The organism is Mesorhizobium sp. M0040 (genome assembly GCF_040323505.1).
Taxonomy (GTDB): Bacteria; Pseudomonadota; Alphaproteobacteria; order Rhizobiales; family Rhizobiaceae; genus Mesorhizobium.
In genome coordinates, this window is sequence record NZ_JAMYVA010000003.1 from 226098 (window position 1) to 283534 (window position 57437).

Sequence of the window (57437 nt, forward strand, 5' to 3'; positions counted from 1 at the left end):
GCCTGGTTTCGATCCAGCGCTCGAAATCGAGTGAATAGAGCCCGTCGGGCTTACAAAGCGTGCCGTCCGGCGCAGTCCACGGGGTACGCACGCCGAAGACGAGCTGGCCCTTGAACAGCGCTGTATCGGTGACGTCGTCCGGCAACGGGATACGCCTGTTCTCGCCGGAAGGCAGCCGCAGGAAACTGTGCGAGGCGAAGAAGTCGATGGTTCGGGCGAGGAAGACATGACGCTTGTCGCCGTCGAATTCGACGGACCCGCCGGCGGCAAGATCCTGCTTCAGCGCCTCGAAGATCGGCATCGCCGCTTCCAGTGTCGTGCCGCGCCGCCAAAGCTTGACCACGCGCGGATAACCGGACTGGGTCTTGTCGTCCTCCTCGAAGGCGGCGGAAACGATAACCGTGTCCTCGTCCAGCCAGCTAAAGCTCGATTTCGAGGCAGGAGCGCGAAAGCCGCCATCGACGAACGATCTGCTTTCGATATCGAATTCGCGCATCTCGCTGGCATCGCCGCCATCCGGCGACAGGTTGAGCAGGCAGCGGCTGAAGTCGGGGTAGAGCCGGCTGGCGCCGCTGAACACCCATTTCACCCCCTCTTTCGCCGCCAGACTGTCGAAGTCGATGATCGTCTGCCATTCCGGCTTGTCGGTCTTGTAGGAGGCGACGGTGGTGCGCCGCCAGAGGCCGAGTACGTTCGTCCGGTCCTGCCAGAAATTATAGACATAGCCGTTGATAGCGGCCCCGACGGCGATGTTATCCTCGGCTGTCATCAGGTCGAGCGCCGTCTCGAACGACATCTGATAGGACGGATCACCCTGCAGCTCCCCGACCGTAACTGCATTTTGGTGATGCACCCAGTCGAGCGCCTGCTTGCCCCTCCTGTCCTCAAGCCAGAGAAACGGGTCTTCGGCCGCCGAACCCGGCTGGCCCTTGGTATTCGATTTGGTCATGAGGTCTCCGGTTGAGTCGGGTGGCGACATAGCCAAGATCGACATGGGCCGCTTACATTCAAGTCATTCGTCAGAAACGGCGGCTTTCTGGCATTCACACCATCCGTCTTCGAATGACCGTTACAACTGCCAGCGCCAGGCAAATGGCACCGAGCGTCATTGGCAGGCCGCCGGCGCCAACAACATCCATGGCGCTGCCCGCCAGCGGCGGCACGGCGATGCCGCCGACGCCCCACATCAGCGAGAAGGCGGCGTTGCCGGCGACCAGTGCCGAGCCGGTGAACCGCTCGCCGAGTTCAATGATCGACATCGTGTAAATGCCGTAGGAAACCGCGCCCCAGATGAAGACGCACGGCCAGATCAGCGGCGTCTCGATGAGAACCGGCAACAGAACGCATCCGAGCACCGTCATCGAAACACAGATGAACCGCACCAGCCGCGCCGTCAGTCGTTCCGCCAGCAGGCCGAGCGGCACCTGCATAGCGATGTTGCCGGCGATCATCACCGACAGCAGCGCCGACATGCGCGCTTCCGCAATGCCGTAATGCGTTCCATAGACCGGCAGCAAGGCGAGCACCGCCTGTTCGAAACCGGCGGCCACGATCACCGCCGATAACAGCAGCCACGCCTGCGGCACGAACCCCAGCACCGAAACGCGGTGCCCGCTCTCGTCGACCCTCGGCAGCCGTGCCAGCACCGAGGCGAGGCAGGCGCCGCAAAACAGAAATGCGGCGATGCCGACCAGAAACGGCGGCCATCCCATGGTGCCGACCGCAAGCAGGCACAGCGGTCCCGCCGCAAAGCCCGCCGAAATGATCGTCGAATAGATGCCCATGACGCGGCCGCGGCGTGCCGGCGGCGCCAGTGCGATCACCCAGACTTCGCTCAGCAAGTAGAGCGGGTTGGTGACGGCGCCGATCAAAAAGCGCAGAGGAAACCACAGATAGACATTTTGCGTCCAGCCGATCAGCGCCAGCACCAGCGCGGAAAGTGCCGCGCAAGTAAGCGCGGTGCGCCCTGCCCCGAAACGCCGTGCCAGCGCCGGAACCAGCGGCGACGAGACGATGAAGCCGATCGGCGTCATTGCCGCCGACAGGCCGATCATGGCCGGCGAGACGCCCTGGCGCTGCAGGATGAAGCTCAACAGCGGATAGCTCAGCCCTTGCGCGATGGCGAACACCGAAACGGTGGCGATCACGCCGGTGATCGCCGCCAATTGCACTGTCTCGCCGCTGTCCTGTTCGGCCCGGTCCATGATGCAGGACTAGCGTTTCGCTTTCATCGCGGTAAGCACCGGCAACGAAAACCGCTTGCGCCAGCCGGAAGAGATAAGAGCCTGACGATCCCTCCGGCTGCCCTTCAGGCATGTCGCTTCCCTCGTCCTAGTGGTCGCCGCCTCCGCAATGGCTGGCCGACCGGCAGTCCATTATGCCGCCGCATTGCCGCAGCGTACGAGGACTATCATGACCGCCGCCCTTCAGCCCGCCGAACCTGCATTGGCAAACGACCGCGCCCGTCGCGGCGGCCGCGCGGGAAAGCGTGCCGGCGGATCGGCGGCGTTCGAGCAGCCTCCGTTTCGGCAGTTGAAGAACCCGCTGGCGCCGACCCGGCTGGTTTCCGACGACGAGCTGGAATCTATCCACCTCGCCTCTCTGCGCGTGCTGCGGGAAATCGGCGTCGACGTGCTGCATGACGAAGCCCGGCGCATTATGAAGGCGCATGGCGCCGATGTCCGCGAAGGCAGCGAGCGGGTGCGCTTCGACAGCGACATGATCCTGGAACTGGTTGCGCACTGCCCGCCGGAATTCACCATCCACGCCCGCAACCCGGCGCACAACGTGCGCTTCGGCGGCGATAATCTGATCATCTCGATGATGGCGTCGGCGCCCAATTGCTCCGACGTCGACCGCGGCCGCCGGCCGGGCAACCAGCAGGACTACCGCAACTTCCTCAAGCTTGCGCAGATGCACAACATATTGAACTGCACGGGCGGCTATCCGGTCGAGCCGATCGACATCCATCCGTCCGTCCGCCACCTTGAATGCATCCGTGACCTCGCCACGCTGACCGACAAGATGTTCCACATCTATTCGCTCGGCAAGGAGCGCAACGTCGACGGCATCGAGATCACCAGGATCGCACGTGGCATCAGCCATGAGCAGTTGCTTGCAGAGCCGTCGGTATTCACCATCATCAACACCAATTCGCCGCTCAAGCTCGACGTGCCGATGATGGAAGGCATCATCCAGATGTCGAGCAAGGGTCAGGTGGTCATCGTGACGCCCTTCACCCTGTCCGGCGCCATGGCGCCGGTGACGATTGCCGGCGCGCTGGTGCAACAGAATGCCGAGGCGCTGTCCGGCATCGCCTTCGCGCAGATGGTGCGCAAGGGCGCGCCTGTCGGCTACGGCGGCTTCACCTCGAATGTCGACATGAAGTCCGGCGCGCCGGCCTTCGGCACGCCGGAATATATGAAGGCGCAGCTGGTCGGCGGGCAGCTCGCCCGCCGCTACAACATCCCCTACCGCACCTCCAACACCTGCGCAGCCAACACGGTCGATGCGCAGGCCGCCTATGAAAGCGTGTTCTCGCTGTGGGGCGCCATCCAGGGCGGCGGCAATCTGATGATGCATGCCGCCGGCTGGCTCGAAGGCGGCCTGCGCTGCTCCTATGAGAAGACCATCCTCGATATAGACCTGTTGCAGATGGTCGCCGAGTTCCTGACGCCGCTCGATCTTTCCGAGGAAGCACTCGGTTTCGACGCCATACAGTCGGTCGGCCCCGGCGGCCATTTCTTCGGCACCCAGCACACGCAGGACCGCTACAAGACCGCGTTCTATGCGCCTATTATCTCGGACTGGCGCAATTTCGAGACTTGGGCGGAGGCCGGGTCGCCGACGGCACTCGAAAAGGCCAATCGCGTCTGGAAGGAACGGCTGGCGTCCTATGAAGAGCCCTACATGGATCCGGCAATCCGGGAGGAGCTCAACGCCTTCGTCGACAAGCGCCGGGCCGAAGGCGGCGCGCCGACCGATTTCTGATCATCTGATGAGTAGTCGACCCCCACTCCGTCGAGCTTCGCTCGACACCTATCCCCTGATCGACGGGGTAGAGGAAGGGCGCGACCTTATTCCAGCCAGCCCCCTTCCTCTCCCTCTGGAGGTGGGAGAGGTGGCGGAGGTGGGAGAGGTGGCGCTGCGAAGCAGCGACGGAGTGGGGGAAGCCGTTCATGAAACGCGCAGTCGCCGCAAAATAGGTACAACGCAGCGATCACGAAAACTCAGGCAAGCAGGCAACCAGGCGGAAGCACTGCTTTGGCTTGAACTAAAGGCGCACAAGCTTGGCGGCTATCGCTTTACGCGTCAGTTCTCCATCGGCGCCTTTTTTGCAGACTTCGTCTGCGGCGAAAAATGGCTTGTTGTTGAAATCGACGGACAACAGCACGCCGGCAGTTCATATGACCGCCGCCGCGATGATTTCATGCGCGCCCAAGGCTACTCGATCCTGCGTCTTTGGAACCATGACGTCCTGAAACATCGTACTTCCGTCTGTGAAACCATTCTTGCCGCGCTTGATGGCAGGCTGGCCGGAAACATCGCTGTATCCGATCTCCGCTTTGTTTTCGCGCCCCGCTCACTCGATTCAATCTCTTCAAAAACGGATCTATCTTCATGAAATCTCATGCAAAAGCGGTTGTCATCGGCGGCGGGGTCGTTGGCTGCTCGGTGCTCTATCATCTGGCCAAGGCTGGCTGGACCGACATCATGCTGATCGAGCGTTCGGAGCTCACTTCCGGCTCGTCCTGGCATGCGGCGGGCGGCTTCCATACGCTGAACGGCGATCCCAACGTCGCCAAGCTGCAGGCCTATACGGTGCAGCTCTACAAAGAGATCGAGGAGATTTCCGGCCAATCCTGCTCGCTGCACCTGACCGGCGGCGTGATGATGGCCGACACGCCCGAGCGCATGGACTTCTTGCGGCTCGCCCACGCCAAGGGCCGCTATCTCGGTATGGACACCGAACTGATCACGCCGTCCGAAGCCAAGGCGATGTTCCCGCTGATGGACGAGACGAATTTCGTCGGCGCCATGTGGGATCCAGTCGAGGGCCATCTCGACCCTTCCGGCACCACCCATGCCTATGCCAAGGCCGCCAGGAAGCTAGGCGCCGAGATCGTACTGCGCAACCGCGTCGTGGAACTGACGCAGGAGGTCGACGGCACCTGGAACGTCGTCACTGAGCAAGGCACAGTCAAAGCCGAGCATGTGGTCAACTGCGGCGGCCTGTGGGCGCGCGAGATCGGTCGCATGGTCGGCGTCGAACTGCCGGTGCTGGCCATGGAGCACATGTATCTCCTGACCGAGCCGATGCCGGAGGTCGAGGAATTCAACAAGTCGACCGGCCGCGAGATGATTGGCGTGCTCGATTTCAAGGGCGAGATCTATACCCGCCAGGAACGCAACGGCATCCTGCTCGGCACCTATGAAAAGGCCTGCAAGCCGTGGTCGCCGGTCAACACGCCGTGGGATTTCGGCCACGAGCTGCTGCAGCCCGACATCGACCGCATCGCGCCGTCGCTCGAGATCGGCTTCAAGCATTTCCCCGGCATCGAAAAGGCCGGCATCAAGCAGATCATCAACGGCCCCTTCACCTTCGCGCTGGACGGCAACCCGCTGGTCGGCCCGGTGCAGGGCCTGACCAATTTCTGGTGCGCCTGCGCCGTCATGGCCGGCTTCAGCCAGGGCGGCGGCGTCGGCCTGGCGCTGTCGAACTGGATGGTCCAAGGCGACCCCGGCTTCGACGTCTGGGGCATGGACGTTGCGCGCTTCGGCGAATGGGCAACGCTGCGCTATACCAACGCAAAGGTCCGCGAAAATTATTCACGCCGCTTCTCCATCCGCTTTCCCAACGAGGAATTACCGGCGGCAAGACCAGCGCAGACGACCCCGCTTTACGACACCATGCTCGCCAACAACGCCGTCATGGGCGACAGCTGGGGTCTCGAAACCCCGCTCTGGTTCGCGCCGAGAGGCTCGGAGCCGAAGGACGTCGTGTCCTTCCACCGCTCCAATGATTTCCGCCCGATCGGCGAGGAGGTGCGCGCCACCCGCGAGAGGGTCGGCGTCACCGAGATCGCCAACTTCGCCAAATACGAAGTCTCCGGGCCCGGGGCCGAGGACTTCCTCAACCGTCTGATGACCAATCGCATGCCGAACACCGGCCGCATCGTGCTGACGCCCATGCTGAACGAGTTCGGCCGGCTGATCGGGGACTTCACCATCGCCAAGGCGGGCCCAAGGGGTGGGGAAGAACGCTTCATGATCTGGGGTTCTTCGGCAGCGCAAAAATACCACATGCGCTGGTTCGAGAAGCATCTGCCGAAGGATGGAAGTATCCGCATCCACCGCTTCGACCAGACGCTGGTCGGTCTCTCCATCGCCGGGCCGAAATCCCGCGACCTGCTGCAGAAACTGGTCGATGTCGACATCTCGACCAAGGCCTTCCGCTTTATGGATTTCCGCGAAATGGCGGTCGGCGGCGCGCCTTGCATGGTCAATCGCATCACCTACACCGGCGACCTCGGCTACGAGATATGGATGGCGCCTGCCTACCAGCGCCTGGTCTACAAGGCGATCAAGGAGGCTGGCGAAGAGTTTGGGCTTGTCGATTTCGGCATGCGGGCTTTGCTCTCTATGCGCCTTGAGAAGAACTTCCCGACCTGGTTCCGCGAGCTACGTCCGATCTACGGACCGTTCGAAGGCTCGATGGACCGCTTCATCAAGCTGGAGAAGAACGACTTCATCGGCCGGGAAGCAGCGGCCAAGGAACAGGCAGAAGGGCCGAAACTGCGCCGTGTCTCCTTCATCGTCGATGCCGCGGATGCAGACGTCATGGGCGACGAGCCGATCTGGGCCAAGGTCGGCGGCAAGGATTACGGCACCGTGGAAAAGCCGCATGGCTATGGCGCGCCGCGCTTCGACGCGGGCGGCAAGGAAGTGCGCGGCTCGAACGCCGCCGAAGGCGCGTCTGCCGTGCGCGGCATCGTCGACGGCGACTGGCGCGTGGTCGGCTGGGTCACCTCCGGCGGCTATGCGCATTATGTCGAGAAGTCGATGGCGCAAGGCTATGTACCGGCAGCGCTTGCCGAGAACGAGAGCGCCGGGCTGTTCGAGATCGAAATCCTCGGGCAACGGCGGCCGGCACGCATCAATGTCGAGCCGCCCTTCGACCCGAGCGGCGAAAAGATGAGGACGTAGGCGCAGCCAGCCGGTCGCATTGTGCGGAGCATACTCTTCATGCTAGCGCAGCCGGCAACACTCTGCTGGCAAGGGCGATGAGATTTCATTGAAGTACAATCTGAGATGGGCCGAGTGGCTGGCCGAGGGACGGATCGGCCCGTTCCCGGCGGCGATCGTCATGGTCGCGGCTTACTTTGCCTTGCAGACCATCATACTGTCCCTGTTGAGCTCTTGGGCGGGAACCGGCGTCGGCATCGATGATGCGGAGCAGCTGATCTATGTTCCGTATCTCTGGGCTGGATATGGCGGCTCGCAACCACCCCTGTACACCTGGATCAACTGGCTGGCCGCGCATGTTTTCGGCACCAGTATCTTCACGCTGAAGCTCGTCAAATACTCCGTGCTGTTCCTTGCCGCCTGCAGCGTGTTCGCCGCCATGCGGCGGTTCGGCTACACCAAAGCGACAGCGGCGGCGGCCATGTTCGGCCTGTTTACGATCCCGCAGATCGTCTGGGAATCGCAGCGCGCCTTGTCGCATTCCGTCGCCGTCGTCGGCTTCTGCTCGCTGCTCCTGCTGGCCATGGCCTATCTTCTCGAGCGGCGAAGCATGATCGCCTATGCGGCGTTTGGCTTGGCCACCGCGGCGGCAATTCTTGCCAAATATAATGATGTCTTCCTCGTGGTGGCCCTTGTTGCGGCCGTGCTGTCGCTGCGCGAATGGCGCAGCGCGATCCTCGATCCGAAGTTCGCCATCAGCATAGCGGTCGCGATATTGGTGCTGGCGCCAACCACCTATTGGAGCCTCATGCATCCCGCCGATTTATTGTCGAGAGGCGAAAAGTTCGGAATAGACGCGCAACAAGGGCGCGTGGCGGCGGCCTTTGTCGGCGCCGGCAAGTTTATCATGGGCACCTTCAATTTCGCGGTCTTGCCCGTGCTCGTTTCCGCCCTGGCTTTCTGGCTGGCGAAGTTCCGTTTCTCGGAGCGGCATCCGGAAGGTCCGGCCCGGGAAATTCTGTTGTGGCGTACCTTGGCGCTCGGCTTGGCCATGCTGGCAATACTTGTACTTGCCACCGGCGTGACGGTGGTCAAGGACCGCTGGCTGCTGCCGGTCCTGTTCATGTTGCCGCTGGCCATCGTCGCCACCATGGAACGGCTGGCGCCGCGCGGCAGGAATGCGCAGCTCCTGGTGATCGCGGCTGGAGCGATCATCGCCGTGCTGCTCGCGCCCGCCACCTGGTACGTCCAGGTAAACGGGACCAGTGGCCTCTCGCGGATGATCCGCGTGGATTACCCCGCCCTCTATCGCCAACTGACTGCGGACGGACCGGTCAAAACCGCAATATCTGATGGTGCATGGGTCGGAAACCTGCGGTTGGTCGACGAAAAACTGGTCGCACTTGATCAGGAAGTGCCTAATTTCGAAACGCTGATGCAGGAGCCGGCCGTACTCGTCTGGCTTGACCGAGACGATCCGCGTCCGGTCATTTTGGAGCAGCTCAAAGCGGCCGGCTATGAGCCGGACGGCCAACCACGGCAAATGATGGTTCCGCTGTTGCGCGGCACCGGCAAGTCCGCCCGGGCCGGCGCCTATGTAAGATTGAAGAGAATGGCGGTGGGAGAAGCCACGGCGCCCAAGGAAGGCGTTAGCGGAGGAGCCGAGGGTGGACAGGAACCCGACTGACCGGCCCCGTCATCACCGCAAGATCATGCCGTTCGAGCCCGACGGCTCGAATGATGTGCTGCGCAAAAAATCGCAGCTGAAGGCCACTGAACTCAACCAGCATGCGCTGGGCTATGGAGCGCTGGCGGAAGCCGAATGGCAGGCGGCGGGCATTGCTGCTCCTGACCTGCCCGCCATGCGCCGATACCGGCTCGAGCGCATCCGCGCCGAGCTGAAGCGCCGCGACTATGCGGGAGCCCTGCTCTACGATCCGGTCAATATCCGCTATGCCACCGACGCAACCAACATGCAGCTCTGGGTCGCACACAATCGGACCAGGCATTGTTTCGTTGCCACCGATGGCCCGGTGGTGCTGTTCGACTATTTCTCCTGCGAGCACCTTTCCGATCATTCCGGCGTCGTCGACGAGGTGCGGCCGGCGGTGTCGTGGGCTTATCTGTACAGCGGCGAGCTGACCGGTCAAAAAGTCCGCCGCTGGGCAGCCGGCATCGCCGACCTGGTATTGGAACATGGCGGCGGCAATCGCCGCATCGCAGTCGACCACATCAATCCCGAGGGCATCGAAGAGCTCGCCCGCCTCGGCATCTCGACCGGCAATGGCGAGGCGGTGATGGAAAATGCGCGGCTGATCAAATCGCCCGACGAAATCCTTGCCATGCGCCGGGCGATCGCCGCTTGCGAGGCGGCAATGGGCGAGATGGAGAAGGCGCTGAGGCCTGGCATCTCCGAGAACGAATTGTGGGCCGAACTCCATCGCGGCAACATCGCGCGCGGCGGCGAATGGATCGAAACCCGGCTCCTGTCGTCGGGTCCGCGCACCAATCCATGGTTCCAGGAGTGTTCGTCGCGGACGATCGAGGCCGGCGAGCTCGTCGCTTTCGACACCGACCTGATCGGTCCTTACGGCTTCTGCGCCGACCTTTCGCGCACCTGGCTTTGCGGTGACGCGCCGCCGTCGCAGGAGCAGCGCGACCTGTTCCGCATCGCCGCCGACCAGATCGCCCACAACACCGAGCTGATGCGGCCGGGCGTATCGTTCCGCGACCTCGTCGAGGGCTCGTCAGTGCCACCGGGAGACTGCTTCCCGGCCCGTTACGGGGTGCTCTATCACGGCGTCGGCCTTGCCGACGAATACCCGACTTTGCCGCATGCTAGCGACTGGACCGACGACACACCGGACGGAGTGCTCGAACCTGGCATGGTGCTGTGCGTCGAGAGCTATATCGGTCGGCTTGGCGGCTACGAAGGCGTCAAGATCGAAGAACAGATCCTGATCACTGAAACCGGCAACGAGAAGCTTTCGACCTACCCGCTCGACAATCGGCTGCTTGGCGGCTGAGCGACGCTAATGCATGTCGCGCAAAAGTGTGCAGCGGCTTTGCGATAACGACATGCATAAAACAAGAATCTAAAGCGCGTCGCATGAGGCCGACCGAACGCGACGCGCTCTATGCGAGCGCGGCGATCGCCTCGCGCATCGCAGCGACGATCGTTTCCGGCGTTGTCCTGGCCGTGATGAACGGCAAGCCTTTGCGCCGCCTTGTCCAGCCGACGACCGTCACCTTCTGCGCCGCCGGCTCGAAACTCTGCGCCAGCGCCCAGCTCTCGCAATCGATCGCCGCGACGTCCGCCCTGCCCTCGGCAACGGCAACGATCGAAGCACGGTGCCCACAGCTTTCGCTCAGCGCGGAAAAGATATCCAAACTCTCGCCCAATGCTTGCAGGTCGCGGGCTGGCGCGATGATGCCCGACATGGAATCGAGGCTGTTGAAGGTGAAGCGCTTGCTGCGAAGCTGATCGAGCGGAATGACGGCACCGCCGTCGGCCGGCGCCCTTGCCGGCGGTGCCTCGCCCGCCCTCATGACGATGGCGCTCGAATAGAGTTCGCCCTGTCCACCCTCGAAGGCGTCGTAACGCGGCTGGCCGACGAGCTGGACACGCTGCGACAGGCCGAGTTCCATCGGTCCCCAGCAGGTTTGCGCAAAGAGCAGCGCCGGATGCAGCCAGAGCTGGTGAAAATCCAGTTCGTCCGGCGGCAATGTCGCCGGATCGGGCGCGATGGGTTTTCCCTGATCATCGCGAATACCGCCAGGCACGGGGGGCAAATCGCCGGTGCGGCGGATGATCGTCTCCGGCGCATCGATGCCTTTTTGTCTGAAAGCATCGCGCAGCCGCGCCCATTGCGCGTCGACATCGTCCCGCGCTTCCGGCCAGTCGTACATCGGCAAAGCCGCAATGAATTCGCTCATGCCGGGATTTGACCGTTATGCGGGGAAATTGACAAGGTCAGGAAAGCGTCGTCCGCGCGGCACCGCCTGCAACAACGCAAGAATCATTCTTTCGGCGGCTCGGCGGGTACCGGCGCACTGCCAAGCCCATTGAGGCTGCGTGCCCTGACACGCGGCTTGAACGCGCGTCCCGGTTCCGGCATGCGCCGCAGCACGGGATGGACGACCGGCTCCTTCGCCTTGAAGGCATAGGCCTTGAGCAGCGCGAAATAGTTCGGATAGGCGTAGCCATTGTTCATCCGCAGCCATTCATCGCGGCGGTCGCGAAACACCTTCGGCAGCCTGTACCAGGCCACCGTCGGGCTCTTGTGATGGACGAAATGCAGATTGTTGTTGAGGAACAGGAAGGACAGCGGCGAGCGCTCGACGATGATCGTGCGGCCTTCCGGATGTTCAGACCATTGGTGCTCGGCGTAGGTGCGGATCGAAATCAGCGACTGCCCAAGCCACACCGGCACCAGTATGTAGAGCCATAACGGCATGCCGAAGCCGAACTGCACGACAGGCAGCACCACGACGAGGCCGATCGCATGCAGCAGCCATGCCTTGCGGATGGAATTGTCGCCCGCAGCAACCTGCCTGGCGTCGTCGATGAAAAAGCCGATGCAGGAAAGCCACGGGCCTAGCACCAAACGCCCGATCATCGTGTTGTTGACCTTCAGCAGGAATTTCATCGCCGACGGCAGCTCCTCGTGCTGCCAGAGAGCCTTGTAATAGCTTTCGGGATCATCGAGCGGATCGGTCAGGCGCTCGTCTGCATGGTGGCGCAGATGAATGGTCTTGAACCGGCGAAACGGCCAGACAAGGCCAATCGGCAGGAACACAAAGGCTTCGTTAAGCCGCGCATTCCGGGTTGGGTGGCCGTGCAGGACCTCGTGCATCAGCGAGGATTGCAGCGCCGCAATCAGGGTCAGAAAGGCGAGTGCCAGCAGCGGGTAAGAGGGCCAGAGCAGGAAGCCGGTAGCGAGCCAGCCGCCGTAGCAGAGAAGTGCGAGAAATACGGTCGGCCATTCGATGGTCGCTGCGCCGTGTCGCTTGTTGCCCATGCTCGTCATGCTATCGACCACTGCCTTCCAGTCGCCGGAACCCGTTTGATTCCTGACAACATTGTGTCAGGAGCGTTGCGTCGGCGCAACGCGATAAAGCGCACAAACTGTTGCGATTGCGCATTTTCAGCTGCATATGTTATGTATTGTAAACAAGCTCGTAGATTCATTTGCGCTCGAAACGCCATGTAGACCGCTTCGGCGCAAAATTTTGCTCACGTCAGGGAGAGTAGGGATTTGGACAAGCGCGACCTGTCGACGATCTTTCGCGAGCGCCTGAAAATGCTCTTGACAAGGTCCGATTTGAACCAGTCGGCCTTCGCCGCCGCGGTTGGCATCGACCGTTCGGCACTGTCGCAGCTGCTCTCCGGCGCCTCGACCCGCCTTCCCCGTGCTGAAACGCTGCTCAACATCGCCGCCGAATTCAAAGTCTCGCTCGACTGGCTGCTCGGCCTCAGCCACGATGAGGGCGTCACCGGTGAAATCCGCGAGAGCCTTGAGATCGAGGAGGCGCCGGACGGCTTCGACCGCACGCTGCTGGCTCGCTGGCATGCCGAGGCGGCGGGAACGAAAATCCGCTACGTGCCGGCCGGCATTCCCGACCTTCTGCGCACCGAGGCGCTTGTCGACTACGAAGCCGTCATCGCCAACAAGAGCCGCGAGGCACAGGCCGGCGAAACGCAGTACCGCATCGACTATAACCGCCGGCCCGAAACCGACATGGAAGTCTGTATGCCGCGCCACACGCTGGAGATCTTCTCGCGTGGGCTGGGCGTGTGGGACCGCTTTCCGGAGGCCGACCGCCACCAGCAGCTCCTCCATATGGCGACGCTGCTCGACGACCTCTATCCCACCTTCCGCCTGTTTCTCTATGACGGGCGGATGCGCTATTCGATCCCATACACCATCTTTGGACCCTATCGCGCCGCCATTTACGTCGGCGACATGTATCTGGTGCTGAACGCCACGCAGCCGATCCGCATCCTGACCAGCCATTTCGACAATCTGATCCGTGCCGCGGACGTCAACGCGCATGAAGCGGCCAGCTTCACACGAAAGCTGGCGGAGATGCGATTTTGACCGGTTGCTCTACGCGCCGACATTGACGGCACATAAAGAATTCTTTATATCCTTATCTCAGTTATTCTTCCGCGAAGGCGTATTTCACATGACCAATCCGATCGACGCTCTGCTTGCCGAAAAGGGCGTCCTGCTCGCCGATGGCGCCACCGGCACCAATCTGTTCGCCATGGGCCTTGAGGCCGGAGAGGCTCCCGAGCTCTTGAACGAGACCGCGCCCGACACCATCACCAGCCTGCACCAGAACTTTGTCGATGCCGGCGCCGACATCATCCTGACCAACTCTTTTGGCGGCACCCGCCATCGGCTCAAGCTGCACCACGCGCAGGACCGCGTCTATGCGCTGAACAAGCGCGCGGCCGAGATCGCAAGCGCCGTCGCCGGCAACGCTGGCCGCAAGGTGATCGTGGCCGGCTCCGTCGGCCCGACCGGCGAGCTGCTGGTGCCGCTCGGCGCCATGACCTATGACGAGGCGGTCGAAGCCTTTGCCGAGCAGATTGAGGGGCTGAAGGCCGGCGGCGCCGAAGTCGCCTGGATCGAAACCATGTCGGCGCCTGACGAAATCCGCGCCGCCGCCGAAGCCGCCATCCGCGTCGGCCTGCCCTATACCTATACCGGCTCCTTCGACACCGCCGGCCGCACCATGATGGGACTGCTGCCGAAGGACATCCACGGCGTCGTCGATGGCCTGTCGCAGACACCGCTCGGTGTCGGCGCCAATTGCGGTGTCGGCGCCTCCGACATTCTCGCGTCGCTGCTCGACATGACCGAGGCGAAGCCGGAAGCAACGGTGATCGTCAAGGGCAATTGCGGCATTCCCGAATTTCGCGGTGCCGAGATCTACTATTCCGGCACACCCGAGCTGATGGCCGACTATGTGCGCCTCGCCGTCGATGCCGGCGCCAAAATCGTCGGCGGCTGCTGCGGCACCTCGTTCCAGCACCTCGCCGCCATGCGCAAGGCGCTCGATGCGCACACCAAGTCGGATCGCCCGACCGTCGAGCAGATCGTCGAACGCATCGGCCCGATGCGCAACAAGCAGGCTACGGTCAACGTCGCCGAGACCAGCGAAGCCCGCCGCGAGCGGCGCCGCGGACGCGCCTGACGCTTTCGTCTGCGACATGGTCCGCGCGAAGCAGTGCGGCCGCGAAAAAAGGCCGGCAAGGTTTCCCTCGCCGGCCTGCCTCACCCGCCCGTAGGCCGGCTCCCCCTATCAGAACGATCCCATCTGAAAGAAACCGGCCGTCATTGCCACTACCGGTTACCGCCGAGCGCCGAGGCAAGGCGCGCAAGCGAGAGGAACTCGGACCGGTATCCAAACGGGTCGGCTCCTCTGGCGGCGGTGGCAATCTCCATGATCTTGTCGTAGCCGAACTTCGCGGTCGCATCCTCGTCGCGCAGCTTCTGGCCGAAGGCAGCAACGGCAACGGAGAAACGCTGGTCGGTGCTGGCCTGGTCGAACGACGCCACCTCGTTGGCTGACGTTACCGGCGTGGTGATCAGCTTCGAGGTGTCCTCGTTCGGCAGCTTGTAGCGGATCTTGACGAAAGCATATTCGTCGGCATTGGCGACACCGCCATTGTTCACCGAGGCCTGGCCGTAGCGCAGCTGGTCGATCTGTTCGCCGCCGCTGCCCTTAGGCGTGATCTCGTAGATCGCGGTGACTGAATGACCTGAGCCGATCTCGCCGGCATCGACCCGGTCATTGTTGAAATCCTCTCGGTTCAAGGCGCGGGTTTCGTAGCCAATCAGCCGGTACTCCGAGACCTTGTTCGGGTTGAACTCGACCTGGATCTTCACGTCCTTGGCGATGGTGAACAGTGTCGAGGAGGCATCCTCGACCAGCACCTTCTCGGCCTCCGCCAACGTATCGATGTAGGCAGCAGTGCCATTGCCGTTCTGGGCGATGGTCTGCATCATCTGGTCGTTCAGATTGTCGCGGCCGAAGCCGAACACCGACAGGAATACGCCTGTCTTGCGCTCCTTTTCGATCAGCCGCTTCAGGTCGTCGTCGTCGGTCTGGCCGACATTGAAGTCGCCATCGGTGGCGAGCATCACCCGATTGATGCCGTCCTTGACGAAGGATTTCTGCGCCAGCCTGTAGGCTTCCTTGATGCCGGCCTCGCCTGCCGTCGAGCCGCCGGATGTCAGATTGTCGATGGCAGCGAGGATCTTGTCCTTTTCCGAAGCCTTGGTGGGCTCCAGCACGGTACCGGCATCGCCCGCATAGGTGACGATCGAGACGGTGTCGTCAGGTCTCAGCTTGTTGACCAGCAGCCGGAAGGCCGACTGCAGGAGCGGCAGCTTGTCCTGCTCGTTCATCGAGCCCGACACATCGATCAGGAAGACCAGATTGGCCCTGGGCTGCTCGGCCGGCTTCACGTCGAAACCCTTGATGGCGACATGCATCAGCCTGGTGTGCTCGTTCCACGGCGTCGGCATGACGCTGACGGTCGAGTTGAACGGCGTCGAGGCGGAGTCCGGGCCTTTCCAGTCATAGGGGAAGTAGTTGACCATCTCCTCGACGCGAACCGTGTCGGCCTGCGGGATAAAGCCTTCCTTCAGCGAGCGCCGGACGAAGGAATAGGAAGCGGTGTCGACATCGATCGAGAAGGTCGAGACCGGGTCTTCAAGTGCGGCATGCACGGGGTTGGTCTTGAAATTCTCGACACGGTCGCGGTTTTCCTCTTGCGGCAGCATCTGGTCGGCCGGCGCAGCGGCGGGCTGCTGTGCCATCAGCTTGGGCTCGGCAACCGTGCCAGGCATGCGTCCGACCCGCGCGCCGCCATCGACTGCCGGAGCCGCGGAGCTTGCACCCCCATCCAGCGCGAACTCGCCGCTCTGCGCCGGTTCAGGTGCATTGCGGCTGAGCACATCCTGCTGCGTCAGCCCGCCGACCGCGGTCGATTCCGCCTTCGGCGGCGATGTCGGCGCCACAAGCGCCTCGCCGGTGTCGCGGCTTTCACTGTCGGCGTCCGCCTTCTTCTGCTTGTCCGCTTCGGCAACGACCGGCGGTTTGACGGTCGCCGGTTTGTCAGCCAGCGTTTCGGTGATCTTACCCCCGCCGAATTTGGATTCCCCCAGCATATAAATGGTAGCGTATCCGGCGATCGGCAGGGCAACGAGCCCGGCAATGGCCGGCGTGGCGAAGAGTTTCTTTTGCATGATTTCGCTCCAGAGCCTTTGTGCTCGCTCTGTGAGACGAAGCCCGCTCACCGATCCTTGGGCGCCCGGCAAAGTTTTTTCTTCCATGTCATAGGCGCGCAGCGCGGCCTGCAGGGCACGCGCCTTTGCATCCGCATCGGGCGCCGGTGCAGCGATATCGCGCAGCCTGTTCAGTTGATTGTCGTCGACCATGGTCACACTTCCCCGGCTGAACGCATCAGCGTCTTCAGCCGTTTCTTCGCTTCATGGATGTGCCAGGAAACCGTCGTCTCCGAGATCGCCATCGCCTCGGCGGCGGCGGCGTGGCTCAGCCCTTCGCCATAAACCAGCAGCACCGCATCGCGCTGCTTGTCCGGCAGCTTGCGCACCGCTGCCCAGAGCGCCTCGGCCGGGTCTTCCGGCTCAGCCGAGATTTCCCCCGAAATCAGCGCATAGGCGCCATAGGCCTCGGTCTTGACCGTCTCGCGGGCGGTCTTGCGCATCATGTCGCGCGCCGCATTCAGCGTCATGGTGTAGAGCCACGTCGTGAAGGCACCGCTGCCGTGATAGTCGCGGATCGCCCGCCCGAGCCGGACGCAGACTTCCTGGGCGATGTCCTCGGCGTCGGCCTTTTTCCCGCACCAACGATAGGCGGCGCGATAGACGAAACCATAGTGCCTTTCGAGCAACTTGCCGAAAGCACCCCGGTCTCCGCCCCTCGCCCGCCCGATCAGTTCGGCGTCGGAGGCTTCGCTTTCGTCCAGCATCATCGCCATCATTTGCCTGTTGGACGAAGGCTAATGGCGGTTCCTTGGGGCGATGGAAAGAATTTTTTGGCGGGCGGTCACGTCGTAATGGTTGGCGTGCCTTGGCCGAGCGTCTCCGCAAACAGCGTCGTCAGCCGCTTCCAGTGGCGTTCGGCGCCGGCTGCATCGAAGGCACTATGGTCCGGCATGCACCAGCCATGCGCCATGCCGGCATAGTTCTCTATGACATGATCGACCTCGGCGGCGCCCAGTGTTTCGGCCAGCCGCGCCGATTGCTCCGGCGGAAAGCTGCGGTCCACACCGGCAGTGCCGATATAGACCCTTGCCTTGACCGAGGCGGCCTTCCGATGCGGACTGTCGGCTGCGTCACCAGCCAGATTGCCGCCGTGAAAACTGGCCGCAGCGGCGATGCGATCGGGATAGCTGGCCGCCGCGTTCAGCGCCCGCGCTCCGCCCATGCAGTAGCCGACAATGCCAACCGGCCCGGCCAGGCCTTGCGCAGCAAGTGCATCGAGGAAAGCGCCGCTGTCGCGGATCGTCATCTCCTGGGTCGTGCCGCCGAGGAGACCTGTGATGGCGGCCTTGCTCCTCTCGTCGCCGAACGCAGTCTTGGGATCGAACGGACCGTAGGGCGCATTGCGGTAAAAAAGGTCCGGCACAAGCACCGCATAGCCCTCGCCCGTAAGCCTTTCCGCCATCTGATCAAGCGCCGGTCGCGGACCGAAAACGTCCATGTAGAGGATGATCGCTGCCTTGGCTGGGGCCGCCGAACGGAACAGCCGGGCCTTGGCAATGCCGTCGCTTGTCTTGATTTGCATCGCTTGCGTGGCCATCATCCGCTCCGTTGATCTGACGTGCGATAGATACCCGCGGTGACCGTCGCGGCAAGCTGTAATGAGGCGATCTGCTTCAAGATTTCGTGCGGCATTCGGCGACGCTACAGACGCGCGAATGCTGCCATGTGAAAGGCCTGAACCTCGGCCGGATAGCGATAATCGGTACCGTAAGGACAGGCGTTGCGTTCGAGGCAGCCGCCGGTCCGACAGGGCGCGCCGTTTTGCCCGCGCACATGGGCCAGACAGGTTTCATGTGCAAAACCATCCGCAGAATAAGCCTCTACCGGACAGGATTTCAGGCAAGGTTTTTCCAGACATGTATCGCAAAGGTGAATCACGTCGCGGGGTTCTTGGAGCGCAATTTCGTCTTCGAACAGCAGCGCGCCGCGATAGGCATGCCAGAGCCCGTATTGCGGATGCATGAGAATGCCGAGCGGTGACGGCTTCAGCCCCTCCGCACGTATCGCCCATTGCTGGAACGGCAGATAAGGCCTGTCGGACGGTGACACGGCGCGCGCCCCGAATTTTCCGGCCACCGCGCCGATCACTTCGCGCGACCATCTGTCGAGCGGATCGTCGATCGGCTGTGACTGTTTCTCCAACCAGCGCAGGAAGTGCGGCCAAGGTGCGGCACCCGCCTGCCCCACCAGCAGAACGGATCTGGCGGCAGCGCCGGAGAGACCGGAAGGTGTTTCCTCACCGCCCGCAAAATCGAAGCCGCCGCGAAGCATAAGGCCGTGAGCGGAAAGCGCAGCCGCGATTGTTTCAGTCATGCCGCGCTCGGGATCATCCCTTCTTGTCCGGGTCGGAGAAGGCACTCCGCCAGACTTCCTTGTGGATGATGTTGGCGACTTTAGCCCCGCCTGATTCGGGCTCCTTTCAGGTGAAGGCGTCGGCCATCGACGCCTTCTTCCTGGCGATGAAGTCCTTCAGCCCATCGTCGATGCCCGGATCGAGATACGGCGCCTCGTAGCTTTCCAGCCAGCGGCGGGCGAGCTCGTTGGCGCGCTGCGGCGCGGTTTTTTCGCCTTCCGCCAGCCATTGCTCGTAAGAATTGTTATCGGCGATGTTGGAACGGTAGAACGCGGTCTGGAAATTGGCCTGGGTGTGATCGCAGCCGAGATAGTGGCTGCCCGGGCCGACCTGGCGGATGGCGTCCATCGCCTGGCCGTTTTCCGACAGGTCGACACCCTCGGAGAACTTCTGCGTCATGCCGAGCTGGTCGATATCCATCATGAACTTTTCGTAGCAGGAGGCGAGACCGCCCTCGAGCCAGCCGGCCGAATGCAGCACGAAATTGGTGCCGGCGAGGATCGTCGAGTTCAGCGTGTTGGCGCTTTCATAGGCCGCCTGCGCATCGGGGATTTTTGAAGCACAGAGCGAACCGCCGGTGCGGAACGGCAGGCCGAGCCGGCGCGCGAGCTGCGCCGCGCCATAAGAGACCAGCGACGGCTCCGGCGTGCCGAAGGTCGGCGCGCCCGACTGCATCGAGATCGACGAGGCGAAGGTGCCGAACAGCACCGGCGCACCCGGCCGGATCAGCTGGGTGAACGACGCCCCCGCCAGAACCTCGGCTAAAACCTGCGTCAGCGTGCCGGCGACCGTCACCGGGCTCATCGCACCGGCAAGGATGAACGGCGTGACGATGCAGGCCTGATTGTGGCGCGAATAGACCTTCAGCGCTCCCAGCATGGTCTCGTCGAAGACCATCGGCGAGTTGGCATTGATCAGGCTGGTCAGCACCGTGTTGTTCTCGACGAAATCGTCACCAAACACGATCTTGGCCATCGCCACCGTATCTTCAGCGCGCTCGGGCGCGGTCACCGAGCCCATGAACGGCTTGTCCGAATATTTGATATGGCTGTAGACCATGTCGAGATGCCGTTTGTTAACCGGCACGTCGACCGGCTCGCAAACCGTGCCGCCCGAATGATGGATCGACGGCGCCATATAGGCGAGTTTCACGAAATTCCGGAAATCCTCGATCGTCGCATAGCGCCTGACGCCGTCGAGATCGCGCACGAAGGGCGGTCCATAGACCGGCGCGAACACTGTCGCGTTGCCGCCGATCTGCACCGAGCGCTCGCCGTTGCGGGCGTGCTGGGTATAGACGGACGGAGCGGTCTTCAACAGCGAGCGGCAGAGGCCCTTGGGGAAATGCACCCGCTCGCCCTTGACGTCGGCGCCCGCCTCTTTCCAAAGCTGCAGCGCCTCGGCGTCGTCGCGGAAGATGATGCCGATCTCCTCCAGCACCGTGTCGGTGTTCTTTTCGATCAGCGCCAGCCCTTCCTCGTCCAGCACTTCATAGACGTTGATCTTGCGCTTGATATAGGTGAGCTGTGTGCCGGGGCCGCCGCCCGAACGTGCAGCCCGTCGGGCTGCGGCGCCACCGCTGGCAGCGCGCCCGCGCCGTGCGTTTGACGCTTCCTGATCGACCGGCGCGTTCTCACTCATAATCGTTCTTCCCTGGCTTTCGTTCTGGCCTGATTTACTCCGGCCGGGCTCTTGCACCGGCCTGAAATCCGTTTGCGGCCGCATATTGCGGTCTCTGGCCGGATCGTAGCCATGCACCCTATTCGAAACGGCCCGCCAGCGCCAACGCCTGTCGCAAAATCGACAAGAATTCCAAGAGATTTACGGTCGCTTTCGTTTTGCGGGAAGTCGCAAATCAGCTATGGACAACCGGCCCGTGCGGGTTAGGTATTGACGCGATATTTTTAAGCTGCCGCAACAGTTGTAGCCGGCAAGGAGCCTGAGAAAAAATGGCCGACGACGAGATCATCCTTTCGGAACTCTCCGACGACGAGTTGGTGCAGCAGATGCACGACGATCTTTATGACGGGTTGAAGGAAGAAATCGAGGAAGGCACCAATATCCTTCTCGAGCGCGGCTGGGCGCCTTACAAGGTGCTAACCGAGGCTCTGGTCGAGGGCATGCGCATCGTCGGCGAGGACTTCCGCGACGGCATCCTGTTCGTTCCCGAAGTGCTGCTGTCGGCCAACGCGATGAAGGCCGGCATGTTCATCCTGCGTCCGCTGCTTGTCGCCACCGGCGCGCCGAAGCAGGGCAAGATGGTGATCGGCACCGTCAAGGGCGACATCCATGACATCGGCAAGAATCTGGTCGGCATGATGATGGAAGGCGCCGGCTTCGATGTCATTGACCTCGGCATCAACAATGCAGTCGAAAAATATCTCGATGCAATCGAAAAGCACCAGCCCGACATCATCGGCATGTCGGCGCTACTGACGACGACCATGCCTTACATGAAGGTCGTCATCGATACGATGAAGGAAAAGGGCATTCGCGACGACTATGTCGTGCTGGTCGGCGGTGCGCCGCTCAACGAGGAATTCGGCAAAGCCGTCGGTGCCGACGCCTATTGCCGCGACGCCGCGGTGGCGGTCGAGACTGCCAAGGACTTCATGAAGCGCAAGCACAACGTTCGCGCTTCGGCCTGAGCCAATAAGTCCGGCACCGACGAGAAAAGCCGCGCCTTGCAGTGCGGCTTTTTTATTCCCAAATGTTTAGAGCTGTGCGGATCAGGGTTTCTTGACGGTATCGTCAACAGCCTTCGCAGTGGATTTGATATCCTTACCGACGCCGCGCACCGTGTTGGCGCAGGCCGAAACAGCCAAGGCGCAGGCGAGAATAGCGATTGGCGCGACGCGGAACAATTTCATGAATAGTGTCTCCCTCAGGATATAAATTCGCTGGACAGCAACGAAGATGGATTAGACTGGTTCCATGACTACCGCGCGAAAACGACAATCCGATCAAGGCGACAGGCTGCTCGTCATCGCCTGCGGAATGATTGCGCGCGAAGTTTTGGCGGTCAAGGAGCAGCTCGGGCTCGACCACCTCGACCTGACTTGCCTGCCGGCGGAGTTCCATTTCTATCCGGACCGCATCGCGCCGGCCATGGACAAGGCTATCGAGAAGGCCAAGACCGACGGCTACAGACACATCTTCGTCGGCTATGCCGATTGCGGCACGGGTGGCCTGCTCGATCGGATCTGCGAGAAGCATGGCGTCGAGCGCATGGCCGGGCCGCATTGCTTTGCTTTCTACCAGGGCATGGATGCCTATGCGAAGGTCGCCGATGACGACATGATGTCGTTCTACATGACCGATTTCCTCTGCCGGCAATTCGATGCCTTCTTCATGAAGCCGCTCGGCCTCGACAAGCACCCGGAGCTGATCAAGGACTATTTCGGCAACTACGAGAAGCTGATCTATATCGCTCAGACCGATGACCCGGAACTCGACAAGGTCGCCGAAAAGGCGGCGAAAATGCTCGGCCTCGCCTATGAGCGCCGCTCGACCGGCTATGGCGACCTGACGAAGGAACTGGCCAGCGCTGCAATCCTGGCTTGACGATATTTCTAGGCAAAGCGTTCTTCAGCTTCGAGCCCGGCGAGCACATCGGCAAAGCTCGTCTTGCAGACGAAACCCAGCCGGTCCCTCGCCCGCGACGCATCATAGACCCGGTCGATCGACGAAAACATCGTCCAGCCTTTCTTCGTGTAGAGTGCCGGATAATCCGGAAAATAGCGCGCGACGACCGACGGCGCGTCGGCGATCAAGGCCGCGCAATCTTCGGGCTGGAAAGGCGTCGGTGCCGAGATGATGAAAGTGTCGAAGCCCAATTGCGGTGCTTTCTCCAAGGCGGCGATATGGGCATCGGCTGCGTCCTCCACCGTCAGCCGGCGGAACAACAGCTCATTGGCCTTGGTGTTGGCATCCGACTGTTCGATCACGTGCGCCATGTCGTCCGCCTCGGGAAAAAACCGGGCGGTGCGCAACACGATCACCGGCAGGCCGAACTGCAAATGATAGAGCCGGCAGAGCTGTTCGGCTGAAAGCTTGGTGACGCCGTAGATGTTGCGCGGTTCAGGCGACATGTCTTCCGTCAGCCATGCCGCCTTGCGCGCCCCGCCGGTGAAGCCGGTGCGTATGGACTCGGAAATCATCAGCGATGTCGTCGACGTAAACACGAAGCGCTGAACGCCAAAAGCTGCTGCCGCATCGAGCAGGTTGAGCGTGCCGCGCACATTCGTCTCGACGAAATCCTCGTTGCGATGACGTTCGATGTCAGGCTTGTGCAGCGCGCCGCTATGGATGATGGCCTCGATGCGGTTCTCCTCGACCGCCCTCATGACCAGGTCGCGATCGGCGACAGAGCCGACGATTCGCGTTTCCGAGGATGGGACGGGATCGAGGCCGGTGACGTCATGACCAAGAGCCCGCAGCCGCGGCGCCAAGGCGCTGCCCAGCCAACCGGACGATCCCGTCAGCAAGATCCGCATTCTTTCCACCTCGTTTCTGCTGTCGATGCTCAGGCACGGATGACAGAACGCGGCGAAACATTAAGGTATGCGCCAGACAAGAAAACAGCCTGCTCCAGCCATCAACAGGGAAACGCCACCGATGATCGCTCGCCTCATGTTTGCCGCAGCAACTGTCCTCTGCTTGACCATGCCCGCGTTCGCCGATGGCGAGGTGCAGAAGCTGATAACGGCTGCCGACAAGGCGCGGCTCAACAAATATGGCGAGACGCGCAAGGCAGCGCTTGACGAGGCGAAGGCCGGCGATCCCGCCGAGGTCAAGCAGCTCGACGCCTTGCTGGCAAAGCCGCTGGTTCCCTTCTCTGACAAGGACCTGACCGGCAAATGGCAATGCCGCACCATCAAGGCCGGCGGATTGAGCCCGCTCGTCATCTATGGCTGGTTCAAATGCAAGGTGAGTGACGACGGTTCCGGCTGGAGACTGGAAAAGATCACCGGCTCGCAGCGCACCAAGGGCCGCTTCTTCGACGATGGCGAGAAACGCGCGATCTATCTCGGTTCCTTCCACGTCAACGACGATCCGGCAAAGCCCTACGGCAGCGGGCCGGAAAGCGATCAGGTCGGCTATGCCTTCCGCAACAGCGCCAGTGAATGGCGCATCGAGTTCCCGGCGCCCTATTACGAATCGAAGCTCGATATCCTCGAATTCAAGCGCTGAGCCCCGATCACCAGGGGTTAACCCGGTCAGCCTAGCATTCGCGCGCAAAGAACAGGTTCTTTGCGGGGGGTCGCAGAGCATGGCACTGTCGAAAACAAACCAACGGCCGATCGTCGTCGTCACCGAAGGCGGCCCGCATATCTGGGCGATCGTCAACGCCGTCGCCGATCAACTCGGCCCGGTCAGCGTCATCCTCGAAGCTCCTGAATCCAAAAAGCAATTGCTTCTCGCGCGGGCGCGGCGGCAAGGCTGGACCTCGGCCATCGGTCAACTCGGCACGATGGTGCTGACGCGCCTCGGCAAGCGCTTCTTCGCCGGCCACGCAGCCCGGCTTGCCGCCGGGCAGAAGCTGCAAACCGAACCGAAGCCTGGGCAAAAGATCATTTATGTCTCGTCGGCCAACGCGCCGGAGTGCCTGCAGGCGATCGCGGAAATCCAACCGGGTGTGGTGCTGCTCGCCGGCTGCCGCTTGCTGTCGCGGCAGACGCTGGCCAAAATCCCTTGCCCGGTCCTCAACTACCATGCCGGCATCGCCCCGAAATATCGTGGCATGAACGGCGGCTACTGGGCGCTGGCTTCAGGCGATGCGGAGAACTTCGGCACCACCGTGCATCTGGTCGACGCCGGCGTCGACACTGGCGGCGTGCTGCGGCAGACGCGTGGCAAACCGCAGCCGGGCGACACAATTTCAAGCTACGCGTTGCGGCAGGCGGCCTTCTCGCGCGACATCTGCGTCGAAGCGGTCAGGGATGCGCTGGCCGGCAAGGTCGGCACGGTGGATCCCGGCCTGCCTTCGAAACAATGGTATCATCCGACGGTATGGTTTTATCTCTGGACGGGGATAAGGCACGGCGTCTGGTGACGCGCCGATTTACCGGACAGCCACCCGCCACTAACATTGCATCATGAGCGACATCGACCACCGCACCATCATTGCCGGCCTTTCGGTCGAGGACCGTCGCGACCTCACCACCAGGCTGGACGGACCCGGCATTATCCGGCTGGCCGTCCATGGCGGGCTGGTTGTCGTGCTGGGCGCGCTGATCGCCGCCCGCATCCCGTTCTGGCCGCTTCTCATCTTGCCGCAGGGAATCCTGATCGTCTTCTTCTTCACGCTGTTGCATGAGACCATCCATGAAACGGCGTTCAGAACGGCGTTGCTCAATCGCACCATCGCCACCGTGGCCGGCTTCCTGATCCTGTTGCCGCCGGCATGGTTCAGCTACTTCCATTTCGCCCACCACCGCCACACGCACGATCCGGACAACGACCCCGAACTGATGGCGCCGAAGCCGGAGACCATCAGCCAATATCTGCGCTATCTGTCCGGCGGTCCCTATTGGATCGCCATGGGCCGTGTGATCGCAACCAATGCGGCTGGCCGCAACCGCGACGGCTTTGTGCCGGAAAAGGGTCGCCGGAAGGTGCTTGTCGAAGCACGGCTGTTCCTGATCGGCTATGCGGCATTGCTGGCCGCATCGCTCGCCGCGCAGTCGGCGCTGCTGTTGTGGGTCTGGATCGTGCCGGTGCTGGTCGGACAGCCGTTTTTGCGTGCCTACCTGCTGGCCGAGCACGCGTTGTGCCCGCATGTCGCCAACATGCTCGAGAACACCCGCACCACCTTCACCACAAGGCTGGTGCGCTTCGTGGCTTGGAACATGCCGTACCATTCCGAGCACCATTCCTATCCGGCCGTTCCCTTCCACCGCCTGCCGCGCTTCCATGACATCGTCGCGGAGCATTTACGCACGACCGAACGAGGTTACGTGCGCTTCCACAGGAGGCTGGTCGGCAGCTACGATGGCCGCGCCGGCTGACCAGTGCTGGAAGAAACTCCGCTTTCAACCGCGGCCGTCGATTGCGTCGCTTTTGAAGGCCCCCGCGTCGTCCCATAACAAGCAGCCCAACAGCGCTTCCGGCAATGCTCGAAACCACTGCATTGGCCAAAAGATCGGAATCGATCTTCGGAGAGCACGATGCAGCGGAGTTAAGTGGTAGAGCATCGTTTGTGCGTCTGATTGGACGCACGGCGCTCTGCAGGAGCAGGAAATTATGGCCGATCTGATCGTCGTCTACTGGCGCGACATCCCCGCCCAGGTCATCGTCAAGAAGGGCCGGCAGAACGCCAAGCGCGAACTGCCGCTGCGCTTCACCGAGGCGATCGACATGTGCGCCATGCGCACCGGCGCTGGCGGCACCGACGACTATCTTGCCGAATGGCGCAAGGCAGAACCCCTCCCGGTCAGTGACGATCTTGAAGCCGAGGCCGAGAAGGCTCTTCAGGAACTTGATGCGAAATACGACCGTGAGCGGCTGGTCGCTCTGGTCAAGGCGGGGGGCAAAGAAAATGTCTGATCCCCAATCAATGCCGGCGACGACGGCTCAAGCCGGCGTGACCCAGGCGACCATCGTCAAGAAGGCGGCGCCGAAATCCGACTACAAGCCGGCCGACGTGTCGCCGCAGCGGCGTGTGCAGCGCTCTTTCGCGGTGCGCCTTTGGTCTGTGCGGCATTCGCGGCTGCTCGAATGGTTCTACGGCAAATTCGCCGACATGTTCCTGCTCCTCCATCCGCTGTGGAAGGGCATCGGCTACAGCCGTGTCGAAGGGCCTGTGAAATTCGTCGAAAAGCGCGTCAAGGGCTTCATGTTCGACTGCCGCATGTGCGGCCAGTGCATCCTTTCCTCGACCGGCATGTCGTGCCCAATGAACTGCCCCAAGCAATTGCGCAACGGCCCTTGCGGCGGTGTCCGCGCCAACGGCAATTGCGAGGTCGAGCCTGACATGCCTTGCGTCTGGGTCAAAGCCTGGGAAGGCTCGCGGAACATGGTGCATGGCGACAAGATTTTGGAAGTGCAGAAGCCGGTGGATCAGTCCTTGCGCGAAACCTCCGCCTGGCTGCGGGTCACCGCGCAGGCCGCGGCCGCCCGCAATGCGGCCCGGAATACTACGAAGACCGGAGCGTCGGCATGATCGGCCGTCAGCCAGACGAGAATCCGGCCGGCATCCATTTGCCGCTCGATCCCCTGCCCGGCCACACCTCGCGTGGCCGGCTGGAACGCGTCCTCAGGCGCGGCGAGTTCGCAGTGACGACCGAGCTCAATCCGCCCGACAGCGCCGATCCGGAAGACGTCTACAACCGCGCCAGGATTTTCGACGGCTGGGTCGACGCCATCAATGCCGTCGACGCTTCCGGCGCCAACTGCCACATGTCGTCGGTCGGCATCTGCGCGCTGCTGACCCGCATGGGCTATGCCCCGATCATGCAGATCGCCTGCCGCGACCGGAACCGCATCGCCATCCAGGGCGACGTGCTTGGGGGTGCTGCGATGGGCGTCGCCAACATGCTGTGCCTGACCGGCGACGGCGTGCAGGCCGGCGACCAGCCCGGCGCCAAGCCGGTGTTCGATCTCGACTGCATGTCGCTGCTCGAAACCTGCCGCGTTATGCGCGATAACGGCAAATTCCTGTCCGGCCGAAAACTCACGACGCCGCCGCAGCTTTTCCTTGGCGCGGCCATCAACCCGTTCGCGCCGCCGATCGATTTCCGGCCCTATCGGCTTGGCAAGAAGATCGCCGCCGGCGCGCAGTTCGTGCAGAGCCAGTACTGCTTCGACGTGCCGATGTTCCGTACCTACATGCAGAAGGTCCGCGACCTCGGCTATACCGAGAAATGCTTCATCCTGTGCGGCGTCGGGCCGCTGGCCTCGGCCAAGACGGCCAAATGGATCCGCTCCAACGTGCCGGGCATTCACATTCCCGATCAGATCGTCAAGCGCCTGGAAGGCGCCCAGGATCAGAAGAAGGAAGGCAAGCAGCTCTGCATCGACATCATCAATGAGGTGAAGGAAATTCCCGGTGTATCCGGCGTCCATGTGATGGCCTACCGCCAGGAAGAATACGTCGCCGAGATCGTCGACGAATCCGGCGTGCTGAAGGGTCGCCGGCCGTGGAAACGCGAAATCCGCCGCGACGACCAGCTCGTTGCCGACCGGCTCGATCACATACTGCATGACGACCTCACTGAAACCCAGGTCGACATGGTCAAGACCGCGCATTGACAGCGCGAATCGTCAGCATTCGCTTGATCAGAAACAGATAACGATATAAAGAACTCTTTATATCACGATGGAGAGATTTCATGACCCGGACCATCGTCGCCTCGGCGACACGAGAAATCATCATCGGCTTCGATCAGCCCTTCTGCGTGATCGGCGAGCGCATCAACCCGACCGGCCGTAAGAAACTGGCCGCCGAAATGATCGCCGGCAATTTTGAGACCGTCATCAAGGATGCGCTGGAGCAGGCCGCCTGTGGGGCGACCATGCTCGACGTCAATGCCGGCGTCACTGCAGTCGATCCCAACGCCACCGAGCCGGCGCTGCTGGTGCAGACGCTGGAGATCGTGCAAGGCCTGGTCGACCTGCCGTTGTCGATCGACTCCTCCGTGACTGCGGCAATCGAAGCGGCGCTGAAGGTCGCCAAGGGCCGGCCGCTAGTCAATTCCGTCACCGGCGAGGAGGAAAAGCTCGAAGCCATCCTGCCGTTGATCAAGAAATACAACGTTCCCGTCGTCGCCATTTCCAACGACGAGACCGGTATTTCGATGGACCCCGATGTGCGCTTTGCCGTCGCCAAGAAGATCGTTCAGCGCTGTGCCGACTTCGGCATTCCGGCGCATGATGTGGTCGTCGACCCGCTGGTCATGCCGATCGGCGCGCTGGGCGATGCCGGCCGCCAGGTATTTGCCCTGCTACGCCGCCTGCGCGAGGAGCTCAAGGTCAACACCACCTGCGGCCTCTCCAACATCTCGTTCGGCCTGCCGCACCGTCATGGCATCAACGCCGCCTTCATCCCGATGGTGATCGGCGCCGGCATGACCTCGGCGATCATGAACCCGGTGCGGCCGCAGGAAATGGAAGCGGTGCGTGGCGCCAACGTGCTGAACGGCACCGACGAGAACTGCACCAACTGGATCAGGACCTACAAGGACTACAAGCCTGCTGAAGGCGGCCAGGCCGTTGCCGCCCGGACGCAGGTCAACGCGCCGGGCGATGGCAATGGCAATGGCGGACGCAGGCGCGGCGGCCGCGAAGCGCGCATGGCGCGGGGTTGAGCCAGGTCTTGGCCGACACGATATGGGGCCTAGGACTGGGGAGGAACCGAGACACAGCGGCATCGCTGCCGTGGCCAAGACCCGAGCTGCGTAGAAAGTAAAGTCTGGAACGTATGAACTCTCCCGTCAACATCACCGATCCGCTCGTGCTGTTCATGCCGTCGGGCAAGCGCGGGCGGTTTCCGGTCGGCACGCCGGTTCTGGATGCCGCGCGCCAGCTCGGTGTCTATGTCGAGAGCGTGTGCGGCGGGCGTGCCACTTGCGGGCGTTGCCAGATCGAGGTGCAGGAAGGCAATTTCGCCAAGCACAAGATCGTTTCCTCCAACGATCACCTCTCGCCCAAGGGCGCCAAGGAAGAGCGCTACGAGCGCGTACGCGGCCTGCCCGAGCGCCGCCGGCTGTCCTGCTCGGCGCAGATTCTCGGCGATCTCGTCGTCGACGTGCCGCAGGACACCGTCATCAACGCGCAGACCATCCGCAAGGACGCCGACACCAGGGTCATCGCCCGCGATGCGGCAATCCGGATGTGCTATGTCGAGATCGAAGAACCCGACATGCACAAGCCGCTCGGCGACCTCGACCGTCTGAAGATCGCGCTGATGAAGGACTGGGGCCTCAAGAGCCTCGAATTCGATTTCCATCTGTTGCCGCAGGTGCAAGGCATTTTGCGCAAAGGCAACTGGACCGCGACCGCCGCGATCCACAAGGACACCGACAGCGAGACCGCACGGGTCATCGCTTTGTGGCCCGGCCTCAAGAACGAGGCGTACGGACTTGCCTGCGATATCGGCTCGACCACGATCGCCATGCATCTGGTGTCGTTGCTGTCGGGCCGCGTCGCCGCCTCGTCGGGCACATCCAATCCGCAGATCCGCTTCGGCGAGGATCTGATGAGCCGTGTCTCGTACGTGATGATGAACCCGGACGGCCGCGAAGGCATGACGGTCGCCGTGCGCGAGGCCATTTCGGGGCTTGTGGACAAGGTCTGCACCGAAGGCAACGTCCAACGCAACGACATCCTGGATTCCGTGTTCGTCGGCAATCCGATCATGCACCATCTGTTCCTCGGCATCGATCCGACCGAGCTCGGCGGCGCCCCCTTCGCGCTAGCCGTCTCCGGCGCCGTGCACATCAAGGCATCGGATATCGGTTTGAAGCTCAACCAGGGCGCCAGGCTCTATATGCTTCCTTGCATTGCCGGCCATGTCGGCGCGGACGCTGCCGCAGTGACGCTGTCGGAAGGGCCGCACCGCCAGGACGAGATGATGCTGATCGTCGATGTCGGCACCAATGCCGAGATCGTGCTCGGCAATCGCCACCGGGTCGTGGCGGCCTCATCGCCAACTGGCCCGGCCTTCGAAGGTGCGGAAATCTCCGGTGGCCAGCGCGCCGCACCGGGTGCCATCGAGCGCGTCCGCATCGATCCTGAAACGCTGGAACCGAAATACCGCGTCATCGGCTCGGAACTCTGGTCCGACGAGCCGGGCTTCCTCGACAGCGTGCAGGCGACCGGCGTCACCGGTATTTGCGGCTCCGGCATCATCGAGGTGGTCGCCGAGATGTATCTCGCCGGCATCATCTCCGAGGACGGCGTCGTCGATGGATCGCTGAGCGGCCACTCGCCTCGCGTCGTCGCCAATGGCCGCACCTTCTCCTATGTGCTGAAGGAAGGCGAGCCCAAGATCACCATCACCCAGACTGATGTGCGCGCTATCCAGCTTGCCAAGGCCGCCCTTTATGCCGGCACCAAGCTTTTGATGGAAAAGCAGCACACCGATCATGTCGACCGCATCCACTTCGCCGGCGCATTCGGCTCGTTCATCGACCCGAAATACGCAATGGTGCTGGGCCTGATTCCGGATTGCGACCTCGACAAGGTCTCGGCCGTTGGCAATGCGGCCGGTGCCGGTGCCCGCATGGCGCTGTTGAACCGTGGCTATCGCCGCGAGATCGAGGAAACCGTTAGCAAGATCGAGAAGATCGAGACGGCGCTGGAGCCGAAATTCCAGGAACATTTCGTTTATGCCATGGCGCTCCCGAACAAGATCGACCCGTTTCCCAAGCTGTCGGCGGCGGTGAAACTGCCGCCGCGCAAGACGGTGAGCGAAGACGGCATTGCCGGCGACGCTGCCCCGCGGCGGCGTTCGCGCGAAGGCCACGCCGCGCGGCGCGGGCGGGGATGACTCGCCTCCGATAGGCCGTCAGACCTTCCATTTTCATTTGTATGCAAATGTTTCCAGATCGCGCCGATCTGGAAACGAAATCGCGTTTTCGTGAAATCCGCCAGATACATAGGCGGAGCATTTAACCGGCATCGAACGGCAGGCGGAAACAGTTTTCGGCCACCGCAACGCTCCAAGGAGATCAAGATGTCGATGTTCGAAAGCTTCGGCCGCTATGGTGCGGCCTTCAAGAAAACACGCGAAGCGCGCAAGTCGCTGCGCATCCTCAACAGCTTGCCGCCTGAGATCCAAAAGGACATTGGCTGGCCGGTGTCGCCGCGTTCGAGCGAAGGGCAGCCGTCGGTCGGATGGGGCACGCAGCGCGGATGAAATTCATCGACAAATGCAAGCTGTTCGGTATTCGCCGGAGCCGCAATGCGGCTCCGGCTGCACCCAGCAATTGGCTGCGCGCCGCGTTGCTGCCGCGGCGTTGAGCTGCGCCGGTAGGCCAGAGACTTCATGGCCGGATGCTTTGTCGACAGCTGGGATCAAACGACCGTGTTGAGATTGCATCAATCTTGACTTTTTTGGTGGCGACACAATCTTCGAAATAGTCGGGGGTTCTCTTAGTCGGCTCAGCCGAAGTCCGTGTATCTGCATGCCCAGTCTCAAAAGCCACGTCGTGTCGTTCGTCCTCAGGTACAGCCGCAAGAAGGCGTTTTCCAGCCCCGAGAACCTGCAGCGCTGGATCGCCTATGCGCGCAAGACGGAAAACCATCAGCCGCCTGCGTCGCTGCGGTCGCGCCTGGAGATCACAACCCGCACGATCAACGGCTTTCCCGTCTACGAGATCGCTCCCCAGGCTGGTGAGCGGAGGCGGATTCTCTACCTGCACGGCGGCGCTTATGTCTTTGAAATCACACCCTATCATTGGCGGCTGATCGCCGACATGGCCGACCGCCTCGGGTTCGGTATCACCGTGCCGATCTATCCCATTGCTCCCGAACACGACTTTCACGCCATGTTCGGCATGGTCGGCGCCGTCTACTGCCAGATGTTCGGCGAAACCAGGGCGACTGATATCATCTTCATGGGCGATTCCGCCGGCGGAAACATGGCCGTCGTGCTGACGATGATGGCTGCGCAAAATGGCTTGCCCTTGCCATCACGCCACGTGCTGATTTCGCCCGGTCTCGACGTGTCGCTCGCCAACCCAGAAATGTATGAGGCCGAACGCAACGATCCGTGGCTGGGCATTGCCGGCGGCCGCGAGGCGATCCGGCTTTACAGCGCCGGCATAGATCCCACCGACTGGCGCATCAGCCCGGTTTACGGCGACCTGTCGGTGCTGCCCAAAACGCTGCTGCTGACCGGTTCACGCGATCTGCTCACCCCCGACAATCTGATCTTCGCGGAAAAGGCACGCGCGGCCGGCGTCGAAATTGAGGTCGTCCACGAGCAAGGCATGTTCCATGTCTGGCCGTTGATCGACATGCCGGAGGCGCGACGCGCGCGGGACAGCATAGTGGCCTTCTTGACCAACGAAACTGACAGTTATCATGCCAAGGCAGGAGAGTTGTGGCTGCAGAGGACAGACCGCGACGGAACCCCTCGCGATCTGGTTGCGCCGCTCAGGTCGTAGTTTGGCTCAGAACTTCCCAGTTTCCCTGAACATCTCAAACGTCGCGCGGATATGGTCGGCGACTGCCTTCACCGGCGCGCTGGCGTCCGGCGTCACCACCATGGCGAGGTTGTAGGTGCCGATGTCAGGCATGCCGTCCTTCGGGCACAGCTCGACCATGTCGCTGCCGAGGAAGGATTTCGGCAGCGGCGCCACCGCAAGATCCGCCATGATCGCGGCGCGCTGGCCGGCCGTGTGCGCGCTCATATAGGCGATACGGTAGTTGCGGCCCTCGCGGCCAAGCGCCTCCAATGCCCCTGCCCGCCAGGCACAGCCCTCTTCCCACAATGAGACCGGCAGCGGCTCGCGCAGATGCGCGCAACCGCCCTTGGCACCGGCCCAGACGATCGGCTCTGTGAGCAGCACTTCGGCGCCGATCGCGCTGGTCTTGTAGGAGTTGGTGAGCAGCGTGATGTCGAGCGCCCGGTCGTCCATGCGCCGGCGCAGATTGACGCTCTGGTCGATGGTGACGTCGACCGCGATCGATGGATGCGACTGTGCGAACCGCTTCAGCACATGCGGCAGCACACGTTCGCCGTAATCGTCCGGCGAGCCGAGCCGCACCACCCCGACAATGTCTGGAATGATGAACTTCGACACCACCTCGCGATTGATCGACAGCAGCCGGCGCGCATAGCCGAGCAGCATCTCGCCATCGGTGGTCAGCGTCACCGAACGGGCGTCGCGCGCGAACACCGAGCGGCCGAGAATGTCCTCCAGCTTCTTGATCTGCATGGAGACGGCCGACGGCGTGCGGAAAACCGCATTGGCCGCAGTGGTGAAGCTGCCGGTCTCGGCGATCGCGACGAAAGTGCGCAGAACATCCAGATCGAGCAGCGGCAGCGGATGATTGAGTGGGGCGTTCATGGCAAGCGACCTTCAATTTTTCTGATGCAAACCATCATTCCATTTCGTTTGATTGAACATCAGTTTGGGAGGATAGTCAACTCCATCGAAGGCAGGACGCATCGAAGTGGTCCCGAAACAACCATGACACGGACCTGCAATCGACACGAAATGAAGCTGAAACAAACCCGGTGTACCGCCTGACGCTGCAAGCGCCGGGACAACCTGGCCCAACGCGAAGGAGAATGAGATGTCTATCCTGTCATCCATCGGTCGGATCGCGACCGAGTTCAGCGAGGCCCGTGCCCGCTACCAGACGGAACGCGCCATCCGCGCGCTGCCGATTGAACTGCAGAAGGATATCGGCTGGCCCGAAGCTGCCGATGCTAAGGCCGGCACTCGCCATGGTGTGGGATCCTGGGCTGGAGCAAAGTAAACCGTGTGTATCAACAGCTGAAGGCCTGCCGCGCAGATCAGCCCGGCAGGCCTTTTTGTTTGTACTCCAATGATTTTCCCGAGCCATGTCGCCGTCGCATGCCGCATATGAGCAAGTCGCATAGCAGCCCGCACTGGCAATCAACACATTGTAAATAATCGAAAATCCGGGGCAGAATGCCCAAATTTGTCGCATTCCGTGTCGCTTTTCATATCAAGTGCTTCGCTTTTGCGATTTAGTTTCCCCTCACGTAAGCCTATATCATCATCAACAAACGAGCTGCCCCACTCCATCAAGCGAAGGCGACCCGTCTGAGCAACCGAATGGAGATGATCATGAAGCTTTTTGCCCGCCTCTTTGCCCGTCGCGAAATGAACCTGACGACCGCGCTCGAGCGCCAGCGCCTGGCCAACACCATGCCTGGCCAGACCGGTGCCATGGCTGCCGCGCGCCTCGGCTTCGTCGCCTGAGACGCGGCAATCCCGGCGGAAGCAGCCTAGCGCTGCTTCGAAGTCGATCCAGCGCCGCTTCGGTTTTGCCGAGGCGGCGTTTTCGTGTGCGCAGACTGCGTAGGCTCGTTTGCTCGATCCGGCGGCATGTCGCGTCCTTCGCCGCATAGCGATTGCCCATTTGCGACCCGTGTCGCAAATAAAGTCGCTCCGTTGCCATCTAGCCAATTGACAGGAAACGTCTTTCCTGATGTCGCTATGCTAATCGCGACATCCTGTTCGCGCCATTGCAGCGTGAGGATCTACCCGTGAACGTCGTAAAGCACCCGATCCGGCGATCGTTCGTATTCTTCCTGGTCCCCGATTTCACCATGATTGCCTTCGCGACGGCGCTCGACCCGTTGCGTTCGGCCAACCGCATGCTCGGCTATGAAGCCTATCGCTGGCGGCTCGCCAGCATCGACGGCAAGCCGGTGCGCGCCTCGAACGGCGTCGAATGCGCCGTCAACACCTCGCTAGAGGAAGAGCGCAAGAAAATGTCCGGACCGGACCGGCCGAACATGGCCATCGTCTGCAGCGGCATCAATGTCGAGCGCTACCAGAACAAATCGGCCTTCGCCTGGTTGCGCGAGGAGTACAATCGGGGCGTTGCCGTCGGCGGCCTGTGCACCGGCGCGCATATCCTGGCCGCCGCAGGCCTGCTGTCCAACAAGCGCTGCGCCATCCATTGGGAGAACCTGCCGGGCTTTTCCGAGGCGTTCCCCAAGGCCAACGTGTTCGCCGACCTCTTCGAGATCGACCAGAACATCTACACCTGCGCCGGCGGCACCGCGGCGCTCGACATGATGCTGAAGCTGATCGGCGACGATTTCGACGAAAGCCTCGTCAACCGCGTCTGCGAGCAGGTGCTGACTGATCGTGTGCGCAGCCCGACCGACCGCCAGCGCCTGCCGCTGCGCGCCCGCCTTGGCGTGCAGAATTCCAAGGTTCTGACCATTATCGAGCTGATGGAAGCCAATCTCTCCGAGCCGCTCTCGCTGATCGAGGTCGCTGACCATGTCGACCTGTCGCGCCGGCAGATTGAGCGCCTGTTCCGCACCGAGATGGGGCGCTCCCCTGCCCGTTACTATCTGGAGATCCGCCTCGACCGCGCCCGGCACCTGCTGATCCAGTCGTCGTTGCCGGTGGTCGAAGTCGCGGTCGCCTGCGGCTTTGTTTCCGCCTCGCATTTCTCCAAATGCTATCGCGAGTTGTACGCCCGCTCGCCGCAACAGGAACGCGTCGACCGCAAGCAGCTTCTGGCGGCCTGATCCAGCACGTTTCGCGGGCGCGGCCGAAATTGTCATGACATTGTCTGGCGAAATGTGGTATCCTTCAATCGAGAGGTACCAATGACGACCAGAACCACCAGATCGGAAAAACTGGACTTGCGCCTTACCCCCCAGGCAAAGCGTACACTCGCAACCGCCGCCGCGACTGAACGCCGTTCGCTCAGCGATTTCGTGCTTGAAAGCGCGCTTGCGCGAGCCGAAGAAACATTAGCCGACCGGCGCAGCCTCCATCTCGATGCCGAAAAATGGGTCGCGTTCATGGCAGCGCTCGACGCGCCAACGCGTGATCTCCCCCGCCTCAAGCGCCTATTGAACGAACCAAGCATCTTTTCCGGTCGCGATCCAGCGTGAGCGAATTCCAGATCGAGAAACTGGCCCGCAAGCATTTGGTGGACATGTTCGACTGCGGTGAAGAACCGCTCAATCGCTTTCTCGTACGCTATGCATTCCAAAACCAGCAAGCCAATGCTTCGCTGACCTACATTGGTCTCTCTGGCGAAGATGTAATCGGCTTTTATACCCTGGTCGTTGGTGAAGTTAAATATGAGGGTGCGCCCGAGCGATTGACGAAAGGTCTCGCACGCCATCCGGTGCCTGTAATGCTGCTGGCGCGTCTTGCGGTCAGTCTGGACTGGCAAGGCAAAGGCGTCGGCGGCGGACTGTTGCGCGATGCCGTCCTGCGCAGTTTGCAGGCGGCCGATATTGCAGGTATCCGCGCGGTCGTCGTCCACGCCAAGAACGACGGCGCCCGCACGTTTTACGAGCACTACGGATTCGCGCAATCGCCGACGGACCCGCTGCATCTTTACGTGCTTATCAAGGACTTACGAAGTCTCTGAGCCGTTCAGGCGCCTTGCTGACCCGACTATATCTGCGCCGTGCGCATCGCCTCGACGCGGATATCTTCCGTCAGCCGCGCCTTCAGTGCCGAAAACTCCGGGCTGGTCTTCAGCGTGTAGTGGCGCGGATGCGGCAGGTCGACGGCAACGTCCGATTTGATGCGGCCCGGCCGTGCCGTCATCACGACCACGCGCGACGCCATGAAGATCGCCTCCTCGATGTCGTGGGTGACGAACAGCACCGTTTTTTGCCGGCGCTCCCAGATGCCGAGAAGCAGTTCCTGCATCAGCCCGCGGGTCTGGTTGTCGAGCGCGCCGAACGGCTCGTCGAGCAGCAGGATCTCCGGATCGTTGGCCAGTGCCCGGGCAATCGCGGTGCGCTGCTGCATGCCGCCGGAAAGCTGGTTCGGCCAATGGTTTTCAAAACCTCTCAGCCCGACGAGATCGACGTAAGAAGCGACGATTTCGCTGCGCTCGTGCTCGGCCATTCCACGTTCGCGCAGGCCGAAGGCGATGTTCTCGGCGACCGTCAGCCACGGAAACAGCGTATAGGACTGGAAAACCATGCCGCGGTCTGGACCGGGCCGGTCCACCACCCTACCGTCGAGCAGAACACGTCCCCCACTCGGCGCTTCGAGGCCGGCGACGATCCTGAGCAGCGTCGACTTTCCACAGCCGGATGGCCCCAGGATGGTGATGAAGTCGTTGGCGGCAACCGCCAGATCGATCGGCATCAGCGCCTTGACCGGCTGCCCACCGCCGACACCGGCGAAGGTGCGCGAGACGCCTTCGATGAGCAGCTTGCTCACGCCAGGCTCCATGGAAACAGCCAACGGTTGAGCGCCTTGAAGGCGAAATCGGACAACAGCCCGATCAGGCCGATGACGATGATGCCGAAGATGATCTGCCCTGTCGCCAGCCGCGACTGGCTGTTGATGATCATGTAGCCGATGCCCGACGACGAGCCGATCAGCTCGGCGACGATGACATAGGTCCAGGCCCAGCCGAGCACCAGCCGCAGGGTCTCGGCAATCTCCGGCGCATTGGCCGGCATGATCACGCGCCGCACGATGCCGTTGTCGGACGAGCCAAGCGTGTAGGCCGCCTCGACCAGGTCGCGCCGTGTGCCGCCGACCTTGACCGCGATGATCAGGATGATCTGGAACACCGAGCCGACGAAGATCACCAGCAGTTTTTCGAGCTCGCCAACGCCCGCCCACAGGATGAGCAGCGGGATGAAGGCCGATGCCGGCAGATAGCGGGCGAAGGAGACGAACGGCTCCAGAAACGCCTCCACGGGCTTCCAGGCACCCATCACGATGCCGAGCGGCACGGCAACGATGGCCGCCATCAGGAACCCGCCGAAGACGCGCCAGATGGTGATAAGGATGTCGAGCCAGAAGCGGTCCTCGACCAGCAGCCGCCAACCGTCTCTCACCATCGACAGCGGATCGGCAAGGAAAATGCGATTGACATGGCCGCCAAGCGTGATCCACGCCCAGAACGCCACGAACAGCACGAAGAACGAAATGCCGAGCACGGTTCGAATGCCCGGCGAGACCGGATGCAAGGGGCGCGGCATCTTCGACCGTCCTCTGATCTGAATGAAAAAGCGGCGGCGCACGCGCCGCCGCCGGGCGACAATCCTGCCGGTTAGTCGGCGACGGCGCTGGTGTCGGCCAATGTCGAGACGTCAGGCGCTTCCTTGATCAAGCCCATCTGCAGCAGAAGCTCGCCGGCGGTCTTGGAAAAGTCCTGGAATTCCTTGGTGAAGAACTGCTTGTTTTCAGCCTTGTCGGCCCATTTCAGGTATTTGGCCGATTCTTCGAATTCCTTGGCCGACTGCTTCACGTCGGCACCCATCGTCTCATAGGATTTCGCCGGATCGCTCTTGATCAGGTCGAGTGCCTCGAAATAGCTGTCGGCAAGCGCCTTGCCCGCATCCGGATTGGCCTTGAGGAACTCCGGCGTGCAGCCGACGGTATCGAGCACCATCGGATAGTCGAGAGTGGTCACAAGGATATGGCCCTGGTCGGACTTTTCGCGCACCGCCGAGATGAACGGCTCATAGGTGACCGCCGCATCGTTCTGGCCGGCGAGAAACGCCTGCGCCGCCGCATCCGGCTCCAGGTTGACGACCGTCACGTCCTTGGTCGACATGCCGTTCTTGTTGAGCACCCAGGCCAGCATGAAATAGGGCGAGGTGCCCGGCGCCGAAGACGCGACCGACTTACCTTTGAGATCGGCGACGGTCTTGATGTCGTTGCGGGCGACGATGCCGTCCGCGCCGTAGGATTTGTCGAGCTGGAATATCTGCTTGGTCGTCACGCCATTGGCGTTCCAGACCAGCCAGGTCTCGACCGTGGTGGCGGCGCATTGCAGGTCGCCGCTGGCGATGGCGAGCGGCCGGCTGGCTTGCGGCACCTTCTTCAAGGTGACGTCGAGGCCGTGCTTTTCGAAGATGCCGGCCTGCTTGGCGAGCGTCAGCGGCGCAAAGCCGGTCCATCCACTGATGCCGATGCTGACCGATGTGGCGGCCATCGCCGGCGCGGACAATCCGACGGCAAGCGTCAAGCTTGCGGCAAGAATTCCGATCCTGTTCATGTCGGTTCCCCTTTTATGTGTTCGGATGGGGAATTGTGTCACAGACGCCCGCAGGCTTGTCAATGAAGCAGATGCTGCACTGCGGTATGTCACTATCGACAGCAAACTCCGCCATCAGCGGCTGTCGTACATCCAGCTGCGGTCGCGCCACATTTTTTCGCCGACCAGGCAGTCGGTGACGGGGATGTCCTGTGCCAGCACCAATGGCGGATGCGCCGCCTCTTCCGCCGCTCGCTGCGGCGAGGCCGGACCGGCAAGCTCCAGCACCAGCTTGCGGCGGATGGCCTCCGGAAACTGCGTCCAGTCATTGACCGGGATCATGAAGGAGCCCGGCCCGCCGATGACGCAGTCGCTGTAGTAGCGGTCGAGATTGTTGACATCGTAAGCGCTGCTGAACCCGCCCCTGGTCATCAGCGGCAGGCCGTTGACGGTGATGCCTTGCTTGATCACGGCGTCGCGGGTGATATCGACAGGTGCGCCCTGGTTGTTGGGGCCGTCACCCGAAATGTCGATCACCCGCTTGACGCCCTGGAAGCCGCTTTCAGCAAAGAGATCGCTGGCGAATTCCAGCGCGCCGGAGATCGAGGTGCGCCTGGCACTGGCCGGCGGATGAGCGGAAAGCTGCGCTGCCAGCCGCTCGGCGTCGGCACGATTGGCGATCACCGTCCACGGCACGACGACCTGCTGCCAGGTCGCGCCAGCCCATTCGACATAGGTGACGGCAATCTTGCCATGAGCGCCTTCGCCGATTGCCTGCAGGACATCGTCATGCGTCAGCGCCGCCGCATAGCCATGACGCTGGATTTCGAGCTCGTCCGGCGACATGGACAGCGAAACGTCGACTGCCAGCACCAGTTCGACGTCGACCGGCTCGGCGGCGCGGGAGTTTGCAGTCAGCCATAGCACCGACGCCAGCGCGGCGGCACCCGAGACGAGATGTCTTGCACGGGCAAAACCAGACATGCCGCACGGTAAGCGAAAATCGCCGATCGACAAAGAGAAAAGCCCGGTGGAGACCCGGGCTCATTCGGTCACATTTTTGCGAACCGCCGGAAAACGAATTTCATTGGTGGATGCGGTGCCCGCCCCGTCCCCGCCACTCCACGGCCTTCTCGACATCCGTCTCGGAGGATGGGTCCGGCTTCGGTTTTCTAGCACCGACCCCGCGCGCTGCCCTCCAGTTCGGCTTGAATGACGGCGGAAGCCACAACAGAATACCTGCAACCGCGGCAGGCAAGATGATCGCAAAACGCAGAATTGAAAGTACGATGCCGCAGATGCCGACGATCTGCGCGGCCCGGCGGACGCCGAAGCGTCTCAGGAACAAATGTCTTGCAATCACGCCGCCATCCAGATCGTAGGCGGGCAGGATGTTGAGAATGATAAGTGACACGTTCAACAATGCGCCAATCCAAAGCGTCCATTCCAGAGGACCGGCCGACCTTGACGGCAGCCACCCGAATGGCCTTTCGGGCGCAACTGGATGAGTTCTCCAAAAACCAGATAATAGGCCGCATCGAAAAACGCGGCGAGCGCGACGTTCGCCAGGGGACCCGCTATCGCAATCCGCGCCTAGGCAGGCGATGGCGCTGCGGCGCGTTTGAAACGCGTGAGCCCGCCGAAGAGATTTAATTCTATCCTGTCAGTGGCGACGCCTTGTCGGCGTCCGATCCAGGCGTGTGCCAGTTCGTCCAGAAATATCGACGCAAACAGAAGCGCTGCAAAGATAGAGGTATGGATCAGTGCATCCTTGGGTCGGCTCGCCCACTCGTTCAGGAAGGGCAGCACAATGGGAATTGCGAAGGTCCAGCTGACGCGAACCGGGATATTCCGGTTCAGCTGAAACACAAGCGCATCGTTTTTTCTGTCCCAGCCGATCCGCCGCAAAGGCACCCCCCAATCGCAGCGCGACGGTAAGCGAGAATCATCGCTCCACAAAGCGAAAAGCCCGACGATGAATCGGGCTTCTGCATTCAGGTCCTGCTGGCACTGCTCGGCTTGCCTGTGTGGAGAATCGGCAGGCAAGCAACGCTTAGCTGCGCGGATTGAGGTTCTCCGGGTCGTAGAGCGGCCTGTAGCCGACGGCGGCCACTTCGACCGGGTACTTCTCGCCGAAATATTCGACGCTCAGCTTGCGGCCCTCCTGGCAATACGCCCAGGGCAGGTGGGCGAGCGCGATGTTCTTGCCGAGGGTCGGACCATAGGCCACCGAGGTCGTGAAGGAGCGGCGGCCGAGCTCGTCGACGAGCGTCTCACCGGTTTGCGGGTCCATCACCGGCATCGTGCCAACCGGATAGCGGGGAACACCATTCGAATCTGTATTGTCCGTCATGATAAGCGTGCAAAGCATGGCCGGCTGATGCACCCGGGCGCGATATTGCAGATGCTTTGCCTTGCCGCAGAAATCGGCCTCCTTGACTTTCGGACGGGCAAGGTCGGCTTCCAGCAGATTGTATTCGGTCAAGAGGTCCGCGTTTTGCAGGCGCAGGCTCTTCTCCATGCGGCGGCTGTTGGCATAGGTCTCGACGCCAAAGGCCATCACGCCGGTCGACCGCAGCGCGTCCCAGACAGCCAGGCCGTCCTCGTAGCGCATATGCAGTTCCCAGCCTTGCTCGCCGACATAGGAGATGCGGAAGGCGGTCACGTCCTTGCCGGCGATCCTGACGGGCTTGATCGCGGCAAAGGGAAAATTCTCAGGCGTCAGTCCGTCGGGGTTTTCCACGACCTTGCCCAATGTTGCCCGCGCGTTCGGACCCCAGATGCCGACGGTCACATATCTCTCGGTCACATCGGTGACGGTAACGTCGAAGCCTTTGTCCTCTGCCGTCCGGCGCATGTACTGGAAGTCGCGCGGCCCGGCATCAGCGCCGTCGATGACGCGGCAGCGGTCGGCCATGCGGATGACGGTCAGGTCGGCGCGCACCATGCCTTCCTCGTCGAGGAAATGGGTATAGATGCCCTTGCCGATATTGCCGTCACCGCCGATCTTTGCCGCGCACAGCCATTCCATCAGCGCGACATGGTCCGGGCCTTCCACGTCGTACATGGCGAAATGCGACAGGTTGACGATGCCGCAATCCTCGCTCATCGCGAGATGCTCGGCGTTCGAGACGCGCCAGAAGTGGCGGTTATCCCATTCGTTTTGGCGCACCGGCACCCGGTTGCCGTATTTCTCGAGCAGATGCTCGTTGGCGGCGTAGCCGTGGGCGCGCTCCCAGCCGCCGAGCTCCATGAAATAGCCGCCGAGTTCCTTTTCGCGCTCCCAGAAGGGCGAGCGGCGGACATTGCGGGCCTTGGAGAAGGGTTCGCGCGGATGGACAGCCGGGTTGTAGACCTTCATCGCCGTTTCGGTGCAGCGGTCCCAGATGAACTGCTCTTTCGTCTGGTGCGGATAGAAGCGCGAATAGTCGATGGCGTGGTGGTCGATCGCCGTGCGGCCGTCCGTCATCCAGTCGGCGATGAGCTTGCCCATGCCGGGGCCGTCCTTGACCCAGATCGCAACGGCATACCATAGGCCCCTGACCTTCTGGCTTTCGCCCATCGAGGGGCCGCCGTCCGCCGTCACCTGCAGCAGGCCGTTGAAGGAATGGCTCTCATTGTAGCCCAGCTCGCCCAGGATCGGCGTCAGTTCCATGGCGCGCTCGAGCGGCGCCAGGATTTGTTCCATGTCGAGATCGCGTTGCGACGGCGAAAGCCGCGCCTCGTTTTTCTCGAGAATATCGCGCGGATGGCAAAGGCGCGGATTGGTCTCTTCGTAATAACCCCATTCGATCTGCCCGCCTTCGGCGGTCTTGGGGTCGCCGGTATCGCGCATGTAAGCCGAGTTGCCCTGGTCGCGCAGCAGCGGCCAGCCGATCTCCTTGCCGGTGCCGGCGAACTCAGTGTACGGCCCGAAGAAGGTAAGCGGATGGTCAATCGGCATGACCGGCAGGTCCTCGCCCGCCATTTCCGCGATCAGCCGTCCCCAGATGCCGGTGCAGACCACAACATAGTCGGCCTCGATGGTGCCGCGGTCGGTCACCACGCCCTTGATGCGGCCGTTCTCGATGACGAGCGACCTGGCCGACGTATTGGCAAACGCCCTGAGTTTGCCGGAAGCTTCCGCCTGGTCGACAAGCTTGCCGGCGACGGTCTGCGAGCGCGGGATGACGAGGCCGGCGTCGGGATCCCACAGGCCGCCCTGTACCATCTGTTCTTCGATCAGCGGGAATTTTTCCTTGATCTCGGCGGGATCGATCAGGCGGGCGCGTGTGCCGAAGGCCTTCGCCGAGGCGATCTTGCGCTTGATCTCCGCCATGCGGGCGTCGTCGCCGACGCGGGCGACCTCGAGGCCGCCGATGCGCGCGTAGTGACCCATCTTTTCGTAGAAATCGATGGAATAGAGCGTCGTCCAGCACGACAGGAAATCATGGCTGGTCGTGTAGCAGAAGTCGGAAGCGTGTGCCGTCGAGCCGATATCGGTCGGGATGCCTGATTTGTCGATGCCGACAATATCGTCCCATCCTCGCTCGATCAGGTGATGGGCGACCGATGCGCCGACGATGCCGCCCAGCCCGACGATGACGACCTTCGCCTTTTCCGGAAACCCTGCCATTGCCCGCGACTCCAAGATGCTATTGCGAGCAGACTATAGGGCGGCGCGGCGCCGCGCTTGCAGCCTGTTTGCGACATCGCCAAAAAAGCCCGCGCCACCAGCCCGTCGAATGCAGTTAGACCTACGCCTTCGCCCTGCTTGGTACGAAGGCGCTGCTAGAGCCCGTCCTGCGCAGCTTCGAAGAAAAGTGCATACCTTCATCGCCGATTACCGGAAGCAAATAAAAGGCCGGGCGTTTGCCCGGCCTTCAAAAATCATGGCGTCGACTTTACTTGATGCGCGCGACGCCGCCCGAGATCTCAATCGTCTCCGAACCGGTCAGCGCCTCGAGGTCGCCATTCGGCAAGGTAACAAAACAGCCGCTCGGGCAAAATTCCACGGTTTCGCCAGCGGCCAGCGCCAACTCGGTCTTGCCGCCGCCTTCCGTCACGATCAGCGTGCGGGTCTCGGCGTCCTTGTTGACCGCGCTGGCGGCATGGGCCGAACCGCCCACGGCCAGAAAAGCGATGGCGGCGACGAGAGACTTCCACATTTTGCAGTATCGGTGTTGCCACCGCCTCTGTTGCATTTCGCAAGGCATTCTCGCCGTTTGCAGGTGAGCTTATATGCAATGCAAGCTGAACGGCAACTGAATGCCGCATTCATGCCGCAATTGGTTTCCGAAGGCTTGAGGGCAAGCTCCAATCAGCTAGTCAGGATCGGGCTTCCGTACCTTGCGTCCCGACTTGGCGAGACGTTTCGCCTCGACCGCCGCTAGGGCTTTTGCTTGTTCCCGCTCGGCGAATTCGACTTCGATCTTGTCGTCGTCGATCGGCCACGCTTCGTGCTTTTTGGTCTCGACGACGGCGCGCGGTGTCGACGGAATTTCGATATGCTGGTCGGCGAACACATCGAAGATGGCAAAGCGGATGTCGTTCTGGACGATATTGCCACTAAGAACGTCTGCCAGGAATACGCGGATCTCGAATTCGAGCGCGGCCGGGCCGAAATTGGAAAACAGCACGAAGGGTTCGGGGTTTTTCAGCACCAGCGGATGACTGCGCGCGATCTCCAACAGGACGCCATGCACGTGCTTGATGTCGCTGCCATAGGCGACGCCGACCTTGATATCGATGCGGCCGAGCTTGTTGCGGTGCGTCCAGTTCCCGACCGCATTGTTGATCAGGTTTGAATTGGGCAGGATCACCGACTGCCGCTGGAACGTTTCGATCTCGGTGGCGCGCACGCTGATCTTCTTGACCGTGCCGCTGATGTCACCGGCGACGATCCAGTCGCCGACCTTGAACGGCCGCTCGGCCAAAAGGATCAGGCCCGAGACGAAGTTGGAGACGACATTCTGCAGGCCAAAGCCGATGCCGAGAGACAGGGCGCCTGCGACCAACGCGAGATTGGAGAGGTCGATACCGGCCGCCGAGATGCCGACCAGTGCCGCGACCGCGACGCCGGCATAGCCGACCGCCAGCCGGATCGAATTGCGCACACCGGTGTCGACCCGGCCGCGCGCCATCACCGAACCGTCGAGCCAGCCCTGGAACCAGCGCGTCAGGAAATAGCCGATGATGAAGACGACGACGCCGGTGAGGATGCCGGTGACCGAGATCGTCACCGAGCCTATGGTGAGGCCCGTCGCCAATTTGTAGGCCCAGGCCTGGATGTCGCCGGGCTGGAAGCCCCACATCAACAGGATCAGCGGCAGGAACACCAGCACGATCATGATGTTTATGGCGGCGCTGACTACAAGCCCGAGCTGGTCGAGCGCGGTCTCTTCGTAGCTTGAATTGGCCGCTAGCCAGCGCCCGATCGAAGTGTTGGCGAAACCACCTTCCATGCCGATCGCCCGCGCCGACAGGAAGCCGATATAGGCGGTGACCAGGATAGTGCCGGTAACCACGACCTGCACCGAGACGAAAATAGCAAGGCCGATAAAGCCGAGCAGCGCCGACGCTATGGTGAATAGCCCTAGCGCGACGGCGGTGTAGCGCAGCCATGCCGGCCACGGGCGCCAGCTCCCGTCGGCAGCCTTGAACGGCTTCAGCAGCCCCATCAGGATCAGGATGACGCCGACGCTGATGGTGGCGACAAAGCTTCTGGCGATGGTCAGCGATAGCGGCGAGCCCATCTTGTCGTTGACGACCGACAGGAAATAATTGATGCCGATGGCGACGGCCATGGCAGTCGTCAGCCGCACCAGCCAGCGCGCCGGGCCGGTTTCGACAGGGATCAGACGCCAGTTCGGCAATTGCGGTTCCAGCGCCGCATTGGTCAGCCGGTTGACGCAGAACACCACCGCGATAACGGCAACCAGCGAATTCAGGAAGATGCCGATGTCGCCGCGCAAGACATTGTAATAATTGAAGAAGAAGACCGTCGAGATAAGGAAGGCGCCAACCGCCAGCGACGGCAGCAATGTCGACCAGAACGCCACCGACAGGCGGCTGAGATAGGATGGATCTTCGACGGAAGAATCGGCTTCGAAGACGCGGCCGAACAGGCGCCGCCCGCCGACAAAAAGCACAGCGGCCAGCGCAAGCGCCATCAACGTCGCGGCAAGAATTGCCTGGAACTTGAACTTGAAGGCGAAGCTCAGCCAGGACGATACCGCCTTGTAGAAACTGGTAAATTCGTCATTGGCGTCGGAAAAGACCTCCGGGCTCAATGCATCGGACAGCACGTAGCGCTTGGTGAGCTGATTGCGGAACAGCTCGCTGCGCATGTTGCCGATCTTCTCGATCAGCCCGCTGATGCGGATCGACAGGTTCTGCGCGCTGGCAATGACGGCGTTAATCTCGGCTTTTTCGGAAGCCAGCGCCTGGCGTTCGCCGGTCACGATGTCGGGCTCGGCCGGCTGGCCCGCGGCCGGCGGAGGTCCCAGCGTCTCGATCCGATCGTTGATATCGCCGAGACGCGAGCGGAATGCCAGTGCGCTGGTGAGCGCCGCCCGCGACAGATCCTCCAATTGCAGACGGATTTCCACGAGGGTGGCATCGTCTTGGCCGTCCTGCTGTATCTTCTTCTCGAGACCGTCGGTTTTGGCCGTCAGGCTCTGGATGACCTTCTGCTGGTCTGTAACCAGCCCGGCGGCACCCTGCCCGAGCGCCTGCGCCATCGCGTCGAACGACGGCGGCGCCAAGACAACAAGCGCAGCGATCAGGACCAGGCGGAGTAAGCGAAAGAACATGATTTTTCTGGCGACTCGCGGACGGCAGCGGCAGTTTTGAAGCACGTCCTTGATAAAGACGCTCATATCACGGGGCAAGTCATGCCAGGCGGCTCGTTTTCGAAGTCCGCCAATCGAAGTCGGCCAATCCAATCGAAGTCGGCCAATCCAGTCGAAGTCGGGGAGTCGAAAAGCGATGGCGCAATCTTGGCTTTGCGTTGGCGGCCTGCTCTATAGTCTGCCGCAAAGCCTGAAATGGATGACAATAAGAATGGCGGAATATTCGGCCTTTTCGCTTCTCAAGAACGCGCTGACCGGAAACAAGGACTGGAGGCCGGCCTGGCGCAAGCCCGACCCGAAGGCGTCCTACGACGTGATCGTCATCGGCGGCGGCGGCCATGGCCTGTCGACCGCCTACTACCTAGCCAAGGAGCACGGCATCACCAATGTCGCGGTGCTGGAGAAGGGCTGGCTCGGTTCCGGCAATGTCGGCCGCAACACCACGGCGGTCCGTTCCAACTATCTCCTGCCGGCCAACACGCGCTTTTACGAGCATTCGATGAAACTGTGGGAGAACCTGGCCCATGACCTCAACTACAACGTCATGTTCTCGCAGCGCGGCTGCCTGAACCTCGCCCACACACCTGCTCAGCTCGACGACTATGCCCGGCGCGGAAACGCCATGCGCCATCTCGGCGTTGACGCCGAACTGATGACCACGGCCGAAATCGCGCGCCTGGTGCCGGCGCTCGACGTCTCAGCCACCGCGCGTTTCCCGAGCGTCGGTGGCCTGATGCAGCGGCGCGCCGGCACCGCCCGCCACGACGCCGTCGCCTGGGGCTATGCGCGCGGCGCAGATCGCCGCGGCGTCGACATCATCGAAAATTGCGAGGTCACCGGCTTCCTGCGCGACGGCGACCGCATCACCGGCGTCACGACAACGCGCGGCGAAATCCGCGCAAAAAAGGTAGCGGTCGCGGTTGCCGGCAGCACCGGGCGGGTCATGCGGCTTGCCGGCATCGAGACGATGCCGATCGAGAGCCACGTGCTGCAGGCCTTCGTCACGGAATCGCTAAAACCGTTCATCGATACGGTCCTGACCTTCGGCATGGGCCATTTCTACATGTCGCAATCGGACAAGGGCGGCCTTGTCTATGGCGGCGATCTCGACGGCTACAACAGCTACGCCCAACGCGGCAGCCTGCCGATCGTCGATGAGGTGATGAGCGAGATGCTGGCGCTGTTCCCTGGGCTGGCCCGTGTCCGCATGCTGCGCTCATGGGGCGGCGTCTGCGACATGTCGATGGACGGCTCGCCAATCATCACCACCGGTCCGCTGCCGGGCATGTATCTCAACTGCGGCTGGTGCTATGGCGGCTTCAAGGCGACGCCGGCTTCCGGCTGGTGCTTTGCCTGGACCATTGCCAAGGACGAGCCGCACGGTCTCAACGCGGCCTTCACGCTCGACCGCTTCTACCGTGGCCTGGTGATCGACGACAAGGGCCAGGGCGCCACGCCCCGGCTGCATTAGGCCATGATCCCGAAAAGTGGAAACCGGTTTTCGGACAAGATCATGGTCAAACGAGAAGTTTAAGAGATCCATGCTCATCACCTGCCCCTATTGCGGCCCGCGCGACGTGATCGAATTCACCTATCAGGGCGACGGCAATCGCCAGCGCCCACAGCCCGCCTCGCAGAACCTCGACGCCTGGAACGCCTATGTCTACGACCGGCTTAATCCAGCCGGCGACCACAATGAGATCTGGCAGCATTCCGGCGGCTGCCGCGCCCATCTCCGGGTCGTGCGCAACACGCTGACGCACGAGATCTCCAGCACCGCGTTCGCGCGCGGCGACCACAACTCGGTTGCGCGGCACCGGGCCGAGGACAAGCCATGAGCCCGCGCCGTACAGAGGCCGGGGGCCGCATCGACCGGCTGCGGACCATCCGTTTCACCTTCGACGGCGCGCCTTATACCGGCCATGCCGGCGACACGCTGGCTTCGGCGCTGCTGGCCAACGGCGTCACCCTGTTTGGGCGTTCGTTCAAATATCACCGCCCGCGCGGCGTGCTGACCGCCAGCGTCGAGGAACCGAACGCGCTGGTCACAGTGTTGAGGGGCGAGGTTCGCGAGCCGAACATCCCCGCCACAATGGTCGAGATTTATGACGGGCTGGTCGCAATCAGCCAGAACCGCTTCCCTTCGCTTGCCTGGGACGTCAGTGCCGTGAACCAACTCGGCGGCAAGCTTTTGTCGGCCGGCTTCTACTACAAGACCTTCATGGGACCGGTGATCGGTCCGCTGAAGGGCACTCGCTTCTGGATGTTCTGTGAGCATTTCATCCGCCGTGCCGCCGGCCTGGGCAAGGCAGGCACGGCTCCCGATACGGCGCGCTACGAACGCATGAACGCGTTTTGCGATGTGCTGGTAGTCGGCTCCGGCCCGGCGGGGCTGATGGCCGCCAGGGCGGCTGCCGATCAGGGTGCACGCGTCATCCTGGCCGAGCTCGAGCCGCATTTCGGCGGCTCGGCCAATTGGTCGGGCGAGACGATCGATGGCATGCCGGCCGCCGACTGGGCAGCGCGCGCCGCTGGCCAGCTCGAAGGCCGTGACAATGTCCGCCTGCTGCCGCGCACCACCGTCTGGGGCTATTATGACGGCAACACGCTTGCCGCGCTCGAACGTGTCACCGACCACAAGGAAACGCCCGGCAAGGGCGAATCGCGCCATCGCTATTGGACGATCCGCGCCAAGTCGGTGGTGCTGGCCACCGGCTCCCTGGAGCGTCCGCTGGTCTTTCCGGGCAACGATCGGCCAGGCGTAATGCTGGCGCATGCTGCCGAGCGCTATGCCATTGAATATGGCGTGCTGCCGGGCGACAGGGTCGCGCTGTTCACCAACAATGACAGCGCCTACCGCTCCGCGCTTGCGCTGAAGAAGGCCGGCGCCGTGGTCGTCGCCATCGTCGACGTGCGCCCAGAACTTTCGAGCGAAATGCGCAAGCTGGCCGGCGAAGCGGAGGCCGAGATCCTTTCTGGCCACGCGGTGATCGCCACCGAGGGCGGCAAGGCGCTTTCCGGCTTCAAGGTGCAGCGCTTCGACATGGTCAACGGCGCGCTTTCCGGCGATGCGCGCAGCATCCACGCCGATTGCCTATTGATGTCGGGCGGCTGGTCGCCGACCATTCATCTGGCCAGCCAGGCCGGAGCCAAAGCGGAATGGAACGAAGCATTGCAAGCGTTCCTGCCGCCCAAGCCGACGACACGGCAATGGATCGGCGCCGGCGCCTTCACCGGCAGTTTCTCCACCGCCGAGGCGATCGCCGAAGGCCGCGCCGCCGGTCTTTCCGCAGCGGGCGCAACCGCCACGCCGGCGGCCTTGCCTGCCGTCGAGGCAGCACCTGGCGATCCCGATCCGGCGCCGGTGTTCGAGATCAAGGCCGAAGGAAAGAGCTTCGTCGACTTCCAGCATGACGTGACGGCGGATGACGTGCGGCTGGCGCATCGCGAAGGCTTCGTCTCGGTCGAGCATCTGAAGCGCTACACCACGCTCGGCATGGCAACCGACCAGGGCAAGAGCTCCAACATACCCGGCCTGGCCATCATGGCCGAGGCGCTCGGCAAGCCGATCCCAGAGGTCGGTACGACGCGCTTTCGCCCGCCCTTTTCGGCGGTGTCGATCGGCTCGCTAGCCGCCGAACGCTTCGGCGATCTGAAGCCCGAGCGGCTGACGCCGATGCATGACTGGCACGTCGCCAACGGCGCCACCATGTATTCCGCCGGCCTGTGGTATCGGCCGATGATCTACGGCCATCCCGGCGAGACGATCGAGCAGGCCTATGTGCGCGAAGCGAGAGCCACGCGCGAGAGCGCCGGCATCGTCGATGTCTCGACATTGGGCAAGATCGCGGTGCAAGGCCCCGACGCGGCGGAATTCCTCGACCGCGTATACACCAACATGTTTTCGACGCTGGCCGTCGGCAAGGCGCGCTACGGGCTGATGCTGCGCGAGGACGGTCTCGCCTTTGACGACGGCACCACGTGGCGCCTCGGCGAGCAGGATTTCCTGATGACCACCACCACCGCCAATGCCGGCAAGGTGATGCAGCATCTGGAATATTTCCTCGACGTGATCTGGCCGGCGCTGAAGGTCCACGTCACCTCGGTGACCGACCAATGGGCCGGTGCCGCCATCGGCGGGCCGAAGGCAAGGCAGATACTGGCTGCTTGCGTCAGCGGCACCGCCGTCGACAATGCCGCCCTGCCCTTCATGGGCATCGTCCACGGCGAAATCGCCGGCGTGCCGGTGATGATCTGCCGGCTGTCCTTCTCCGGCGAAATGGCCTTCGAGGTCTACTCCGGCGCCGGCTACGGCACCCATGTCTGGGAGGCGCTGATCGAAGCCGGCAAGCCGTTCGGGCTGGTGACCTACGGGCTGGAGGCGCTGGGCACCATGCGCATCGAGAAAGGCCACGTCACCGGTGCCGAGATCGACGGCCGTACCACGGCACGCGACCTGCATCTCGACTGGATGCTGTCGAAGAAGAAGCCGTTCATCGGTTCGGCGATGATGGACCGCGAGGGGCTGATCGCGCCCGACCGCCTGGAACTCGTCGGTATTGTTTCGCTCGACAACCAGCCGCTCAATGGCGGCGCACACATCGTCGAGGAGCTTGACGAAGCCAATCCGCACGGCTCGCTTGGCCACATCACCGCCTGCTGCTATTCGCCGGCGCTGGGCAAATATATCGCGCTTGCCCTGGTCAAGGGCGGCAAGGCGCGGCGAGGCTCGCGTGCCTACGTTTCCGACCCGTTGCGCAACCGGTTCGGGCCGGTCGAGATCGTCTCCAACCATTTCTTCGATCCGGACGGGAGCCGCATGCATGGTTGAACGCCAATCACCGCTTGAGCCGGTGCTGCATCCGGGCTCGCATGGCAATTTCGAGCATGGTGTCGAAATCATCCTCTCCGAAACCAGGCCGGGTTCGATCCTGCAGCTCGCCGCCTGGCCCGGCGAGGAGAAGAAGTTGATGGCCGGCATCCATGCGGTCACCGGCCTGGCTTTGCCCGACGGCGCCGGTGGCGGTGTGACGAACGGCGCCAGGTCGGTGTTCGGCTTTGCGCCGGGAAAGTTCACTGTGGTCGATGAAGCCGAGGGATTGGCGCCGGCCTTTGCCGATGTCGTCACTTCGGCCATCGGTACGGTGACCGACCTTTCGCACGGCCGCACCGCGATCCGTATCGCCGGGCCGAAGGCCGAGTGGGTGCTGGCGAAATTCTTCGCCATCGACTTCGCGCTGCCGGCCTTCCCGATCGGCGCCGGCCGCTCGACCATGCATCACGACATCTTCGCGCAGATCCAGCGCACCGGCGCCGATCAGTTCGACATCTATGTGTTCCGTTCGTTTGCCCGCTCGTTCTGGAAAGCGCTCTGCCATGCGAGCGAGGAAGTCGGCTACGAAGTGCAGTAGAGCCGGACGGCGCTTCACGTCACTCCGCGAACGTCACCCACTCTTCCAGCGGCGCGCGGTCGGTGCGGAAGGCATTTTCGGGCTTGGACGTATCCTCATGGCCGAGCGCCATGCCGCAGACGACGATCTCCTCGTCGGGAATGTTGAGCACCGGCCTGATCTGCCGGTGATAGGGCGCGAAGGCAGCTTGCGGACAGGTGTGCAGGCCCCTGCCCCGCGCGGCGACCATGATGTTTTGCAGGAACATGCCGTAGTCGATCCACGACCCCTTGTTCAGCCGCCGGTCGACGGTGAAGATCATGCCGACCGGCGCGTCGAAGAAGACGAAGTTGCGGTCGTGCTGCGCACGCATCCTGTCGACCTCGCGCCGGCCGATGCCGAGCACGCCGTAGAGGCCGAAGCCGTTGGCCCGCCGTCGCGTCAGATAGGGTTCGAAGAACTGGTCGGGATAGTAGCGGTACTCGTCCCACTCGGCCTTTTCGGCGCGGATGCCCGAGCTGAGGATGGCGTCGGTGATGCGCTGCTTGACCTCGCCCTTGGTCACATAGACTTTCCAGGGTTGCATATTGGTGCCTGAGGGCGCGCGCGCGGCAACGGCGAGAATATCGCGGATGGTCTCGTCGTCGACCATATCGGGCAAGAAGGCGCGTACCGACCGCCGCGAGGTGATCGCGTCATCGACGATCGCCGCCGCAATCCGGGAGTTGTTTTCCAGCATGGGCCGTCCTTTTGCGTATGATCCCGAACCCGATTTTCCGGAAGGATCATGCGCCGACTAGAAGTGATGGAGCATCCTTGCGCGTCTTTTTGAACGCCCGATAGCCTACCCGCCTCGACCGGACGCCCCACTCGCCGCTCGTGCGCCGAGCCTTTGCCCGAACCGTCAAAATGGCGCAAGTAAATCTTGTGGTTGCGTGAAAATCCTCTTGATTTTTTCATGAACCCGCCATCAAATGAAATTTGCTGGGAATTTTTCACCGAGACAGGGATGACTTTGCCCTCCACCGCCGCCAGATCGGAACAGGACAGCGGCGAACGGCTGCTGGCCGGCGACATTCGCGCGTTGCGCAAGGCGCGCGGCTTGAAGCTTGCTGAAATCGCACTGAAGCTCGGCCGTTCCGTCGGCTGGGTCAGCCAGGTCGAGCGCGGTCTGTCGGTCCCGTCGCTCGGCGATCTCAGGGCCTTCGCCGAATTGTTCGGCGTGCCGGTCAGCCTGTTCTTCAGCCATGACGTGCCTGTCGAGACCGAGCGCGGCGTGGTCGTGCGCGCCGGCAACCGGCGCACGCTTGGCACAAGCGATTCCGGCCTGGTGGAGGAGCTTCTGTCGCCCGATCTCGGCGGTAGCTTCGAGATGCTGCGTTCGGTCTTCGCTCCGGGTGCCGAGATGAAGGCCGAGGCGCGCCGGCCGACCGAGGAAGCCGGCTACGTCGCTTCGGGCAGTTTCGACATCGAAATTGCTGGCATCTGGCACCGGCTTGGCGAAGGCGACTCCTTCCGCTTCGACGGCAAGCCGTTCCGCTGGCGCAATCCTGGAGCCGAGCCGGCTGTCGTCATCTGGGTGGTTTCGCCGCCTGTCTATTGAACGAATGCATGTCGCCCAAAAGTGCGTGGCGGTTTTGGGACAACGACATGCATCAAAACAAATAGTCGGAGAAGAACATGGCCGGTTTGCCGACCACGGCACGCGTTGTGATCATCGGAGGTGGTGCCGTCGGCGCCTCCTCGCTCTACCATCTCGCCAAGGCGGGCTGGACCGACTGCGTGCTTCTGGAGAAGAACGAGCTGACCTCCGGCTCGACCTGGCATGCCGCCGGCAACGTGCCGACTTTCTCCTCGTCATGGTCGCTGATGAACATGCAGCGTTATTCGACCGAGCTCTATCGCCGGCTGGCCGACGAGGTCCGCTATCCCATGAACTACCACGTCACCGGCTCGCTCAGGCTGGCCCATAGCGCGGAGCGCATGCTGGAATTCCAGCGCGCCAAGGGCATGGGCCGCTACCAGGGCATGGATATCGACGTGGTCGGGCTCGACGAGATCAAGCGCCGTTACCCCTTCATCGAGACGCATGAGCTGAAAGGCGCGCTCTACGATCCGAATGATGGCGATATCGATCCAGCGCAATTGACCCAGGCACTGGCCAAGGGCGCGCGTGACATGGGCGCGAAGATCATCCGCTTCTGTCCGGTCACCGGCGTGCGCCGCGACAACGACGAGTGGGTGGTCGAGACAGCGCAAGGCGAGATCCGCTGCGAGATCGTCGTCAACGCCGCCGGCTACCGCGCCGCCGAGGTCGGCAGGATGTTCGGTCGCGAGGTGCCGATGATGGTGATGAGCCATCAATACATATTGTTTGAGGAAATCCCCGAACTGGCCGCATGGTCGAAGGAACAGGGCAAGAAGCTGCCGCTGCTGCGCGACGTCGATACGTCCTATTATCTGCGCCAGGAAAAGAACGGCATGAACCTCGGCCCCTATGAGCGCAATTGCCGCGCCCACTGGGTCGGCCACAAAGACCCAATGCCCGACGACTTTTCGTTCCAGCTGTTTCCCGACGATCTCGACCGGCTGGAACAATACCTGGCCGATGCTGTCGCCCGCGTGCCGATCCTCGGCACCGCCGGCCTGTCCAAGGTCATCAACGGGCCGATCCCCTATGCGCCGGACGGCAACCCGCTGATCGGCCCGATGCCCGGCGTGCCCAACGCCTTCGAGGCCTGCATCTTTACCTTCGGCATCGCCCAGGGCGGCGGCGCCGGCAAGGTGCTGGCCGAATGGGTGACCGAGGGCCAGACCGAATGGGATATGTGGTCCTGCGATCCGCGCCGTTTCACCGCCTTTGCCTCGGCCCCGGATTATTGCGTCGCCAAGGGCATGGAGATCTACGGCAACGAATATGCCATCCAGTTCCCGCGCCATGCCTGGCCGGCCGGGCGCGACCGCAAGCTGTCGCCGCTCCACGACCGCATCAAGGCACTCGGCGCCCGGTTCGACGCCTATAATGGCTGGGAACGCGCCACCTGGTATGCGAAGCCAGGCGACGACATCTCCGAAGAATCCACGCTGACTTTCCGCCGCGACGGGCCGTGGCAGCATCGTGTGCGCGAGGAATGCCTCGCCGTCCGCGATGCCGCCGGCATTCTGGACCTGCCGGGGTTTTCCCGTTTCAATCTCGACGGTCCGGGTGCCGCCGAATGGCTGAGCCTCCAGGTGACGGGCCTGGTGCCGAAACCCGGCCGCATCGGCCTCGTCTATTTTGCCGACGACAAGGGCCGCATCGTCACCGAAATGTCGGTTGTCCGTCACGGCGAAGACCTGATGACGCTGATCACCGCCGCTGTGGCTCAGTGGCATGATTTCGAATGGCTGAAATCGCGCATCCCGAAGGACGCCACATTCAAGCTGGTCGACCGGACGGAGGAATACTCCACCCAGATCCTCGCCGGCCCCAACTCGCGAAAAATCCTGGCCGAACTCTGCGCAGCCGACCTCACCCTGCCCTGGCTGACGCATCAGGAAACCAGTATCGCCGGACGTTGGGCAAAGCTGGTGCGCGTGTCCTTCGCGGGCGAGCTCGGCTGGGAAATCCACAGCAAGGTCGACGATACCGCAGCCATCTTCGACGCCGTCTGGGCGGCCGGGAAGAGGCATAGACTAAAACCGTTCGGCATGTACGCGCTGGATTCGCTGCGGCTCGAAAAAGGTTACCGCACCTGGAAGGGTGACCTGTCGACCGACTATTCGATCCTGCAGGGCGGGCTGGAGCGCTTCGTCAGATGGGATAAGCCCGACTTCCGCGGCAAGGCGGCGCTGCAGAACGAGAAGCAGCAGGGCATCAAGAGGCGCTTCGTCACGCTGGTCGTCGAAAACCCCCGCGACTGCGATGCGCCCTACATGTCGACGCTGTGGCATGACGGCCGCATCGTCGGCGAGACGACATCCGGCGGCTGGGGTCATCGCATCGACAAGTCGATCGCGCTCGGCATGCTGCGCGCCGACCTCACCGAGCCGGGAACCGCGGTCGAGGTCGAGATCTTCGGCGAACGTTTTCGGGCGATCGTGCAGAAGGATGAGCCGTTATGGGATCCGAAGAACGAAAGGCTCAGAGCATGAAGACTGTCATCCTAACCGATGGCGGCATGGGCCAGGAGCTGGTCCGCCGCAGCAGTTCCGAGCCGACGCCGCTGTGGTCGGCCAGGGTGCTGATCGACGAACCGGATCTGGTGCGCGACCTGCATGCGGAATTCATCCGCGCCGGCGCCCGCGTCATCACCATCAACACCTATTCAGCCACGCCGGAGCGGCTGGCACGCGAAGGCGCGGAAGAGCTGTTCAAGCCGCTGCAGAAGCGCGGCATCGAACTGGCAAGGCAAGCCCGCGACCAGGCCGGCGACGCGGCGATCGCCGGCTGCCTGTCGCCGCTGTTCGGCAGCTATGCGCCGGCGCTGACGATATCCTTCCAGGATACGCTCGACATCTATCGCCGTATCGTTGCCGAGCAGGCGGACGGCGTCGATCTGTTTCTGTGCGAAACCATGGCGTCGGCCGAAGAGGCGCGCGCCGCCGTCACCGCGGCGTCGGAAAGCGGCAAGCCCGTATGGATTTCGTGGACGCTTGCCGACCACGGCACGCCGCGCCTGCGCAGCGGCGAAGCCATTGCGGCGGCGTCGGACGCTCTTGCCGGCCTGCCCGTCGCGGCCCGGCTGATCAATTG

General features: G+C 62.5%; 53 protein-coding genes (2 of these 53 cut by a window edge). 31 read left to right on the forward strand and 22 right to left on the reverse strand.

The genetic code is table 11. From position 1 onward, the window contains the following. On the reverse strand, positions 1-949 hold the beginning of the coding sequence (locus NKJ91_RS04385) for a prolyl oligopeptidase family serine peptidase (RefSeq protein ID WP_352454597.1). The gene continues 1121 nt to the left of window position 1, outside the view; only the first 949 of its 2070 coding nucleotides appear in the window; the start codon lies at positions 947-949; its stop codon lies beyond the left edge, outside the window. A gap of 94 nt (positions 950-1043) precedes the next feature. Next, positions 1044-2204 (reverse strand): MFS transporter, encoded by a 1161-nt coding sequence (locus NKJ91_RS04390; RefSeq protein ID WP_352454598.1) that lies wholly within the window; start codon positions 2202-2204, stop codon positions 1044-1046. Positions 2205-2412: 208 nt separating this feature from the next. Here NKJ91_RS04390 and NKJ91_RS04395 point away from each other — a divergent pair, with 208 nt between their 5' ends. From NKJ91_RS04395 to NKJ91_RS04415, 5 genes are all read left to right on the forward strand, one after another. Beyond that, complete coding sequence (locus NKJ91_RS04395; protein WP_352454599.1) at positions 2413-3990, forward strand: trimethylamine methyltransferase family protein; 1578 nt, start codon at positions 2413-2415, stop codon at positions 3988-3990. A gap of 130 nt (positions 3991-4120) precedes the next feature. Further along, on the forward strand, positions 4121-4624 hold the full coding sequence (locus NKJ91_RS04400) for an endonuclease domain-containing protein (RefSeq protein WP_352454600.1): 504 nt from the start codon (positions 4121-4123) through the stop codon (positions 4622-4624). Then, on the forward strand, positions 4621-7206 hold the full coding sequence (locus NKJ91_RS04405) for a GcvT family protein (RefSeq protein ID WP_352454601.1): 2586 nt from the start codon (positions 4621-4623) through the stop codon (positions 7204-7206). Before NKJ91_RS04400 ends, NKJ91_RS04405 begins: the two co-directional genes overlap by 4 nt. An 88-nt stretch (positions 7207-7294) precedes the next feature. Next, the gene (locus NKJ91_RS04410; RefSeq protein WP_352454602.1) at positions 7295-8872 is read left to right on the forward strand and encodes an ArnT family glycosyltransferase; all 1578 of its coding nucleotides are present in this window, start codon (positions 7295-7297) and stop codon (positions 8870-8872) included. A 25-nt stretch (positions 8873-8897) separates the two neighbouring features. After that, on the forward strand, positions 8898-10211 hold the full coding sequence (locus tag NKJ91_RS04415; RefSeq protein WP_352454664.1) for a M24 family metallopeptidase: 1314 nt from the start codon (positions 8898-8900) through the stop codon (positions 10209-10211). Between the two features lie 109 nt (positions 10212-10320). Here the strand turns inward: NKJ91_RS04415 and NKJ91_RS04420 are convergent, their stop codons facing one another. Then, positions 10321-11121 carry a phosphate/phosphite/phosphonate ABC transporter substrate-binding protein gene (locus tag NKJ91_RS04420; protein WP_352454603.1) on the reverse strand — a complete coding sequence of 267 codons (801 nt, stop codon included), beginning with the start codon at positions 11119-11121 and terminating at the stop codon, positions 10321-10323. 83 nt (positions 11122-11204) lie between these two features. Further along, entirely contained in the window at positions 11205-12206 is a 1002-nt protein-coding gene (locus NKJ91_RS04425; RefSeq protein WP_502903553.1) for a fatty acid desaturase, read from the reverse strand. A gap of 237 nt (positions 12207-12443) precedes the next feature. Here NKJ91_RS04425 and NKJ91_RS04430 point away from each other — a divergent pair, with 237 nt between their 5' ends. Together NKJ91_RS04430 and bmt are read left to right on the forward strand one after the other, a co-directional pair. Beyond that, complete coding sequence (locus tag NKJ91_RS04430; protein WP_352454605.1) at positions 12444-13286, forward strand: helix-turn-helix domain-containing protein; 843 nt, start codon at positions 12444-12446, stop codon at positions 13284-13286. Between the two features lie 88 nt (positions 13287-13374). Beyond that, the gene (gene bmt, locus NKJ91_RS04435; RefSeq protein ID WP_352454606.1) at positions 13375-14391 is read left to right on the forward strand and encodes a betaine--homocysteine S-methyltransferase; all 1017 of its coding nucleotides are present in this window, start codon (positions 13375-13377) and stop codon (positions 14389-14391) included. A gap of 149 nt (positions 14392-14540) precedes the next feature. Here the strand turns inward: bmt and NKJ91_RS04440 are convergent, their stop codons facing one another. From NKJ91_RS04440 to NKJ91_RS04460, 5 genes are all read right to left on the reverse strand, one after another. Beyond that, positions 14541-16643: a vWA domain-containing protein gene (locus NKJ91_RS04440; protein WP_352454607.1), complete on the reverse strand. Its 2103-nt coding sequence runs from the start codon at positions 16641-16643 to the stop codon at positions 14541-14543. 2 nt (positions 16644-16645) lie between these two features. After that, positions 16646-17206 (reverse strand): RNA polymerase sigma factor, encoded by a 561-nt coding sequence (locus NKJ91_RS04445; protein WP_352454608.1) that lies wholly within the window; start codon positions 17204-17206, stop codon positions 16646-16648. A 68-nt stretch (positions 17207-17274) separates the two neighbouring features. Further along, positions 17275-18030, reverse strand: coding sequence for a dienelactone hydrolase family protein (locus tag NKJ91_RS04450; protein WP_352454609.1), 756 nt, complete (start codon positions 18028-18030; stop codon positions 17275-17277). Positions 18031-18134: 104 nt separating this feature from the next. After that, positions 18135-18764 carry a hypothetical protein gene (locus NKJ91_RS04455; protein WP_352454610.1) on the reverse strand — a complete coding sequence of 210 codons (630 nt, stop codon included), beginning with the start codon at positions 18762-18764 and terminating at the stop codon, positions 18135-18137. A gap of 148 nt (positions 18765-18912) precedes the next feature. Beyond that, complete coding sequence (locus NKJ91_RS04460; protein WP_292654762.1) at positions 18913-20487, reverse strand: trimethylamine methyltransferase family protein; 1575 nt, start codon at positions 20485-20487, stop codon at positions 18913-18915. Positions 20488-20795: 308 nt separating this feature from the next. On the opposite strand from NKJ91_RS04460, the gene NKJ91_RS04465 reads away from it, so the two are divergent. Continuing rightward, positions 20796-21494: a cobalamin B12-binding domain-containing protein gene (locus NKJ91_RS04465; protein WP_023676506.1), complete on the forward strand. Its 699-nt coding sequence runs from the start codon at positions 20796-20798 to the stop codon at positions 21492-21494. An 81-nt stretch (positions 21495-21575) separates the two neighbouring features. Here the strand turns inward: NKJ91_RS04465 and NKJ91_RS04470 are convergent, their stop codons facing one another. Continuing rightward, positions 21576-21716, reverse strand: coding sequence for an entericidin A/B family lipoprotein (locus NKJ91_RS04470; RefSeq protein ID WP_023676507.1), 141 nt, complete (start codon positions 21714-21716; stop codon positions 21576-21578). A 64-nt stretch (positions 21717-21780) separates the two neighbouring features. On the opposite strand from NKJ91_RS04470, the gene NKJ91_RS04475 reads away from it, so the two are divergent. Further along, entirely contained in the window at positions 21781-22410 is a 630-nt protein-coding gene (locus NKJ91_RS04475; RefSeq protein WP_352454611.1) for a DUF1638 domain-containing protein, read from the forward strand. Between the two features lie 8 nt (positions 22411-22418). On the opposite strand, the gene NKJ91_RS04480 is transcribed toward NKJ91_RS04475, so the two are convergent. Continuing rightward, positions 22419-23342, reverse strand: coding sequence for an NAD-dependent epimerase/dehydratase family protein (locus tag NKJ91_RS04480; RefSeq protein WP_352454612.1), 924 nt, complete (start codon positions 23340-23342; stop codon positions 22419-22421). 121 nt (positions 23343-23463) lie between these two features. Here NKJ91_RS04480 and NKJ91_RS04485 point away from each other — a divergent pair, with 121 nt between their 5' ends. From NKJ91_RS04485 to NKJ91_RS04530, 10 genes are all read left to right on the forward strand, one after another. Beyond that, positions 23464-24039, forward strand: a complete 576-nt coding sequence (locus NKJ91_RS04485; protein WP_352454613.1) for a DUF4893 domain-containing protein — start codon at positions 23464-23466, stop codon at positions 24037-24039. 79 nt (positions 24040-24118) lie between these two features. Next, the gene (locus NKJ91_RS04490) at positions 24119-24901 is read left to right on the forward strand and encodes a formyl transferase (RefSeq protein ID WP_352454614.1); all 783 of its coding nucleotides are present in this window, start codon (positions 24119-24121) and stop codon (positions 24899-24901) included. 43 nt (positions 24902-24944) lie between these two features. Beyond that, a complete protein-coding gene (locus NKJ91_RS04495) occupies positions 24945-25856 on the forward strand; it encodes a fatty acid desaturase (RefSeq protein ID WP_352454615.1) in 912 nt (303 codons plus the stop codon). 235 nt (positions 25857-26091) lie between these two features. Then, positions 26092-26394, forward strand: coding sequence for a virulence factor (locus tag NKJ91_RS04500; RefSeq protein ID WP_352452105.1), 303 nt, complete (start codon positions 26092-26094; stop codon positions 26392-26394). Further along, positions 26387-27010: a methylenetetrahydrofolate reductase C-terminal domain-containing protein gene (locus NKJ91_RS04505; RefSeq protein ID WP_352454616.1), complete on the forward strand. Its 624-nt coding sequence runs from the start codon at positions 26387-26389 to the stop codon at positions 27008-27010. The genes NKJ91_RS04500 and NKJ91_RS04505 overlap by 8 nt, the downstream gene beginning before the upstream one ends. Beyond that, positions 27007-28098 (forward strand): methylenetetrahydrofolate reductase, encoded by a 1092-nt coding sequence (locus NKJ91_RS04510; protein ID WP_023676515.1) that lies wholly within the window; start codon positions 27007-27009, stop codon positions 28096-28098. The genes NKJ91_RS04505 and NKJ91_RS04510 overlap by 4 nt, the downstream gene beginning before the upstream one ends. Positions 28099-28178: 80 nt before the next feature. Next, positions 28179-29153, forward strand: a complete 975-nt coding sequence (locus tag NKJ91_RS04515; protein WP_023676516.1) for a methyltetrahydrofolate cobalamin methyltransferase — start codon at positions 28179-28181, stop codon at positions 29151-29153. A gap of 113 nt (positions 29154-29266) precedes the next feature. After that, a complete protein-coding gene (locus NKJ91_RS04520; protein ID WP_352454617.1) occupies positions 29267-31336 on the forward strand; it encodes an ASKHA domain-containing protein in 2070 nt (689 codons plus the stop codon). A gap of 186 nt (positions 31337-31522) precedes the next feature. Then, the gene (locus NKJ91_RS04525) at positions 31523-31705 is read left to right on the forward strand and encodes a hypothetical protein (protein ID WP_352454618.1); all 183 of its coding nucleotides are present in this window, start codon (positions 31523-31525) and stop codon (positions 31703-31705) included. Positions 31706-31973: 268 nt separating this feature from the next. Continuing rightward, positions 31974-32957 carry an alpha/beta hydrolase gene (locus NKJ91_RS04530; RefSeq protein WP_352454619.1) on the forward strand — a complete coding sequence of 328 codons (984 nt, stop codon included), beginning with the start codon at positions 31974-31976 and terminating at the stop codon, positions 32955-32957. A 6-nt stretch (positions 32958-32963) separates the two neighbouring features. Here the strand turns inward: NKJ91_RS04530 and NKJ91_RS04535 are convergent, their stop codons facing one another. Beyond that, a complete protein-coding gene (locus tag NKJ91_RS04535) occupies positions 32964-33863 on the reverse strand; it encodes a LysR substrate-binding domain-containing protein (protein ID WP_023676521.1) in 900 nt (299 codons plus the stop codon). Positions 33864-34092: 229 nt separating this feature from the next. On the opposite strand from NKJ91_RS04535, the gene NKJ91_RS04540 reads away from it, so the two are divergent. The 5 genes from NKJ91_RS04540 (at position 34093) to NKJ91_RS04560 (ending at position 36897) form a co-directional block, all read left to right on the forward strand. Then, positions 34093-34278 (forward strand): hypothetical protein, encoded by a 186-nt coding sequence (locus tag NKJ91_RS04540; protein WP_352452109.1) that lies wholly within the window; start codon positions 34093-34095, stop codon positions 34276-34278. A 335-nt stretch (positions 34279-34613) separates the two neighbouring features. Beyond that, a complete protein-coding gene (locus tag NKJ91_RS04545) occupies positions 34614-34748 on the forward strand; it encodes a hypothetical protein (RefSeq protein ID WP_013894968.1) in 135 nt (44 codons plus the stop codon). Positions 34749-35098: 350 nt separating this feature from the next. Next, the gene (locus NKJ91_RS04550) at positions 35099-36037 is read left to right on the forward strand and encodes a GlxA family transcriptional regulator (RefSeq protein WP_348625928.1); all 939 of its coding nucleotides are present in this window, start codon (positions 35099-35101) and stop codon (positions 36035-36037) included. Between the two features lie 81 nt (positions 36038-36118). After that, on the forward strand, positions 36119-36409 hold the full coding sequence (locus NKJ91_RS04555) for a type II toxin-antitoxin system TacA family antitoxin (protein WP_352454620.1): 291 nt from the start codon (positions 36119-36121) through the stop codon (positions 36407-36409). Beyond that, entirely contained in the window at positions 36406-36897 is a 492-nt protein-coding gene (locus NKJ91_RS04560) for a GNAT family N-acetyltransferase (RefSeq protein ID WP_352454621.1), read from the forward strand. Before NKJ91_RS04555 ends, NKJ91_RS04560 begins: the two co-directional genes overlap by 4 nt. A 26-nt stretch (positions 36898-36923) precedes the next feature. Here NKJ91_RS04560 and NKJ91_RS04565 read toward each other — a convergent pair whose 3' ends face one another. The 9 genes from NKJ91_RS04565 to NKJ91_RS04605 form a co-directional block, all read right to left on the reverse strand. Next, positions 36924-37706, reverse strand: coding sequence for an ABC transporter ATP-binding protein (locus NKJ91_RS04565; RefSeq protein ID WP_352454622.1), 783 nt, complete (start codon positions 37704-37706; stop codon positions 36924-36926). After that, on the reverse strand, positions 37703-38479 hold the full coding sequence (locus NKJ91_RS04570; RefSeq protein ID WP_023676527.1) for an ABC transporter permease: 777 nt from the start codon (positions 38477-38479) through the stop codon (positions 37703-37705). The genes NKJ91_RS04565 and NKJ91_RS04570 overlap by 4 nt, the downstream gene beginning before the upstream one ends. Positions 38480-38550: 71 nt before the next feature. Then, positions 38551-39501: an ABC transporter substrate-binding protein gene (locus NKJ91_RS04575; protein WP_352452114.1), complete on the reverse strand. Its 951-nt coding sequence runs from the start codon at positions 39499-39501 to the stop codon at positions 38551-38553. A gap of 114 nt (positions 39502-39615) precedes the next feature. Next, positions 39616-40464: a DUF1194 domain-containing protein gene (locus NKJ91_RS04580; RefSeq protein WP_352454623.1), complete on the reverse strand. Its 849-nt coding sequence runs from the start codon at positions 40462-40464 to the stop codon at positions 39616-39618. Between the two features lie 100 nt (positions 40465-40564). After that, complete coding sequence (locus NKJ91_RS04585; protein ID WP_352454665.1) at positions 40565-41134, reverse strand: site-2 protease family protein; 570 nt, start codon at positions 41132-41134, stop codon at positions 40565-40567. Next, positions 41074-41526, reverse strand: coding sequence for a zinc metalloprotease (locus NKJ91_RS04590; RefSeq protein WP_352454625.1), 453 nt, complete (start codon positions 41524-41526; stop codon positions 41074-41076). The genes NKJ91_RS04585 and NKJ91_RS04590 overlap by 61 nt, the downstream gene beginning before the upstream one ends. Positions 41527-41533: 7 nt before the next feature. After that, a complete protein-coding gene (locus tag NKJ91_RS04595; RefSeq protein ID WP_352454626.1) occupies positions 41534-44095 on the reverse strand; it encodes a GcvT family protein in 2562 nt (853 codons plus the stop codon). 268 nt (positions 44096-44363) lie between these two features. Further along, a complete protein-coding gene (locus tag NKJ91_RS04600) occupies positions 44364-44627 on the reverse strand; it encodes a hypothetical protein (protein WP_023676533.1) in 264 nt (87 codons plus the stop codon). Between the two features lie 156 nt (positions 44628-44783). Next, positions 44784-47273, reverse strand: coding sequence for a mechanosensitive ion channel family protein (locus NKJ91_RS04605; RefSeq protein WP_352454627.1), 2490 nt, complete (start codon positions 47271-47273; stop codon positions 44784-44786). Positions 47274-47523: 250 nt separating this feature from the next. On the opposite strand from NKJ91_RS04605, the gene NKJ91_RS04610 reads away from it, so the two are divergent. The 4 genes from NKJ91_RS04610 (at position 47524) to NKJ91_RS04625 (ending at position 52723) form a co-directional block, all read left to right on the forward strand. Next, positions 47524-48783 (forward strand): sarcosine oxidase subunit beta, encoded by a 1260-nt coding sequence (locus NKJ91_RS04610; protein ID WP_352454628.1) that lies wholly within the window; start codon positions 47524-47526, stop codon positions 48781-48783. 70 nt (positions 48784-48853) lie between these two features. Continuing rightward, positions 48854-49150, forward strand: a complete 297-nt coding sequence (locus tag NKJ91_RS04615) for a sarcosine oxidase subunit delta (protein WP_023676536.1) — start codon at positions 48854-48856, stop codon at positions 49148-49150. Continuing rightward, complete coding sequence (locus NKJ91_RS04620; RefSeq protein ID WP_352454629.1) at positions 49147-52143, forward strand: sarcosine oxidase subunit alpha; 2997 nt, start codon at positions 49147-49149, stop codon at positions 52141-52143. Before NKJ91_RS04615 ends, NKJ91_RS04620 begins: the two co-directional genes overlap by 4 nt. Further along, positions 52136-52723 (forward strand): sarcosine oxidase subunit gamma, encoded by a 588-nt coding sequence (locus NKJ91_RS04625; RefSeq protein WP_352454630.1) that lies wholly within the window; start codon positions 52136-52138, stop codon positions 52721-52723. Before NKJ91_RS04620 ends, NKJ91_RS04625 begins: the two co-directional genes overlap by 8 nt. 19 nt (positions 52724-52742) lie before the next feature. Here the strand turns inward: NKJ91_RS04625 and NKJ91_RS04630 are convergent, their stop codons facing one another. Beyond that, positions 52743-53441: a nitroreductase gene (locus tag NKJ91_RS04630; RefSeq protein ID WP_352452121.1), complete on the reverse strand. Its 699-nt coding sequence runs from the start codon at positions 53439-53441 to the stop codon at positions 52743-52745. 270 nt (positions 53442-53711) lie between these two features. Between NKJ91_RS04630 and NKJ91_RS04635 the strand changes: the two genes are divergently transcribed. From NKJ91_RS04635 to NKJ91_RS04645, 3 genes are all read left to right on the forward strand, one after another. After that, complete coding sequence (locus NKJ91_RS04635) at positions 53712-54305, forward strand: helix-turn-helix domain-containing protein (protein WP_352454631.1); 594 nt, start codon at positions 53712-53714, stop codon at positions 54303-54305. Positions 54306-54382: 77 nt separating this feature from the next. Further along, complete coding sequence (locus NKJ91_RS04640) at positions 54383-56836, forward strand: GcvT family protein (RefSeq protein ID WP_352454632.1); 2454 nt, start codon at positions 54383-54385, stop codon at positions 56834-56836. Next, positions 56833-57437: the 5' portion of a homocysteine S-methyltransferase family protein gene (locus NKJ91_RS04645; RefSeq protein ID WP_352454633.1), read on the forward strand. 295 nt of this gene lie beyond the right edge of the window; the window shows 605 of its 900 coding nt (coding positions 1-605); its start codon is at positions 56833-56835; its stop codon lies off the right edge, out of view. The genes NKJ91_RS04640 and NKJ91_RS04645 overlap by 4 nt, the downstream gene beginning before the upstream one ends.

Bases quoted from the DNA above. Each gene is read 5' to 3' on its own strand.
- NKJ91_RS04495 (WP_352454615.1), top strand. From the start codon at position 24,945: ATGAGCGACATCGACCACCGCACCATCATTGCCGGCCTTTCGGTCGAG.
- NKJ91_RS04630 (WP_352452121.1), bottom strand. From the start codon at position 53,441: ATGCTGGAAAACAACTCCCGGATTGCGGCGGCGATCGTCGATGACGCG.
- NKJ91_RS04445 (WP_352454608.1), bottom strand. From the start codon at position 17,206: ATGGCGATGATGCTGGACGAAAGCGAAGCCTCCGACGCCGAACTGATC.
- NKJ91_RS04415 (WP_352454664.1), top strand. From the start codon at position 8,898: ATGCCGTTCGAGCCCGACGGCTCGAATGATGTGCTGCGCAAAAAATCG.
- NKJ91_RS04575 (WP_352452114.1), bottom strand. From the start codon at position 39,501: ATGAACAGGATCGGAATTCTTGCCGCAAGCTTGACGCTTGCCGTCGGA.
- NKJ91_RS04615 (WP_023676536.1), top strand. From the start codon at position 48,854: ATGCTCATCACCTGCCCCTATTGCGGCCCGCGCGACGTGATCGAATTC.
- NKJ91_RS04460 (WP_292654762.1), bottom strand. From the start codon at position 20,487: ATGAGTGAGAACGCGCCGGTCGATCAGGAAGCGTCAAACGCACGGCGC.
- NKJ91_RS04555 (WP_352454620.1), top strand. From the start codon at position 36,119: ATGACGACCAGAACCACCAGATCGGAAAAACTGGACTTGCGCCTTACC.
- NKJ91_RS04550 (WP_348625928.1), top strand. From the start codon at position 35,099: ATGATTGCCTTCGCGACGGCGCTCGACCCGTTGCGTTCGGCCAACCGC.
- NKJ91_RS04535 (WP_023676521.1), bottom strand. From the start codon at position 33,863: ATGAACGCCCCACTCAATCATCCGCTGCCGCTGCTCGATCTGGATGTT.
- NKJ91_RS04450 (WP_352454609.1), bottom strand. From the start codon at position 18,030: ATGGCCACGCAAGCGATGCAAATCAAGACAAGCGACGGCATTGCCAAG.
- NKJ91_RS04540 (WP_352452109.1), top strand. From the start codon at position 34,093: ATGTCTATCCTGTCATCCATCGGTCGGATCGCGACCGAGTTCAGCGAG.
- NKJ91_RS04605 (WP_352454627.1), bottom strand. From the start codon at position 47,273: ATGTTCTTTCGCTTACTCCGCCTGGTCCTGATCGCTGCGCTTGTTGTC.
- NKJ91_RS04545 (WP_013894968.1), top strand. From the start codon at position 34,614: ATGAAGCTTTTTGCCCGCCTCTTTGCCCGTCGCGAAATGAACCTGACG.
- NKJ91_RS04515 (WP_023676516.1), top strand. From the start codon at position 28,179: ATGACCCGGACCATCGTCGCCTCGGCGACACGAGAAATCATCATCGGC.
- NKJ91_RS04425 (WP_502903553.1), bottom strand. From the start codon at position 12,206: ATGGGCAACAAGCGACACGGCGCAGCGACCATCGAATGGCCGACCGTA.
- NKJ91_RS04530 (WP_352454619.1), top strand. From the start codon at position 31,974: ATGCCCAGTCTCAAAAGCCACGTCGTGTCGTTCGTCCTCAGGTACAGC.
- NKJ91_RS04610 (WP_352454628.1), top strand. From the start codon at position 47,524: ATGGCGGAATATTCGGCCTTTTCGCTTCTCAAGAACGCGCTGACCGGA.
- NKJ91_RS04470 (WP_023676507.1), bottom strand. From the start codon at position 21,716: ATGAAATTGTTCCGCGTCGCGCCAATCGCTATTCTCGCCTGCGCCTTG.
- NKJ91_RS04485 (WP_352454613.1), top strand. From the start codon at position 23,464: ATGATCGCTCGCCTCATGTTTGCCGCAGCAACTGTCCTCTGCTTGACC.
- NKJ91_RS04465 (WP_023676506.1), top strand. From the start codon at position 20,796: ATGGCCGACGACGAGATCATCCTTTCGGAACTCTCCGACGACGAGTTG.
- NKJ91_RS04570 (WP_023676527.1), bottom strand. From the start codon at position 38,479: ATGCCGCGCCCCTTGCATCCGGTCTCGCCGGGCATTCGAACCGTGCTC.
- bmt (WP_352454606.1), top strand. From the start codon at position 13,375: ATGACCAATCCGATCGACGCTCTGCTTGCCGAAAAGGGCGTCCTGCTC.
- NKJ91_RS04635 (WP_352454631.1), top strand. From the start codon at position 53,712: ATGACTTTGCCCTCCACCGCCGCCAGATCGGAACAGGACAGCGGCGAA.
- NKJ91_RS04640 (WP_352454632.1), top strand. From the start codon at position 54,383: ATGGCCGGTTTGCCGACCACGGCACGCGTTGTGATCATCGGAGGTGGT.
- NKJ91_RS04525 (WP_352454618.1), top strand. From the start codon at position 31,523: ATGTCGATGTTCGAAAGCTTCGGCCGCTATGGTGCGGCCTTCAAGAAA.
- NKJ91_RS04595 (WP_352454626.1), bottom strand. From the start codon at position 44,095: ATGGCAGGGTTTCCGGAAAAGGCGAAGGTCGTCATCGTCGGGCTGGGC.
- NKJ91_RS04405 (WP_352454601.1), top strand. From the start codon at position 4,621: ATGAAATCTCATGCAAAAGCGGTTGTCATCGGCGGCGGGGTCGTTGGC.
- NKJ91_RS04510 (WP_023676515.1), top strand. From the start codon at position 27,007: ATGATCGGCCGTCAGCCAGACGAGAATCCGGCCGGCATCCATTTGCCG.
- NKJ91_RS04505 (WP_352454616.1), top strand. From the start codon at position 26,387: ATGTCTGATCCCCAATCAATGCCGGCGACGACGGCTCAAGCCGGCGTG.
- NKJ91_RS04455 (WP_352454610.1), bottom strand. From the start codon at position 18,764: ATGCTTCGCGGCGGCTTCGATTTTGCGGGCGGTGAGGAAACACCTTCC.
- NKJ91_RS04395 (WP_352454599.1), top strand. From the start codon at position 2,413: ATGACCGCCGCCCTTCAGCCCGCCGAACCTGCATTGGCAAACGACCGC.
- NKJ91_RS04475 (WP_352454611.1), top strand. From the start codon at position 21,781: ATGACTACCGCGCGAAAACGACAATCCGATCAAGGCGACAGGCTGCTC.
- NKJ91_RS04500 (WP_352452105.1), top strand. From the start codon at position 26,092: ATGGCCGATCTGATCGTCGTCTACTGGCGCGACATCCCCGCCCAGGTC.
- NKJ91_RS04480 (WP_352454612.1), bottom strand. From the start codon at position 23,342: ATGCGGATCTTGCTGACGGGATCGTCCGGTTGGCTGGGCAGCGCCTTG.
- NKJ91_RS04580 (WP_352454623.1), bottom strand. From the start codon at position 40,464: ATGTCTGGTTTTGCCCGTGCAAGACATCTCGTCTCGGGTGCCGCCGCG.
- NKJ91_RS04440 (WP_352454607.1), bottom strand. From the start codon at position 16,643: ATGGTCGACGACAATCAACTGAACAGGCTGCGCGATATCGCTGCACCG.
- NKJ91_RS04620 (WP_352454629.1), top strand. From the start codon at position 49,147: ATGAGCCCGCGCCGTACAGAGGCCGGGGGCCGCATCGACCGGCTGCGG.
- NKJ91_RS04490 (WP_352454614.1), top strand. From the start codon at position 24,119: ATGGCACTGTCGAAAACAAACCAACGGCCGATCGTCGTCGTCACCGAA.
- NKJ91_RS04625 (WP_352454630.1), top strand. From the start codon at position 52,136: ATGGTTGAACGCCAATCACCGCTTGAGCCGGTGCTGCATCCGGGCTCG.
- NKJ91_RS04420 (WP_352454603.1), bottom strand. From the start codon at position 11,121: ATGAGCGAATTCATTGCGGCTTTGCCGATGTACGACTGGCCGGAAGCG.
- NKJ91_RS04390 (WP_352454598.1), bottom strand. From the start codon at position 2,204: ATGGACCGGGCCGAACAGGACAGCGGCGAGACAGTGCAATTGGCGGCG.
- NKJ91_RS04520 (WP_352454617.1), top strand. From the start codon at position 29,267: ATGAACTCTCCCGTCAACATCACCGATCCGCTCGTGCTGTTCATGCCG.
- NKJ91_RS04600 (WP_023676533.1), bottom strand. From the start codon at position 44,627: ATGTGGAAGTCTCTCGTCGCCGCCATCGCTTTTCTGGCCGTGGGCGGT.